The organism is Pseudomonas retamae (assembly GCF_043496865.1).
Lineage (GTDB): Bacteria > Pseudomonadota > Gammaproteobacteria > Pseudomonadales > Pseudomonadaceae > Aquipseudomonas > Aquipseudomonas retamae.
On sequence record NZ_JBIEIL010000022.1, the window covers coordinates 1 to 50,724 of the forward strand.

The window sequence follows — 50,724 nt, forward strand, 5'->3', positions numbered from 1 at the left end:
CTTCAACAACTTCAACCACTTGCGCTTCCGATCTCTCGTCAGCGGGAGGCGAATTCTACAGCGTTACACGCTGCTGTCAACACCTCTTTTTCAACTTCCTTTCGGGCTTCGATGAACTGAAGCCGCCCGCTGCCGAAACCTACATAACTCGTTGAATCTCAAGGAGTTTTCCGTTTAGGCTGCGCCGGAAGTGGGGCGAATTATAGACACCTGAGATCTGCCGTCAACCGTTAATTTCGCTTTTCTTGCAAATCGCCTTCCCGGCTTTTAAACGCGGGATTCTGCGCACCACCAGAGGAATACGCAGAACCATCAGCACGCCACCTATAAAGGCATAGATAGCCCATTCCTCGAGATCAGCACGAACGATCCACAACATATGCAGCAACCCCAGACCCAGAATCACGTAAACCAAGCGATGCAACTTCTTCCAGCGCACGCCCAGCCGACGCTGACTGGAGCGATTAGACGTCACCGCCAGTGCCAACAAGCCAAGAAAACCCAATGCCCCGACAATGATGTACGGCCGCTTGCGTAACTCGATCGCCAGCTGCGACCAATCGAAACCGAGGATAAACGCCAAGTAGCTGCCCAGATGCAAAGCCACATAGGCAAAACACCAAAGCCCCAACTGCCGACGAACCGCAATCCACCCCGCCCACCCCGTCAGCTTCTGCAGAGGCGTCATGCTTAAGGTGATCAGCAGCAAGATCAACGTGCCCAGCCCTAGTCGGTCAACCAGGACTTTGCCGGGGTCAGGCCCCAGCGAATCCTCCAAAGCCTGATACAACCACAGCAACGGCCAGATGGCCGCCGCAATGAACACGCCTATACGCCAGTACGGGAATCGCATCAGTAATTCTTCCGCAGATCGAGCCCTGTATATAAAGAAGCGACTTCATCTGCGTAGCCGTTGAACATCTGCGTATCACGCACGTTCGGTTTGAACAGGCTGTTTGGCAAACGTCGCTCGCGAGCTTGCGTCCAGCGCGGGTGATCGACGGTCGGGTTCACGTTGGCATAGAAGCCGTACTCATCCGCGGCGATGCTTTGCCAGGTGGTCTTCGGCTGCTCGCTGACCAGACTGATGCGCACGATGGACTTCACGCTCTTGAAGCCATATTTCCACGGCACCACCAAACGCAGAGGGGCACCGTTCTGATTTGGCAACTCGCGCCCATACATGCCCACCGCCAGAATCGCCAAAGGATTCATTGCCTCATCCAGTCGCAAGCCTTCTACATAAGGCCAGTCGATCAAAGCAAAACCCGAGCGCTGCCCAGGCATGCTTTTGGGATCCTGCAGGGTTTCGAAGCGGATGTATTTGGCCTTGGAGGTCGGCTCGACCTGCTTGAGCAATGCCGAGATCGGAAAGCCGATCCACGGAATGACCATCGACCACGCCTCGACACAGCGCAGACGGTAGATACGCTCCTCGAGTTGATACGGCTTCATGAAATCTTCCAGCGCATATCGCCCCGGCTTGCCCACTTCCCCGTCTATCACCACGCTCCACGGTTCGGTTTTCAGCGATCCGGCATTGGACGCCGGATCGCCTTTGCCGGTGCCGAACTCATAGAAGTTGTTGTAGTGAGTGGCATCTTTATAAGGCGTGATCGCCTCATCCTTGACGTTGACCGCGCCCCACTGGGTCGAAGGAAGTTTTTCAGCAAACCAGGCCGGCGCGTTGCCGGGCTCGACATCGGAATAACGAGAGGCATCTGCCGCGCTCGCCCAGCGCGGCAGTGTGCTGACGGCGATACCGGTGGCCGTAGCCCCGAGTAATTGGCGACGCGAAAGATAAATGGATTCAGGCGTGACATCCGACTCATGGCAGTCGGACGCTTTAGGGACTTTGATCAACATGGCAACTCCGCAGCTTTGGAGGACTGATGCACCCATTGACTGCGGAGTATGCGGGAAATTACATCACTCGGCGTTTTTGTGACGACGAAGACGCAACAGGTACTGCACCGGCCCGGAAGCGGCATAGGCGAGGAACACCAGCAGCAGGATTCGCGGCGGATCGCTGAACACAACGGCGAACACCAATACCACCGCCAGGATCGCCACGAACGGCACGCGCCCTTTCAGATCCAGTTCCTTGAAGCTGTTGTACTTGATGTTGCTGACCATCAGCATGCCGGCCGCTGCAACCATCAGTGCAACGAGGAACGACATCTTCGAACCCTGGATGCCGTAATCACTGAACGCCCAGACGATACCGGCCACGACGCCGGCAGCCGCCGGACTTGCCAGACCGATGAAATAGCGTTTGTCAGCGGTGCCGACCTGAGTGTTGAAACGCGCCAGACGCAACGCTGCGCCTGCCACATAGATGAAGGCGACCATCCAGCCGACCTTGCCCATATCACCCAGCGCCCAGCCGAACGCCAGCAATGCCGGGGCGACACCGAACGCGACCATGTCCGACAGCGAGTCGTACTCAGCGCCGAAGGCGCTTTGCGTGTTGGTCATGCGCGCAACACGACCATCGAGGCCATCGAGCACCATGGCGACAAAAATCGCGATCGCGGCGAAAGCGAAATACTTGCTCGCGTTCGCTGAATCACCGGCGCTCAACGCAGCCTGGGCGCTCATCGAATTGATGATGGAATAGAAACCTGCAAACAGGTTCGCAGTGGTGAACAGGTTCGGCAGCAGATAGATACCACGATGCCGGACTTTACGACCTTCCGCGTCGTGCCCTTCTTCGATGTGTTCATCGACGGGCAGCAGGCTTTCGGCGTCAGAAGCCTTGTTCGGCTCTTCGGGACGTTCGCTCATGGACATTACCTTGCAACGGTTTGGAGAAAAATTCGACAGAGGCTTGAGGACGACAGTTCGGCCACAAACGATGCAGCTTTATACCAGAACCACCGCCTCAAACGAAAAAACGCGGCCGAGGCCGCGTTTTTCATACAAGCAACGACGACTTAGTTTTTGGCTTTGTCGACGATCTTGTTGGCACCGATCCACGGCATCATGGAGCGCAGTTGCTCGCCGATGATTTCGATACCGTGAGCGGCGTTGTTACGACGCTTGGCGGTCATCGAAGGGTAGCCGGTTGCGCCTTCGCTGATGAACATTTTGGCGTATTCGCCGTCCTGAATACGTTTCAGGGCGTTGCGCATGGCCTGACGGGATTCGGCGTTGATCACTTCAGGACCCGTCACGTACTCGCCGTATTCAGCGTTGTTGGAGATCGAGTAGTTCATGTTGGCGATACCGCCTTCGTACATGAGGTCAACGATCAGTTTCAGTTCGTGCAGGCACTCGAAGTAGGCCATTTCCGGCGCGTAGCCAGCTTCAACCAGGGTTTCGAAACCGGCTTTGACCAGCTCAACGGTACCGCCGCACAGAACGGCTTGTTCGCCGAACAGGTCGGTTTCGGTCTCGTCCTTGAACGTGGTTTCGATGATGCCGGTACGACCGCCACCGACGCCAGCGGCGTAGGACAGTGCAACGTTTTTGGCGTTGCCCGAGGCGTCCTGGTAGATCGCGATCAGGTCAGGGATACCACCGCCTTTGACGAACTCGGAACGCACGGTGTGGCCCGGAGCCTTCGGCGCGATCATGATCACGTCGAGGTCGGCACGCGGAACAACCTGGTTGTAGTGAATCGCGAAACCGTGGGAGAAGGCCAAAGTGGCGCCTTTCTTGATGTTCGGCTCGATTTCGTTCTTGTACAGCGAGGACTGGAACTCGTCCGGGGTCAGGATCATGACCAGGTCGGCCGCTGCGACAGCGGAGGCCACGTCGGTCACTTTCAGGCCGTGGGCTTCAGCTTTGGCAACGGTAGCCGAACCTTTACGCAGACCAACGGTAACGTCGACACCGGAGTCTTTCAGGTTGCACGCCTGGGCGTGGCCCTGGGAACCGTAACCGATGATGGCAACTTTCTTGCCCTGGATGATCGACAGGTCGCAGTCTTTATCGTAGAAAACTTTCATGAATTTCCCCTTATATCCGGCCATTCAGGCCATGCGCTAATTTGGTTTAGATGCTGAGTACTTTGTCGCCGCGGGCGATACCGGTCACGCCGCTGCGGACGGTTTCCAGAATCGATGCGGTGCCGATGGACTGAATGAAGCTGTCGAGCTTGTCGCTGGTACCGGTCAATTGAACGGTATACACGCTGGCGCTGACATCGACGATCTGTCCACGGTAAATATCGGTGGTGCGTTTGATCTCGGCGCGCTGGGCGCCAGTGGCCTTGACCTTGACCAGCATCAGCTCGCGCTCGATGTGAGCACTTTCCGACAGGTCCACCAGCTTGACCACTTCGATCAGCTTGTTCAGGTTTTTGGTGATCTGCTCGATCACTTCATCGTGGCCCACGGTGGTCAGCGTCAGACGCGACAAGGTCGGGTCTTCGGTCGGCGCCACGGTCAGGCTTTCGATGTTGTAGTTGCGCTGCGAGAACAGGCCGACTACGCGAGACAGAGCGCCAGGTTCGTTTTCCAGAAGCAAGGAAATAATGTGCCGCATGATTAAGTACGCTCCGTCTTGCTCAACCACATATCGCGCATCGAGCCGTCTTTGATCTGCATCGGATAGACGTGCTCGCTGGTGTCGACCGCAACGTCGATGATCACCAGGCGATCCTTCATGGCGAACGCTTCGGCCATCTTCGACTTCAGGTCTTTCGATTCGGTGATGCGTACGCCAACGTGGCCGTAGGCTTCAGCCAGTTTGATGAAGTCCGGCAGCGATTCCATGTAGGAGTGCGAGTGACGGCTGCCGTAGCTCATGTCCTGCCACTGGCGAACCATGCCCAGCACACCATTGTTGAGGATGACGATTTTCACCGGCAGGCCGTATTGCAGGCAGGTCGACAGTTCCTGGATGTTCATCTGGATGCTGCCTTCGCCGGTGACGCAGGCAACGTCGTCGTCCGGGAAGCTCAGCTTGATGCCCATCGCCGCCGGCAGACCGAAGCCCATCGTGCCCAGACCACCGGAGTTGATCCAGCGGTTCGGCTTGTTGAACGTGTAGTACTGCGCTGCGAACATCTGGTGCTGACCGACGTCGGAGGTCACAAAGGCGTCGCCCTTGGTCACTTCGCACAGGGTTTCGATCACGGTCTGCGGTTTGATCTGGCTGCCGTCGCCTTTTTCGTAAGGGAACAGGCCGCGATCGCCGCGCCACTCATCGACCTGTTTCCACCAACTGGCCACGGACTCCTTGTTCGGGGTCTCGCCGATTTCCTTGAGGATCGCGACCATTTCGGTCAGGACGCTCTCGACCGGGCCAACGATTGGCACGTCAGCCTTGATGGTCTTGGAGATCGACGCCGGGTCGATGTCGATGTGAATGATCTTGGCGTTCGGGCAGAACTTTGCCGGGCCGTTGATCACGCGGTCGTCGAAACGTGCGCCAACCGCGAGGATCACGTCGGCATGGTGCATCGCCAGGTTGGCGGTGTAGCTGCCGTGCATGCCGAGCATGCCGATGAACTGGCGATCAGTGCCGGGGAAACCGCCCAGGCCCATCAGCGTGTTGGTCACTGGCAGGTTGAGCATTTTTGCCAGTTCGGTCAGCGGTGCGGAACCGTTGCCGAGAATCACCCCGCCACCGGAGTACAGCACCGGACGCTTGGCCGCCAGGAGCATTTCGGCTGCCTTGCGGATCTGCCCGGAGTGACCGCGCACGGCCGGGCTGTAGGAACGCAGCTTGGCCTTTTTCGGGAAGATGTATTCGAACTTCTCGGCCGGGTTGGTCATGTCTTTCGGGATATCGACCACGACCGGGCCCGGACGACCGGATTGCGCCAGGTAGAAGGCTTTCTTCATGACTTCCGGGATTTCCGAAGCGTGCTTGATCATGAAGCTGTGCTTCACGATCGGCCGGGAGATACCGATCATGTCGGTTTCCTGGAACGCGTCGGTACCGACCATGGTGCTCGGCACCTGACCGGAAATGATCACCATTGGAATCGAGTCCATATAGGCGGTGGCGATACCGGTGATGGCGTTTGTGGCGCCTGGACCGGAAGTCACCAGTACCACGCCGGCTTTACCGGTGGCACGGGCGTAGCCGTCAGCCATATGGGTTGCGGCTTGCTCGTGACGAACCAGGATGTGGGTCACTTCCGGTTCTTTGAACAGGGCATCGTAAACATGCAGGAGAGCACCACCCGGGTACCCGTAGATATATTTGACGCCTTCGTCACGCAAAAAGCGGACGAGCATCTCACCGCCAGATAAAAGCTCCACGTTGTTCACCTCTAAAACGCCAGAATACCGTCCACAAAAAAGGGGCGGGTCTTAATAGGTTTACTTCTCGGCAGAGCATGAGCGACGGTGGTCGCCGACTACGTCAGCACTGACTGAGCAAGTATTGGGATCGTCCCAAGTGTTGCGGGCCTTTCCCACCCAGCGCGAGGTAACGCGTTGCGGGTGTAACAGGTCGGCGCGGATGTGCGCCTCATGATCTACCGAGTGGGTCTGCTTCTGGCAGTCCCTCTACAGCGGACTTTGGATTCTTCTGTTTCGCCCTCTGCAAGTCAAGTCGTCTGTGTGGTTAATTGTGGGTAAGCACATGAGAACGCAAGAAAAAACCTGAAAAGCGCTACTCTGTTAGCGTCAATTGCGCAATTTTGCCAAGGAATCAGCATGCGAACGCTCCTCCTCACTCTGCTGATCGGCCTCAGTCCGTGTTGCTCGGCCGCTCAAATCTACAAATGGGTCGATGCCCAGGGTGTCACCCACTTCGATGCGCAGCCGCCTGCGGGCCAGCCATCGACCACCGTGCAAACGCCCTCCGCGCCACCGGCACAACCGTCCGCCATGCCCGGCAGCGGCGTACTCGGCGATCAGAAGGCGATCGACAACAAGGTCAAAAAGCAGGTGGCCGAACAACAGGCGCAGCTCCAGGCGTTTTGCGAGCAGGCACGGACCAACCTTGCGCAGCTGCAAAACAATCCGCGTTTGCGAGAGGAGGTCGAAGGACAGTTGAAACGGCTTGACGATGCGCAGCGTCAGGAGCGCATCGCCGAAGCGCAGAAGCAGATTGAGCAGAACTGCCAGTGATTACTGGCAGCGTGCGGTTCAGCGTGAGGCAGTAATCAGCAGATCGAACTCTTTGAGCAGCACCTGCAACTGACGATCCTTGCCTCCAAGGTTGCGCTGGGCAAAAACCATCTCGGCCATTTCCTGAATACCCGAGGCGTTCGGCAGCGGCAGATCCTGCTCCAGAATCATCTTCATGCGCGGCAGGAAGATCCATTGCAGCCACTGCTCGAAGTCCAGCGTATCGACGGAAAACGGCTCTACACTGCTCAAGGCTTCGGCCGAAGGTTCAACCTCATCCCACCAGCCCTGGGTACGCAGTTCACGCTCGATCAGCAGCAACTGATCGGCGATTTTCGGGAAACGGGCATCCATCACAGCGAGACCTTGGCCTTCTGCCGGGCCAGCGTGGCGCCGGCGGAATCGCCTTGTTTCTCACGAGCCTGGGCGATCAACTCCCACAGGCTGGCTTGCAGATCCGGACGACCGTTGGCCATCGTCAGTGCACGACGGGCAAATTGCTCGGCTTGCGGCGCATCGCCCTGAGCCATGCGCACCTGCGCCAGACGATAAAGCACTTGCGGCTCACGCGGTGCAACGCGCTGGGCGCGCTCCAGACTCGACGACGCGCCGTTGAGGTCGCCACCGGCCTGCTGCTGTTGTGCAGTGGTCAGCAAGGCCAGTACCGGGCCATCCAGTTGCTCATCGGCTGACAAGCCACCGCCGCTGGTCGCGGAAGGAATACCGCTCGGCGTCGACGGCATGCTGTAGCTGCCGGAGTTGACCGGCGCCGATTCGACCGCCGACGGGTTGTACGGCCCCGACGTGATACCGCCGGATGCCGGACCCGGAACGATTGGCGAGGAGCTGATCGGTGTCGACACGGCCGCGCCGCCGCCCGGCACCATCACCACTACGCCGGTATCGCCTTGCGGAATCGCCTGAGTCTGGCCCTGCACCGGACGCTTGACGGTAGTCTGGCGGAAACCGCCATTGGCACCGATGCGCTCGCTGTTGGACACCGCTGTGCCGGAGTCGACAACGGGAATCGAACCACGCTGTACGGTAGAGCAGCCGCTGAGCAAAGCCACGGCGGTCACCGCTGGAATCAACCACTTGTTCACTTGAAACCCTCTTTGCTTAATTCATCCAGCCCTTGACCCAATCCATCACCGACTCCGGCGAGGCAGGCGTTTCGCTTGCGCACGCGGCGCCGGGTGGCGGTTCGCTGCCGCGAATATACGGCATCTGTACCGCGCCGGGGCAGTTGGCATCGGAGCCTTGCCCGGTGCGCGAATCGACCCAGGCCTGAACGACGTTGTCCGGCTGCGGCATGTCCAGCGGCAGCGGATCTGCCTTGCGCATGAAGCTGGTCCAGACCTGCAACGCACCGGTCGCCCCGGTGAACGGGGTCTTGCCGTTGTCGTCGCGGCCCAGCCAGACCACCGCCAGCAGGTCCTGACTGAACCCGGCGAACCAGCTGTCGCGCGAATCGTTACTGGTACCGGTCTTGCCGGCCAGCGTCAGGGTCTTGGGCAACACGTTATAAACCGAACTGCCGGTACCTTCACGCATCACGCGCTGCATGGCGTTCTGGATCAGATAGATGGAGGCCGGGTCAAAACGTTGTTGAATCTGGAACGGATAGCGCTTGAGCGGCTCGCCTTCGGCGGTCAGGACGCTGCGAATCCCACGCATCGGCGTGTTGAAACCACCGTTGGCCAGCGTCTGGTACATGGTCGCCACTTCGATCGGGGTCATGCCGCCGGCACCGAGAAGCATCGACGGGAACGCCGGGAACTCGCGGGTTACACCGAGGCGACCGAGAGTCTTGAGCACGTTCGGCACACCGACTTCCAGGCCCAGACGCGACGTCGACAGGTTGTAGGAATGCGCCAGCCCCTGATAGAGGAACACCGTGCCGTGAGAACGGCGGTCGTAGTTCTGCGGCTTCCACACCTGACCGTTCGCGCCTTTGACCGACAACGGTTCATCCGACAGCCAACTGGTCAGCGTGTACTGGCTCGGTTTTTCAAGTGCGGTCAGATAAACCGCCGGCTTGATCAACGAACCGATCGGCCGTACCGCATCCAGCGCGCGGTTGAAGCCGGCGTAACTGGCCTGACGGCTGCCGATCATCGCCTGGACTTCGCCGGTTTCCGGGTTGGTCACGACCATCGCCGCTTCAACGTCGTCGGAGCCTTTGCGCCCGGACAGACGTTTGAAGGTGTCGTTGACCGAGGCCTCGGCTTTCATCTGCAGAATCGGGTCGAAGCTGGTGAAAATGCGCAGGCCTTCTTCGGTCAAGTCTTCGTCGCGGTAATCTTCGCGCAACTGACGTTTGACCAGATCGATGAAGCCTGGGTACGAGCTGTCGGCCAGCTTGCCGCGGGTGGTCACGCCCAGCGGCATTTTCTTCGCCGCTTCAACCTGTTCCGGCGTGGCGACGCCCTGTTGCGCCAGTACGTCGAGCACCAGGTTACGGCGTTCCAGCGCACGTTCAGGATTGCGCCGCGGGTTGTAGTAGGACGGACCTTTGACCATCCCAACCAGCAACGCCACTTGATGCAGCTTCAGCTCGGATAATGGCTGGCCGAAGAAGAACTGACTGGCCAGACCGAAACCGTGCACCGCGCGCTGACCGTCCTGCCCGACGAAGACTTCGTTGAGGTAGGCCTCGAGGATTTCCTTCTTGTCGTAATGCAGCTCCAGCAACATCGCCATCATCGCTTCGGTGAGCTTGCGGGTCAGGCTGCGTTCGCTGGTCAGGTAGAAGTTCTTCACCAACTGCTGGGTCAGGGTACTGCCGCCCTGGGTCATCTTGCCGCCAGAGGTGTTGACCCAGACCGCACGGGCGATCGATTTCGGCGACACGCCCCAATGGCTGTAGAAATCGCGGTCTTCGACGGCGACCAGGGTTTCCAGCAGATACGGCGGCACCTGATCGAGTTTGATCAGGATGCGGTCTTCGAGATTTTTCGGATAAATGCCGCCGATCAGCAGCGGCTCCAGACGCACCACCGACAGCTTGGAACCGTTGGTCGCCGACAGCTCGGCAACGTAATCGCCCGAGAAACGCACACGCACCGGTTGCGGTTTTTCCAGGCCCTCATAGAACTGGAAGCCACGGGTGTTCAGGTCAACCGTATTACCGCTGACGGCAGCAGCGCCTGGGCCATTGCTCACGGCTTCGCGACGATAGCCGAGGGCATCGAGTTCGGTGAGGAAATCGTCCTTGCTGAGCTTCTGTCCGACGAACAGCTCGAGCGGGCGCGCGTATACCTTGGCCGGGATGGTCCAGCGCTTGCCGGAGAACTTCTCCTGCACCACGGCATCGAGGTAAACGGCGAAGCCGGCCAGCACGACAAGGCCGACCAGACTGAGTTTGATGGCCCAGCTCAGCCACGGGCTCAGGCCCTTGGACGGTGGTTTTTTCTTGGTACGGGGGGATCGGGATCGAGTCATGGCGGCGGATTATACGCACTTTATCGATCCTCAACAGGCACCCTCAGAGGTTTGCGTCCGGCGGGCAAGCGGCCATAATGGCGACCTTGATTTTCTCCGTCTCTGAAGGATCGCCCGTGAGCCAGTCCCTGATCGCTGCCCTGCAAAACCCGGCCCTCTACCCGCATCCCGTCGAAAGGTTCCAGGTCATCGAAACCCACATCTCGTGGGTGATTCTCACCGGCCCCTTTGCTTATAAAGTGAAGAAGCCGGTTAATTTCGGCTTCCTAGACTTCACCGGCCTCGACGCGCGCGCGCATTTTTGTGCCGAAGAGCTGCGTCTCAACCAGCGCCTTACCGAGGATTTGTATCTGGAAGTGTTGCCGGTCACCGGCAGCGTTGAAGCGCCACAATTGGGCGGCGACGGCGCGGCCATCGAGTACGTGCTGAAAATGCGTCAGTTCCCGCAGACCGGCCTGCTCAGCACCCTGCAAGCCAACGGTGAGCTGACCACCCAGCACATCGATGCGATGGCCGAGCAGATTGCCCGCTTCCACATCAATGCACCAAAAGTCCCGGCCGAACACGACGCCGGCACCCCGGACAGCGTGATGGCACCGGTCGCGCAAAACTTCGAGCAGATCCTGCCGTTTCTCAGCGACAAAAACGATCTGCTGCAACTCGAAGCACTTAAAGCCTGGGCCGAAAGCAGCTTCGAGCGTCTCAAGCCACTGTTCGCCGAGCGCAAGGCCGCAGGTTTTACCCGTGAATGCCACGGCGACATCCACTTGGGCAACGCCACGGTCATCGATGGCAACGTGGTGATCTTCGACTGCATCGAGTTCAACGAGCCGTTCCGTTTCACTGACGTCTGGGCTGATACCGGCTTCCTCGCGATGGACCTGGAAGACCGCGGCCTGAAATCCCTGGCGCGACGTTTCATCAGCCAATACCTGGAACTGACCGGCGATTATCAAGGCCTTGAAGTACTGAACTTCTATAAAGCCTACCGCGCGCTGGTCCGCGCGAAGGTCGCGCTGTTCAGCATGCCGGCGGACGCGACCGCCGTGCAGCGCGCCACCACCCTGCGCCAGTACCGCAACTACGCCAACCTGGCGGAAAGCTACAGCACCATTCCGTCACGCTTCATGGCGATCACTCACGGTGTTTCCGCCGTCGGTAAAAGCCACGTTGCGATGCGCCTGGTTGAAGCACTGGGCGCGATCCGCCTGCGTTCGGATGTCGAGCGCAAGCGCCTGTTTGGCGAGCAGACCGTCGCCAACGACGTACAGGCCGGGATTTACAGCGCCGATGCCAGCGCCGCGACTTATGCGCGCCTGCACGAAATCGCCGAAGTGATCCTGCACGCCGGTTTCCCGGTGGTGATCGACGCCACTTACCTGAAACGCGAACAACGCGACAATGCGGCGAAAATCGCCGAAGCCACCGGCACGCCCTTCCTGATCCTCGACTGCAACGCACCGCAAGCGGTGATCGAAAGCTGGTTGGCGGTGCGTCAGGCCGACCAGAAGGACCCGTCCGACGCCACCCTGGCGGTGATCGAAACGCAACAGGCCAATCGCGAAGCGCTGACGCCGGAAGAAATCCTGCGCAGCAAACGCGTGCAGACCAATGAATCCGGCACGCTCGACACCGTGGTCGCGCAGATTCGTCAGCGCCTGCCAGGCCTGTAAGAAACTATTTCGGCCGTGAAGCCCTCGCTCGCTTCACGGCCGCCAAATAGTGGCACTATACTGGCGTCATAAAACCAACAGGTGATCTGACATGAGCCAGCCGAAACTTCTCGATACGCCGCTATATGCCTTGCTGCACAAAGACGACATCACTGGTTTCAACAAGGAGCGTCCGCAGGACGGACCGATCGACATGGTTGGTGGCGATTTCCGCGGTCTCGATCTACGCGAGCTGAACGCCGAGGGCGTGGACTTCCGCGACGCGTATTTCCGTTCTGCCGATTTGCGTGGTATCGACTTCCGTAACGCACAACTGGAAGGCGCAAGCCTGGCCCACGCACAGATTTCCGGTGCGTACTTCCCGCCGGAGCTGAGTGCCGACGAGATTCTGATGTCGATGAATTTCGGTACGCGCTTGCGCTATCGCACGCGCTGAGATCGCTGTCAGCCCTGGCCCCCCCTTGTGGGAGCGAGCCTGCTCGCGAAGGCGTAGTGTCAGTCGATATAGGTAGCGGCTGATCCACCGTCTTCGCGAGCAGGCTCGCTCCCACATTTGTTATGCGCTATGCCCCTTCCCTTCTGCATTTCTAGATCTTTATCCCCTTTCTTAGAAGCATTTGCGTCGAATCCGACCAAACAACCACGCTTTTCCTACTGATGGCTACACTCCTGAGAAGCTCGCCCACGCACCATTCGGCCGTCGCAAGGAGGCTTGATGAATGATGAACTGCAACACCTGAAAAATCTTGGCAAGACGTCGGCGCAATGGCTGCATGCCGTGGGCATCCACAGCGCCTCGGACTTGCGTCGGCTCGGCGCAGTGGACGCCTACCGGGCCGTGCGTACCCGCGGGTTTCGTGCATCGAAGGTGTTGTTGTATGCGATCGAAGGCGCCCTGATGGATGTGCACTGGAACGACATCCCCGCCGAGCGCAAGGACGCCCTGAACAAGCAGCTCGAAGCCATTTCCGCGCGACACAAGAACTGAACGGGCGGCGATCCTCATGTATTTACTGGGAGAGCAATCGGCACATACCGATGCAATCATCAACCGTTTGCAAAGCCTGCCCGTGCAGTGGTTGCGAGATCTCGCACCTTGCGGGCCGGTTTTGCAGGTCGATGCGACGGATGACTTGCTGCCCGTTCTGCCCGCCGAACAGTTGTTTCTGCTAATCGACGGCGTGATCAACGGCTGCATCGGTGCGCGGCCGCTGTTTTACTGGCAGGAGGGTGATTTGCTTGGTTTGCAGCAGGGTGATGTCTGGGCTGATTGTCGCTGGTGCTGCGACGCGCCGCTGCGTTTGCAGCCCTACCGCCGCGAGGAGGTGTTCCGGCATCTGTTCGCTGACGCACGCCGGGCGCAGCAGTTCGTCGAGTATTTGCAGGGCCACCTGGCGATTCTCGCCCACGCCGTGGCGCAGCTGAAACCGCGCGAATTTCGCAGCAGCAACGGTTTCAAACGAGTCGCGGCGGGGGAAATCCTGATCAGGCAGGGAGACGTTGCTGATCATGTGTTTGTGATCATCGACGGGCATGCCGAAGCGTTTGTCGACGGACACAAGGTCGGCGACGTGCCCAGGGACGAGATCTTCGGCGCCATGGCGATCTTCACTGGCGAGCCGCGCAACGCAACGGTGATCGCGCGCGTACCGAGCACAGTGATGTTGATTCCTGGTGATCAGTTTTTGAGCATGACCCGCACCAATCCGAAGATCGCTCACAGCCTGATCGAAAGCATGGCGCGGCGCATCGGGCAATTGAATCGGCAGATCGCCCCCTCGACAGTGGCTGAAGGCCAACGCTGAAGCCCTGAATTCACGCGGCATTCCGGCCATTTACCCGATTAAATCGTACAAACGGCAAATCAGTGGTTGACGCGGTAATGAGAATCGCTATGATTATCACAACTGGTCGCGAGATCAGTCGATATTCTGAAAAGCCCTTGGTTCGGATTCTCAGATTATCTCCTCATCAGGCTAATCACGGTTATTTGACCCGGTTTTTACCGGGTCTTTTTTTGCCCGTAAAAAAGTCATTTGCCGAACTGTTTACGCATCTGTTCGCAGTAATCCGGTTTCGATGTGGCAGGCGTGTACCAGACATAATCGGCCATCGCGACGCTCACATTTTCCCCGTGTTCGGCCAGGATCAACACCGTGGGCACCTTCGCCGCGCCCAGATCGAGAACATGTAACGGCACGCCGGCATCCTTGCGCGCATGCCACGCCCCGGCCAGCAGCATCGAGGGCGTGGGCGCTGCGAGCAAACGTTCAGCCATGCGCCGATCACGCTGTTGCTGAACCGCCAGCATCGCCGGCATTTGCGATTCGGGCAGCAAGCCGCAGTGGGAATCGCTGATCTGCCGCAGCAGCTTGTCTTGCACCGATGCCGCGTTACTGCGCGCACCGCTGAGTGCGGGAGGCTCACGATAGACTGCGCGGATTTCACTGTTGTCGAGATTGGCTGCCAGCAGCGCATACGGTTGCGAGAGCGCGAAGCGCACGATCGGACCATAAAGCGTCCAGTCCCAGCCGTCCTGCCAGTCCAGCATCCTGGCGACATCGGCGGATGCCGGCATTCGCCGCGCGGCAGCCACTTTCGGCTGCTGATCGGGTGTTAGCATTTCCAGCAACAGACTGCCCTGCTGGCGCTGCTCGCCAAGCGCCTGCAACAGCCATAACTGCGCAGCGTGGTGATCGGCATTGTCATGTTGCTCGCCGATGATCAGTCGCTCGGGCCTCGCAAGACGCGTCAACAGTTGCTCTGCGGTCAGCACTTCACCGCTGTGCAGGTCGCGAATTTCGCCACTGACTGGAGCTGGCGCAACAGCATGCTGACACCCTGCAAGCAACATCAGCATCAATAACCACAGTCCTCGCATGCACACACCTCGACGATTCAGTCAGCGGGCGATGATCAGCGGATGCCCGCGCTCCGGGTGCGGCTGCACCAGCACTTGCAGTCCGAACACCGCTTGCAGTGTCTCCGGGCGCAGCACCCGCTCGGGCGTATCCAGCGCCACCGGTCGGCCGTTTTCCAGCAGCAGGATGCGGTCACAATAACGCGCAGCGAGGTTCAGATCATGCAGGATCACCAGCACTGCCGCGCCGCGATCGGCAAACTCGCGCACCGCTTGCAAAGTGGTGTGTTGGTGCAGCGGATCGAGCATTGAAGTCGGCTCGTCGAGCAATAGCGTTTGCCCGGCCTGCCCCGGCCACAACTGCCCCAGCACCCGCGCCAGGTGCACGCGTTGCCGCTCGCCACCGGACAACGCCAGATAACTGCGCCCGCTCAGATGCCCGGCATCGGCCGCCGCCAATGCCGCAGCGATGATTTCCTCGTCACGCACGCGACCGCTTTGATACGGCAAACGGCCCATGCCGACCACTTCTTCGACGCTAAAGGCAAAGTCCAGGGTCGACACCTGCGGCAATACCGCGAGCCGTTGCGCACGTTCGACTCGCGCCCAGTCATGCAATGGCTTGCCGTCGAGCGACACCTCGCCCGCGCTGGCGGCCAATTCCCCGCACAACGCGCCGAGCAACGTACTTTTGCCCGCACCGTTTGGCCCGAGTACGCCGAGCACTTCGCCCGCTTCGAGTTGCAGCGTGACCTCATCGAGCACGGTTTTGCGCCCGCGCTGAATCTGCAGTTTGTGCGCACGCAGCATCAGGCCCGCCCTCGCAGCAGCAGATAGAGAAAGAACGGTGCGCCGATGAACGCCGTGACGATACCGATCGGCAATTCCGCCGGCGCCAGCGCCAGCCGCGCCACCAGATCGGCAAGCAATAACAGGCTGCCACCAGCCAGCACCGAGGCTGGCAACAGCACGCGATGGTCGGGCCCGGCAAGCAGTCGCACGAGATGCGGCACCACCAGCCCGACGAAACCGATCATGCCCGCCGCCGCCACCGCCGCGCCGACACCCAGCGCGGTGCAGAACACCAGTTCACGCTTGAGCCGCTCGACGTCGATACCCAAATGCCCGGCCTCCGACTCGCCAAGCAACAACGCATTCAACGCCTTGGCCCGACGCGGCAGCCATAACGCGACACCGGCGCTGATGATCAGCAGTGGCCACAGCCGCGCGTAACTGGCGCCGTTGAGGCTGCCGAGATTCCAGAAGGTCAGCGTGCGCAGGGTCGCGTCATCCGCCAGATAGGTGAACAGGCCGACAGCCGAGCCGGCCAGCGCCGTCAGCGCGATGCCCGCCAGCAACATGGTTGCGACATGGGTCTGACCGTTACGCCGGCCGAGTCGGTAAACCAGCGCTGTTACCCCGAGCCCGCCGAGAAATGCGCACGCCGACAGCAGATACGGCGCGAAGGCTTCCGGCACTTCGCCAAACATCTCGCCGCCAACTATCGCAATCGCGGCTCCCAGCGCCGCGCCACTGGAAACCCCGACCAGCCCCGGATCGGCCAGCGGATTGCGAAACAAGCCCTGCATGGCGACGCCGGACAACGCCAGCACACCGCCCACCGCCAGACCGAGCAAAGTCCGCGGCAGACGAATCTGCCCAAGGATCAGTTCAGCCTGCTCCAGCCCGTCCGGCGGCAGCGGCACGCCCAGCAGGCGCAACGCTGCACGCAATGTGTCGAACAGCGGCAAGCTGACCGGTCCGAGGGCCAACGACAACCAGGTCGCCAGCAGACACAGCAGCGTCAGGCCGATGAACAGTCCGCGCGGTTTGACCAGTGGGGTCATTGGCCGCCCTTGGCTGGATAAAAACCATCAGTCAGGGTTTTCAGCGCGGCCGGCAAGCGCGGCCCGAGTCCGCCGACCAGCAGCGTCGGATCCAGCTCCATCACCCGCTCGGCCTTGGCCGCGCGGCTGGAACTCAAAATCGGATTTTCCTTGAATAGCGCAGTTTTCGCCGCCTCGCCGTTCAGCGCACGGTCGGCGAATACCAGTACTTCGGGATCGAGGCTGGCCAGGGATTCCACCGAAAACGGTTTGTAACCGCTATGGGTCGCGAGGTTACGCCCGCCTGCCTGTTGCAGCAGCCAATCGGCGGCGGTGTCCTTGCCGGCAATCAGCGGTTTGCCGCCGGCATGCCCGAGCAACAGCAGTACGCCTGGGGCTTTTTGTGCGGTTTGCGCCTCAGCCACCCGCGCCTGTTGCGCAACGAGTTGCTGTTGATACGTTTGCAGCAGTTGTTTCGCCTGCGCTTCTGCGCCCAGTAACTGGCCCAGACGAGTGAGGTTTTGTGTCAGCGTCGGCAGATCCGCTTGCGCCGAGAACAGCTCCACGCGGACGTTGGCTGCCTTGACCTGAGCCAGCACCGGCGGCGGGCCCATTTCTTCGGTGCCGATGAGCATGTCCGGGCGCAGGCTGAGAATGCCCTCGGCGGAAAGACTTCGCTGATAACCGATGCTTGGCAGCGCTTTGAGCGATTGCGGATGCTGGCTGGTGGTATCAACGCCGACCAGTTTCGCCTCGCCGCCCAGCGCACTGACCCACTCAGACAATGCACCGCCGGCGCTGACCCAGCGTTGCGGCAAATCAGCCGCGACCGCGTGATGATTGAACAGCCAGCCGACACACAGCGCAACAACGCGGATACTCAGGCGCATACACAGCTTCCTTGAACAAGGTTTCCCGGGCATCCGCAGAGCGAGCCAAGTATCCTCGACAAACTGCCAGACTCCCTGCGGGAGAGGGCTGCCATTTGATAATTGTTTGCATTTAAACGTCAAGCTCGGACATATCCAGACACGAGCAGACTCTTGAGGATAGCCATGAAGTTTCTCTGCGCCGGCGATGAGCTGGCCGAAGCCAGCAGTCGCGGCTTCGAAATCGACGGTGACAAACTGTTTGCCGTGCGCCGTGGCGGGCAGGTGTATGTCTATCTCAATCGCTGCCCGCACCGTGGCGTCGGGCTGGAATGGCAGCCTGACCGGTTTCTCGATCCCAGCAACAGCCTGATCCAGTGTGCCACCCATGGCGCACTGTTTTTGATCGAGGACGGAGAATGTGTCGCCGGCCCATGTGCCGGGCAATCGCTCACGGCCATTGAGTGCCGCGAAGACGCGCAAGGCGTCTGGATCGACGTTTAACCGTTAAGCCGCACCTCAAGTCGGCGATCAATGACCATTTCCTCGTGATCAAGGCGCACGCCGTAAGCCAGCACTTCCACGCCGCAGGCAACCGCTTCGCGCAACGCCTCGGCATAGGCCGCATCGATTTCCTCGGCCGGACGCACCGCTTCGATTCCGGTCAGGTTCACGCAATACAGTTGCACCGCACGAATGCCGTCACGCGCCAGATGCGCCAGCTCACGCAGGTGCTTGGCACCGCGCTGGGTCACGGCATCGGGAAACGCTGCCACCGCCGTCCCTTCGAAACCCAGCGTGACGCTTTTCACTTCGACATAAGCCGCGCCGCTCGGGTATTCGAGGCGAAAGTCGATGCGGCTTTTTTCCTGCCCGTAGGCGACTTCGCGCTTCAATGCGGTAAAGCCGTTCAGCTCGGTGATAATCCCCGCCTGCAAGGCTTCTTCGACCAGCCCGTTGGCCCGCGCGGTGTTCACGCAGAACAAGCGCCCCTGCGGGGTTTCGCCGATCTCCCAGGTTCCGGGCAGCTTGCGCTTCGGGTCGTTCGAGCGGCTGAACCAGACCTGCCCGCCCTCGACCTGACAATTAAGCATCGACCCGGTGTTCGGGCAGTGGATGGTCAGCAACTCGCCGCTAACGGTTTCGATATCAGCGAGGAAACGTTTGTACCGGCGGATCAGGCGTGCTTCTTCAAGCTGTGGATAAAAGCGCATCAGCCTTGCCAGCTCTTCAGGCCACGGGCGATACGCTCCACCGCTTCCTGTAAGCGATCAAGGTTTTGCGTGTAGGCAAAACGCACATGGTGACTGGCCTGATAGCGGCCGAAATCCAGCCCCGGGGTGAAGGCAACGTGCTCGGTTTCGAGGAAATGCTGGCAGAACGCGAAGGCATCGCCGCCGAACCGGCTGATATCGGCGTACAGATAAAACGCCCCTTCAGGCTCAACGGCAATGTTGAAGCCCAGTTCGCGCAGCGCCGGCAGAAGGAAATCGCGGCGACGGCCGAATTCGGCGCGGCGCTCCTCGAAAATCGCGATCGTCGCCGGTTCGAAACAGGCCAGGGCCGCGTGCTGCGCCATGCTCGGCGCGCTGATGTAGAGGTTTTGCGCAAGTTTCTCCAGCTCGCTCACCGCTGCGTCCGGCGCGACCAGCCAGCCGAGGCGCCAACCGGTCATGCCGAAATACTTGGAGAAGCTGTTGAGCACAAACGCACTGTCATCCACTTGCAGAACGCTGGCGGCATCAGTGCCGTACGTCAGGCCGTGATAGATCTCATCCACCACCAAATGACCGTGACGCGCCTTGATGGCGGTGGATAATCCCGCCAGTTCATCGCGAGTCAGAATCGTCCCGGTCGGGTTGGCCGGCGACGCGACCAATGCGCCCACGCTGTCACGGTCCCAGTGCCGCGCGACCAGGTCCGGGGTCAGTTGATAACGCACGTCGGGGCCGACCGGGACCAGTTGCGCCGCGCCTTCGACCAGACGCAGAAAATGCCGGTTACACGGGTAGCCAGGGTCGGCCAGCAACCAGTGCTTGCCCGGATCGACCAGCAACGCACTGGCCAGCAGCAGCGCGCCGGAGCCGCCCGGGGTGATCAGAATCCGCCGCGGATCGATGCTCAGGCCGTACCGTGATTGATAGAACCCGGCAATCGCCTCGCGCAACTCGGGGATCCCCCGCGCTGCGGTGTAGCGGGTCTTGCCCGCCGTCAGCGCCGCTTGCCCGGCGAGAATGATCGGCTCGGCAGTGGTGAAGTCCGGCTCGCCGATTTCCAGATGGATCACGTCGTGGCCGGCGGCCTGCAATTCATTGGCCCGCGCCAGCAGCGCCATCACATGGAACGGTTCGATCGCGCGACTGCGCGCACTGTAGGGGGCCATTGGAATGCCTTCGACGGGAAAAAAGAGACGATTCTACCTGTCTGCCGGAACGAGCGAGAACCCGTGAAGGTCACAGCCTCAAGAACGCTGGACTGTAACGATCTGAACGTACGCTCCAGGATTGACTAAAATCAGTGATTGAACAGGTCTCCATTCCCACAGACACGGCTTGCCAAACATCTGCAAGCGCCACCCGCCGGGGGCTCGACATCCGGGAGTAGCGCAGGCTGATTTGATCTGGTAAGTTCGCCCGCTTGCAGCCGCAGGGCCGGCAGGTGTCGGTGATGGAGCAATCCTGCGCAATGGATTACAAGAGTAGAGGCGGTCTATTTCATGTCCACCCAAGCAAAGCAACAGCAGCAAGCGACGATCAGCGGCTTCGAACCTTACGTTCCGAAGGCGGGTGAAGAGTACATGGGCGCTCCGATGCGCGCGCACTTCACCAAGATCCTGAACAAGTGGAAACTGGACTTGATGCAGGAAGTCGACCGTACGGTTGATCACATGAAAGACGAAGCGGCCAACTTCCCTGACCCGGCCGACCGTGCCAGCCAGGAAGAAGAGTTCGCCCTCGAGTTGCGCGCCCGCGACCGCGAGCGCAAGTTGATCAAGAAAATCGACAAGACTCTGCAACTGATCGAAGACGAAGAGTACGGCTGGTGCGAATCCTGCGGCATCGAGATCGGCGTCAAGCGCCTCGAAGCCCGCCCGACGGCGGATCTGTGCATCGACTGCAAGACCCTGGCGGAAATCAAGGAAAAACAGGTCGGCAAGTGATTTTGACCTGAACAAAAAACGGAGCGTGCGAACGCTCCGTTTTTGTTTCTACGATTTACCCGCCCAACCTGTGCCTGCCTTTGTGGGAGCGAGCCTGCTCGCGAAAGCGGTGTTCCAGTCAACATTCAATTGTCTGGAAGTGCGCATTCGCGAGCAGGCTCGCTCCCACAGGGATAATCTGAGTCAACTCTGAATAGCTTTATCGCCCCCATGACCGCCAAAACCTCCCCCGCCTACATCGGCCGCTTCGCCCCGACCCCCAGTGGCCACTTGCACTTCGGTTCGCTGGTCGCCGCCCTCGCCTCCTACCTCGACGCCCGTTCGGTCGGTGGGCGCTGGCTGGTGCGCATGGAAGACCTTGATCCGCCGCGCGAAGAGCCCGGTGCGCAAGCGGCGATTCTCAAGGCCCTGGAGAGTTACGGCTTCGAATGGGATGGCGAGATGGTGCGCCAGAGCGATCGCCACGACGCCTACGCCGAAGTGCTCAACAGCCTGTTCAATCACGGTCTGGCCTACGCCTGCACCTGCTCGCGCAAACAGCTCGAACCCTACAACGGTATTTATCCGGGTTTTTGTCGCAATGCCGGCCACGATCAGCAGGACGCGGCGATCCGCCTGCGCGTGCCGGAGCTGGAATATCACTTCATCGACCGCGTGCAGGGCGAATACCGTCAGCATCTGGGCCGGGATGTGGGCGACTTCGTAATCCGCCGTCGCGACGGGCTCTACGCCTATCAACTGGCGGTGGTGCTCGATGACGCCTGGCAAGGCATTACCGACATCGTGCGCGGCGCCGACCTGCTCGACTCGACGCCACGCCAGTTGTATCTGCAGGAATTGCTCGGTCTGCGTCAGCCGCGCTACCTGCACCTGCCGCTGATCACCCAGCCGGACGGCAACAAGCTCGGCAAGTCGTACCGCTCGCCGCCGCTTGCAGCCGATCAGGCCACGCCGTTACTGCTGCGAGCCCTGCGCGCACTGGGGCAGAACCCCGGCGCTGAACTCGCCCACGCTTCGCCGCGTGAACTGCTCGCCTGGGGCAGCACGCACTGGGATGCGACGAAAATCCCGCGCTCACTGACCTTGCCCGAGGCGCAACTGCAATGACGCCCCTTGCAGTCACACGCCCATCCGTTACCATCGCCGCACGTTTTCGGGCACGCGCATAAAAAAGAGAGGCCGGGATGTACATCTATCGCTTGGTCCTGCTTTTAGTCGTGGGGATCTACCTGTTTTCCCCCGCCATCATGGATTGGTGGATCGACGCGACGGGCGCTTGGTATCGCCCCTATCTGCTCTGGCTGATCCTGATTGTCGTGACCTTCATCCTGCAGAGCCAAAAAGATGCCGATGAGCTTTAGCCTGACCCAGATGATCCTGGTCAGCGCCGCGTACCTGGCGGCGCTGTTTGGCGTTGCCTGGGTCAGCGAACGGGGCATGATCCCGCGCGCGATCATTCGCCACCCGCTGACCTACACCTTGTCGCTGGGGGTCTATGCCAGTGCCTGGGCGTTCTACGGCACGGTCGGCCTTGCCTATCAATATGGCTACGGCTTTCTGTCGAGTTACCTGGGCGTGTCCGGTGCGTTTCTGCTGGCGCCAGTGCTGCTTTATCCGATCCTGAAAATCACCCGCACCTATCAACTGTCGTCGCTGGCGGACCTTTTCGCGTTTCGTTTTCGCAGCACCTGGGCCGGCGCGCTGACCACGATTTTCATGCTGATCGGCGTACTGCCGCTGCTGGCCTTGCAGATTCAGGCCGTGGCCGATTCGATCGGCATCCTCACCGGCGAGCCGATCCAGAGCCGCGTCGCCCTGGCATTTTGCGCGCTGATCATTCTGTTCACGATTTTCTTCGGCTCGCGCCACATCGCCACCCGAGAGAAACACGAAGGGCTGGTGTTTGCGATTGCCTTCGAGTCGGTGATCAAGCTGGTCGCCCTCGGCGGCGTCGGCCTGTATGCGCTGTACGGCGTGTTCGACGGTCCGCAACAACTCGAACTGTGGCTGCTGCAAAACCAGACCGCCCTCGCCGCGTTGCATACGCCGCTGCAGGAAGGGCCGTGGCGCACGCTGCTGCTGGTGTTCTTCGCCTCGGCGATCGTCATGCCGCACATGTACCACATGACCTTTACCGAAAACCTCAACCCGCGCTCGCTGGTCAGCGCCAGTTGGGGTTTGCCGCTGTTTCTGCTGCTGATGAGCCTGGCGGTGCCGCTGATTCTATGGGCCGGGTTGAAACTCGGCGCCACGACCAACCCGGAATATTTCACCCTCGGCATCGGTATCGCCGCCAACAGCAAACCGCTGGCGTTGCTCGCCTATGTCGGCGGGCTGTCGGCGGCCAGCGGGCTGATCATCGTCACCACGCTGGCGCTGTCGGGCATGGCGCTGAACCATCTGGTGCTGCCGCTCTATCAGCCACCGGCCGAAGGCAATATCTACCGCTGGCTGAAGTGGACCCGTAGAGCGCTGATCGTGGCGATCATCATGGCCGGTTTCGGCTTCTACCTGATGCTCGGTGCCGAGCAGGATCTGGCCAACCTCGGCATCGTCGCGTTCGTGGCGACCCTGCAGTTTTTGCCGGGAGTGCTGTCGGTGCTGTACTGGCCGACCGCCAATCGTCGCGGGTTTATCGCTGGTCTGCTGGCGGGGATTCTGGTCTGGGTGGTTACCATGCTGTTGCCGCTGGTCGGCAATCTGCAGGGTTTCTACATTCCGCTGCTGAACATGATTTACGTGCTCGACGACACCAGTTGGCACATGGCGGCGATCGCCTCGCTAGCGGCCAACGTGTTGATGTTCACCTTGATTTCGCTGTTCACCAACGCCAGCCCTGAAGAAGCCAGTGCCGCCGAAGCTTGCGCGGTGGATAACGTGCGCCGTCCGCAACGCCGTGAACTGCACGCCGCTTCGCCGCAGGAATTCGCCACACAACTGGCGAAACCGCTGGGAGCGAAGGCGGCGCAGAAAGAAGTCGAGCAAGCGCTGCGTGACCTGTATCTGCCATTCGACGAGCGCCGCCCGTACGCCTTGCGCCGTTTGCGCGACCGCATCGAGGCCAACCTGTCCGGCCTGATGGGCCCGAGCGTCGCCCAGGACATGGTCGAAACCTTCCTGCCGTACAAGGCCGGCGGCGAAAACTACGTCACCGAAGACATCCATTTCATCGAAAGCCGCCTCGAGGACTACCACTCGCGCCTCACAGGACTTGCCGCCGAACTTGATGCGCTGCGCCGCTACCACCGCCAGACCCTGCAGGAATTGCCAATGGGCGTCTGTTCGCTGGCCAAGGATCAGGAGATCCTGATGTGGAACAAGGCCATGGAAGAACTCACCGGGATTGCCGCGCAGCGTGTCGTCGGCTCGCGCTTGAGTACCATTGGCGAGCCGTGGAAAGATCTGTTGCAGGGCTTCATCAATCTGCCCGACGAGCATTTGCACAAACAGCACCTGGCCCTCGATGGCCAGACCCGCTGGCTGAACCTGCACAAAGCGGCGATCGACGAGCCGCTGGCCCCGGGTAACAGTGGTTTGGTGTTGCTGGTGGAAGATCTGACCGAAACGCAGATGCTAGAAGACAAACTGGTGCATTCCGAACGTCTGGCCAGCATCGGCCGCCTTGCGGCGGGCGTGGCCCACGAAATCGGCAATCCGATCACCGGCATCGCCTGTCTGGCGCAGAATCTGCGCGAAGAGCGCGAAGACGACGGCGAACTGACGGAAATCAGCGGGCAGATTCTCGAGCAGACCAAGCGCGTCTCGCGCATCGTTCAGTCGCTGATGAGTTTTGCCCATGCCGGCAGCCATCAGCACAGCGACGAGCCGGTTTGTCTGGCGGAAGTGGCGCAGGATGCGATTGGCCTGCTGGCACTGAACCGACGCAATTTCGAAGTGCAGTTCTACAACCTGTGCGATCCCGATCATTGGGTCGAAGGCGATCCGCAGCGGCTCGCCCAGGTCCTGATCAACCTGCTCTCCAACGCTCGCGACGCCTCGCCGCCGCACAGTGCGGTACGGGTCAAGAGCGAAGCCGGCGAACACACGGTCGATCTGATCGTCGAAGACGAAGGCAGCGGTATTCCGAAGAACATCATGGACCGATTGTTCGAACCTTTTTTCACTACCAAGGATCCGGGTGAAGGCACCGGTCTGGGCCTTGCACTAGTCTATTCCATCGTTGAAGAGCATTATGGACAAATCACCATCGACAGCCCGGCTGATGTCACCAGCCAGCGCGGCACCCGTATCCGGGTGACATTGCCGCGTCATGTCGAAGCGACGTCCGCTGTGAACTGAGACCGTCGAGAGTATCGAATCAATGCCGCACATTTTGATCGTCGAAGACGAAACAATTATCCGCTCCGCCTTGCGCCGCCTGCTGGAACGCAACCAGTACCAGGTCAGCGAAGCCGGTTCAGTGCAGGAAGCACAAGAACGCTTCACCATTCCTACGTTCGATCTGATCGTCAGCGATCTGCGCCTGCCGGGCGCGCCGGGCACCGAGTTGATCAAGCTCGGCCAAGGCACGCCGGTGCTGATCATGACCAGCTACGCCAGCCTGCGCTCGGCGGTCGATTCGATGAAGATGGGCGCAGTCGATTACATCGCCAAGCCTTTCGACCACGATGAAATGCTGCAAGCCGTGGCCCGCATCCTGCGTGATCGTCAGTCGGCACCTGCTGCCGCTGAAACCGCCTCGAGCAAGCCTGCCACTGGCAACGGCAAAGCTTCTGTGGATAACAGCAACAGTGAAATCGGCATCATCGGTTCCTGCCCGCCGATGCAGGATCTGTACAGCAAAATCCGCAAAGTCGCGCCGACCGATTCCAATGTGCTGATCCAGGGCGAGTCCGGTACCGGTAAAGAACTGGTGGCCCGCGCCCTGCACAACCTGTCGAAACGCGCCAAGGCACCGATGATCTCGGTGAACTGCGCGGCCATTCCGGAAAGCCTGATCGAGTCCGAGCTGTTCGGCCACGAGAAAGGCGCGTTCACCGGTGCCAGCGCCGGGCGTGCCGGCCTGGTCGAAGCGGCGGACGGCGGCACGCTGTTCCTCGACGAGATCGGCGAACTGCCGCTGGAAGCCCAGGCGCGTCTGCTGCGTGTTTTGCAGGAAGGTGAAATTCGCCGGGTCGGCTCGGTGCAGTCGCAGAAAGTCGACGTGCGCCTGATCGCCGCGACCCACCGCGATCTCAAGAGTCTGGCGAAAATCGGCCAGTTCCGTGAAGACCTTTATTACCGTCTGCACGTGATTGCGCTGAAACTCCCGGCCCTGCGTGAGCGTGGCGCCGACGTCAACGAAATCGCCAATGCCTTCCTCGCCCGCCAGAGCGCGCGCATCAACCGTACCGACCTGAAATTTGCCGCCGATGCCGAACAGGCCATCCGGCATTACTCCTGGCCGGGTAACGTGCGCGAGCTGGAGAACGCTGTCGAGCGCGCGGTGATTCTCAGTGAAAGCCCGGAAATTTCGGCCGACCTGCTGGGCATCGACATCGAGCTGAGCGATCTGGAGGACGACGAGTTCATCGGCCTGCCGCCGCAAACCGGCGGTAACGCCAGCAATAGCAGCCATGAGCCGACCGAGGATCTGTCGCTGGAAGACTACTTCCAGCACTTCGTCCTCGAGCATCAGGACCACATGACCGAGACTGAACTGGCGCGCAAACTGGGCGTGAGTCGCAAATGCCTGTGGGAACGCCGTCAGCGTCTGGGCATTCCACGGCGCAAAACCGGGGTAGCGAGCGAGAGCTGAACGTTACCTGTCGCGTGCGCGGGTAACGCATGAGATTGTGAAAAAACTGTTACCGCAGTCGATTCACGTAACAGAAGCCGGGGTTATCGGTAACGAAACCCCGGCTTTTTTTTGCCCCTGCAAAACGGTTATATCGACCTAACCGCTTGTTTCACTGGGGTTCGCAAAAGTTGGCACGCACCCTGCTATATGTTTGGTACAAGAACAATAACAAGCAATGTACAAGACAATAAAAATAAGACGAATCGACTCACGCACAATAAAAACAAGACGGCGAGAGGCGCAGCTAACTGATTCTTTTGGAGAGGCGTTGTATTTGGGGCTTGCCCCACGACCAGGCCGAGAACAACAAAAACTGTCCTAAGACAGAGCCTGTACTGGTTGGATCGACAGATCACTGCAATTCAGCGACCAAAGCAATCCGTTTGCTCTTGGCTCCCGATTGGGAGGGTCACGAAGGAAACACTTCGTGGCGAGGGCACTCAACAAAAACAAGAAGCCCGAATCAATAATAAAAAGAGCACGCAACTACTTCTTGGGGAGCTTCGGCTCCCCTTGTGGTTTCTCCCATCAGTAGAAAATCCTCCGATCACCCCCGCTCCACCCTTGTAGCTTGCGGCTTTCAGCTTGAATCTGCTGTGTCCTACACCATCCCTCGACTAAATGCTAGAATCTGCGCCCATCATGCGGTCATTCTTTGGTATGGCCGAACATTCCTTCAAACAGTGCATCCCATGCTGAAGAAGCTGTTCCAGTCATTCCGAACTCCCGTGCGTCGTACGCAACACATCCGCAGCACCCCTGAAGTGCTCAACAGCGGTCAACACTCGCTGCAGAAAACGCAATTCAGCCGCTATGCGGTGAATATCGTCGAACGCCTGCAAGGTGCCGGTTACCAGGCGTATCTGGTCGGCGGTTGCGTGCGCGACATGCTGCTGGGCATCACGCCCAAGGATTTCGACGTCGCCACCAGCGCCACGCCCGAGCAAGTGCGTGCCGAATTCCGCAATGCGCGAATCATCGGCCGCCGCTTCAAGCTGGTACATATCCATTTCGGTCGCGAAATCATTGAAGTCGCGACCTTCCGCGCCAACCACCCGATCAACGAAGACGACGAAGACAGCAACCAGTCTTCGCGCAACGAGAGCGGGCGGATTCTGCGTGACAACGTTTACGGCACGCTGGAAGAGGACGCGCAACGCCGCGACTTCACCATCAACGCCCTGTATTACGATCCGGTCAGCGAGCGCATCCTCGACTACGCCAACGGCGTACACGACATCCGCAATCACCTGATCCGACTGATCGGCGACCCGAAACAGCGTTACCAGGAAGACCCGGTGCGCATGCTGCGGGCGGTGCGTTTCGCTGCCAAGCTCAACTTCGGCATCGAGAAGCACACCGTGCAGCCGATCCGCGAGCTGGCGCCGATGTTGCGCGAGATTCCTTCGGCGCGACTGTTCGAAGAAGTGCTGAAGCTGTTCCTCTCGGGGCACGGCGCGATCACCTTCGAAATGCTCGTCGATCTGCAACTGTTCGCCCCGCTGTTCCCGGCCAGTGCCGATGCGCTGGAGTACAACCCGGAATACACCCACACGCTGATCAGCGAAGCCCTGACCAACACCGACCTGCGCATCAAGCAGAACAAACCGGTGACCCCGGCGTTCCTCTTTGCTGCGTTGTTGTGGCCTGCGCTGCCGGCGCGCGTGTTGCGCTTGCAGGAACGTGGCATGCCGCCGATTCCGGCGATGCAGGAAGCCGCCCATGAGCTGATCGCCGAGCAGTGCCAGCGCATCGCGATTCCGAAACGCTTCACCATGCCGATCCGCGAAATCTGGGACATGCAGGAGCGTCTGCCACGGCGCAGCGGCAAACGTGCCGACCTGTTGCTGGACAACCCACGCTTCCGAGCCGGGTACGATTTCCTGCTGCTGCGTGAAAGCGCTGGCGAGGAAACCGACGGCCTCGGCGAATGGTGGACCGACTACCAGGACGCCAACGACAGCGAACGTCGCGACATGATCCGTGATCTGGGCGGCAAGGGTGACGACGCCAGCGGCGCACCACGCAAGCGTCGCCGCAGCAGCGGCGCCAAGCGCAAACGCGCCGGCGCACCGAGCGCTACAGGCGAGTAAGGCAATGGAACGCGTCTACATCGGCCTGGGCAGCAATCTGGCTGAGCCGGCCGAACAGTTGCGCAGCGCCGTCGCGGCGCTGGGGCAATTGCCGCACACCCGTCTTGTCGGTGTTTCGGCCTTCTATCAAAGCGACTCGCTGCTGCCGGGCCAACCGCGTTACACCAACGCGGTCGCCGCGCTCGACACCGACCTCACGCCGCTGACGCTGCTCGATGCCCTGCAGGCAATCGAGAACGATCAGGGCCGCGAACGCCTGGAACGCTGGGGCCCGCGCACGCTGGATCTGGACATCCTATTGTTTGGCGATCGCCTGATCGACGAGCCACGATTGAAAGTCCCGCATTATCAGCTGCAGGAACGTGCGTTCGTGCTGTATCCGCTGGCCGAGCTGGCACCGCAGGATCTGCGCCTGGCCGACGGCCGCACGTTGACAGACTTGCTGGCTGCCTGCCCGTTCGTCGGTCTGGAACGTCTCCCGACAGATTGATTGCAATCCCCTGTGGGAGCGAGCCTGCTCGCGAAAGCGGTATGTCATTCAACACTAAGTTGACTGATCTGCCGCCTTCGCGAGCAGGCTCGCTCCAACATTGGTTTATTTCAAATCGAGGATTTTGTCAGACAAAAATCCCTCGAATCAGCCCCGCCGCGCCGCTGAATCGCATCAGTAACGCCGGTAACACCGCCCGCGTAACAATGCGGTAACACACGCAATTGACTTCCGCTTGGCTCCTCACGACTATAGGCGTCCCGCTGCCGCCAACCCGGCACATACGGGCGCAATCCAGGCCTTATAAGCACGACAAAAGAGCGTGCGCCTGAGTAGATGACGAATCACGCGCGTTACTCGCTGTAGTTTCCAGAGCGCCTGAACGAGGATTTTTTACATGCCAGCCATTACCCTGACCACGCTCCAGAGCCTCAAGCAGAAAGGTGAAAAGATCACCATGCTGACCTGCTATGACGCGACCTTCGCCCACGCCTGCAACCAGGCCGGTGTCGAAGTGCTGCTGGTGGGCGACTCCCTCGGCATGGTCCTGCAAGGTCACGACAGTACTTTGCCGGTGACCACCGCAGAAATGGCCTATCACACCGCTTGCGTCAAACGCGGCAACAGCGACGCACTGATCCTTGCCGACCTGCCTTTCATGGCCAACGCCACCCTCGAACAGACCCTGAGCAACAGCGCCACGCTGATGCAGGCCGGTGCGCACATGGTCAAGGTCGAAGGCGCGTTGTGGCTGGCCGAGTCGATTCGCCTGCTCGCCGAACGCGGTGTGCCGGTGTGTGCGCACATGGGGCTGACCCCGCAAGCCGTTAACATTCTCGGTGGCTATAAAGTGCAGGGCCGCAACGAGAACCAGGCACGGCAGATGCGCGCCGATGCGATCTCGCTGGAACAGGCCGGTGCGGCGATGTTGCTGCTTGAATGCGTGCCGAGTGAACTGGCCGCGGAGATCAGCCAGGCGGTGAAGATTCCGGTCATTGGTATCGGTGCCGGTAACGCCACGGATGGTCAGGTTCTGGTGCTGCACGACATGCTCGGCCTGTCGATCACCGGTCGCGTACCGAAATTCGTCAAGAACTTCATGCACGGCCAGGACAGCATCCAGTCCGCGCTGAAGGCTTACGTCAGCGAAGTCAAAGCCACCACGTTCCCTGGCATCGAACACGGATTCTCCGCATGAACACCGTCAAAACCGTACGCGAACTGCGCGCCGCCGTCGCCCGCGCGCGCAGCGAAGGCAAGCGCATCGGCTTCGTGCCGACCATGGGTAACCTGCACAGCGGCCACGTCGCGCTGGTGACCAAAGCCACGCAACGTGTGGATTTCGTCGTCGCGAGCATTTTCGTCAACCCGCTGCAATTCGGCGCCGGCGAAGACCTCGACAAATACCCGCGCACGCTGGCAGCCGATCAGGAAAAACTGCTCGAGGCTGGCTGCTCGCTGTTGTTCGCCCCGACCGTTGAAGAGATGTACCCCGACGGCATGGCCGGCCAGACCCGCGTCAGCGTGCCGCAATTGTCCGAAGGCCTGTGTGGTGCCAGCCGCCCCGGGCACTTCGAGGGCGTGGCGACCGTGGTCAGCAAACTGTTCAACATGGTCCAGCCGGACCTGGCGATTTTTGGCCAGAAGGACTATCAGCAACTGGCGGTAATCCGCGCGCTGGTGCATGACCTGAACATGCCGATCCAGATCATCGGCGAGCCGACCGTACGCGCTGCCGATGGCTTGGCGCTGTCCTCGCGCAATGGCTTTTTGACTGAAGCGCAACGTGCGGTGGCGCCGGCGGTGTATCGCTCGCTGAGCAGCATTGCCGAGTCGATCAAGCAAGGCGAACGGGATTTCCCGGCGCTGATCAGCGCGCAGTTGCAAGCGCTTGAAGCGGCGGGCCTGCGCCCGGATTACCTGGAGATCCGCCACGGTCTGACTCTGCGTCCGGCAACGGCTGAGGATCGCGACCTGGTGATTCTGGTGGCGGCGTTTCTTGGCACTACGCGGTTGATCGATAATTTGCATTTGAATCTCGATACCCCCGCTTAAAACCACCGCAATCCCCCCCTGTGGGAGCGAGCCTGCTCGCTCCCACAGGGGTTTTCAGTGTTATGAAGATCTCATTTCAGCTCGATTGCCGCTTTTATAGCCTTCGGGCACACTGCCCGCCGTTCGATTCCAACCCGGGAAGCCCCCAATGCACGCGATCATGCTCAAGGCCAAACTGCACCGCGCCGAAGTCACCCATGCGGTGCTCGATTACGAAGGTTCGTGCGCCATCGATGGCGAATGGCTGGACCTGTCCGGCATTCGTGAGTACGAGCAGATCCAGATCTACAACGTCGACAACGGCGAGCGCTTCACCACCTATGCGATTCGGGGGGAAGCAGGCTCGCGGATGATCTCGGTCAACGGCGCCGCGGCGCACAAGGCCAGCGTCGGTCATCGTGTAATCATCTGCGCTTACGCGCATTACAGCGAAGCCGAACTGGTCAACTTCAAGCCGCGCATGCTCTATATGGCGCCGGGCAACGAGCTGAGCCACACCAGCAACGCCATCCCCGTTCAGCTCGCCTGAACCGCCGCAGCGCCCGCTCCCCCTCCGTTTGTCGGCCAAATCCCTGTTCGGATGTTAAAAAAGTACAGGGATCTGGTCAGACAAAGTCAAGACAGATCGCAGCGCGAGGTTTACTGTATTCGCCCTGTGTCCGCAAATCATGTCGATGCAGTCGATCCCGCGCCTCGACAGCGGCGTGCCGGGTCCGCTCAGTGTTCAAAAGGCCGTTCAAGTAAAAAGGAAAACCGCAGCGATGGCGTACTACCGCACTCCTCATGACGTTACCGCTCTGCCTGCCTGGCAAGCGTTGAAAGATCACCGCCAAGCCATGCAGGATTTCAGCATGCGCGAAGCCTTCAACGCCGATCCGCAGCGCTTCAATCAGTTCACTCTCAGCAGCTGCGGGCTGTTTCTCGATTATTCGAAGAATTTGATCAACGCCGAGACCCGCAATCTGCTGGTGGGTCTGGCCAATGAAGTCGACCTCAAGGGCGCGATCAAGGCGCTGTTCGACGGCGAAATCGTCAACGCCTCCGAAGGCCGCCCGGCCCTGCATACCGCCCTGCGCCGTCCGGTTGGCGACAAGCTGTCGGTCAATGGCGTCAACGTGATGCCGGACGTCCACAAAGTGCTCAACCAGATCACCGATCTGGTCGGCCGCATCCATGACGGTCTGTGGCGCGGTTACACCGAGAAGCCGATCACCGATGTGGTCAACATCGGCATCGGTGGCTCGTTCCTCGGCCCGGAGCTGGTTTCCGAAGCGCTGCTGTCGTACGCGCAGAAAGGCGTGCGCTGCCACTATCTGGCGAACATCGATGGCAGTGAGTTCCACGAGCTGACGCAAAAGCTGCGCGCCGAAACCACGCTGTTCATCGTGTCGTCGAAATCCTTCAACACCCTCGAAACCCTGAAAAACGCCCAAGCCGCACGCGCCTGGTACCTGGCGCAGGGCGGCTCGGAAGCCGAGCTGTATCGTCACTTCATCGCCGTTTCGAGTAACAACGCTGCAGCGGTGGCATTTGGCATCCGCGAAGAAAACATCTTCCCGATGTGGGACTGGGTCGGCGGCCGTTACTCGCTGTGGTCGGCCATCGGTCTGCCGATCGCTCTGGCGATTGGCATGTCCAACTTCAAGGAACTGCTGTCCGGTGCCTACACCATGGACCAGCATTTCCAGACCGCGCCGTTCGAACAGAACATGCCGGTGCTGCTGGCCCTGCTTGGCGTGTGGTACGGCAATTTCTGGGGCGCGCAAAGCCACGCGATCCTGCCGTACGACCATTACCTGCGCAACATCACCAAGCACTTGCAACAGCTGGACATGGAATCCAACGGCAAGAGCGTGCGCCAGGACGGCACTTCGGTGTCGACCGATACCGGCCCGGTGATCTGGGGCGGCGTCGGCTGCAACGGTCAGCACGCCTACCATCAGTTGCTGCACCAGGGCACCCAGTTGATCCCGGCCGACTTCATCGTGCCGATCGTCAGCTTCAACCCGGTCGCTGATCACCACCAGTGGCTGTACGCCAACTGCCTGTCGCAGAGCCAGGCGCTGATGCTCGGCAAAACCCAGCCGGAAGCCGAAGCCGAGTTGCGCGACAAAGGCATGAGCGAAGAAGAGGTGCGCAAACTCGCGCCGCACAAGGTGATTCCGGGCAACCGTCCGAGCAACACCTTGGTGGTTGAACGCATCAGCCCGCGTCGCCTCGGCGCGCTGGTGGCGATGTACGAACACAAGGTGTTTGTGCAAAGCGTGGTCTGGGGCATCAACGCCTTCGACCAGTGGGGCGTGGAGCTGGGCAAGGAACTGGGCAAAGGCGTTTACAACCGCCTGGTCGGCAGCGACGAAAGCGTGGCTGACGATGCCTCGACTCAAGGCCTGATCAACTACTTCCGCGGTCGTCACCGCGGTTGACATAAGCCTTCAGGCAAGCGCTGTTCCCTGTGGGAGCGAGCCTGCTCGCGAAAGCGGTTGTTCATTCAACATCTTTGTTGACTGGCACGCCGCCTTCGCGAGCAGGCTCGCTCCCACAGTTGTTTTGTGGATGACTTGAACCTCCGGGGCTCTCGGCGCATCTTTATTCTTGTCGCACCACAAGAATAAGGAACCGTCATGTTCGATATCAGTACGTTCCCCAAAGCCGATGCCGTGCGCCGGGCTGCTCAGTTGAGTCAGGACGATTATCGGCGTCTGTACCGCGAATCCATTGAACACCCCGACACCTTCTGGGCCGAACAGGCCACGCGCTTCCTCGACTGGAGCACGCCGTGGCAGACCGTGCAGCGCGACGATCTGCAAACCGGTGAAGCCGCCTGGTTTGCCGGCGGCAAGTTGAATGTCAGCTACAACTGCATCGATCGCCACCTCGCACAACGCGCTGAACAGACCGCGCTGCTCTGGGAAGGCGACAACCCTGCCGAATCGGCGCAAATCACTTACAAAAAACTTCACCATCACGTCTGCCGACTGGCCAATGTGCTGAAAAGCCGTGGGGTGAAAAAAGGCGACCGGGTGTGCATCTACATGCCGATGATCCCGGAAGCGGCCTACGCCATGCTCGCTTGCGCGCGGATCGGAGCGATCCATTCGGTGGTGTTTGGCGGTTTCTCTCCCGACTCTTTACGCGACCGTATCCTCGATGCTGATTGCCACACGGTGATCACTGCCGATGAAGGCGTACGCGGCGGCAAGTTCGTGCCGCTGAAACAGAATGTCGACAAAGCCCTGCAGAGTTGCCCTGACGTCAGCACCGTGGTGGTTGTCGAGCGCACCCAGGGCGAGGTCGAGTGGACCGAAGGCCGCGACGTCTGGTATCACCAGGCCGTGCGCGAAGTCAGCGACGACTGCCCACCGGAACCGATGGACGCCGAAGACCCGCTGTTTATCCTCTACACCTCCGGCAGCACTGGCAAACCCAAAGGCGTACTGCACACCACCGGCGGCTATCTGCTGCAAGCGGCGATGACCTTCAAATACGTGCTCGACTACCGTGACGGCGAAGTGTTCTGGTGTACCGCCGACGTCGGCTGGGTCACCGGCCACAGTTACATCGTCTACGGCCCGCTGGCCAACGGCGCGACCACGCTGATGTTCGAAGGCGTGCCGAGCTATCCGAGCAGTTCGCGATTCTGGCAGGTCATCGATAAACACCAGGTCAACATTTTCTATACCGCACCGACCGCCCTGCGCGCGTTGATGCGCGAAGGTGCCGGACCGCTGAAGGAAACTTCGCGGCAGAGCCTCAGATTACTCGGCAGCGTCGGCGAGCCGATCAACCCGGAAGCGTGGGAATGGTATTTCAACGTGGTCGGCGAACAACGTTGCCCTATCGTCGACACCTGGTGGCAGACCGAAACCGGCGGCATCATGCTCAGCCCGCTGGTCAGTGCGCAGCGGATCAAACCGGGTTGCGCCACACAACCAATGTTCGGCGTGCAGCCGGTATTGCTCGATGAACACGGCAAGGAAATCCACGGCGCCGGCAGCGGCGTGCTGGCGATCAAGTCCAGCTGGCCAGCGCAGATCCGCAGCGTTTATGGCGACCCGCAACGGATGGTCGACACCTACTTCAAACCCTACCCCGGCTACTACTTCAGCGGCGACGGCGCGCGCCGCGATGAGGATGGCGATTACTGGATCACTGGGCGCATTGACGACGTGATCAACGTGTCCGGGCATCGCATCGGCACCGCTGAAATCGAAAGCGCACTGGTGCTGCACGACAGCATCGCGGAAGCGGCGGTGGTCGGTTACCCGCACGACGTCAAAGGCCAGGGCATCTATGCCTTTGTCACCCCCATGGACGGCACCGAAGCGAACGACGATCTGAAAAAGGATCTGCTGGCGCACGTCAGCAAGGAAATCGGCAGCTTCGCCAAACCGGACCTGATCCAGTGGGCGCCAGCCCTGCCGAAAACCCGTTCGGGCAAGATCATGCGGCGGATTTTGCGCAAGATCGCCTGCAATGAACTCGACAGCCTGGGTGACACCTCGACACTGGCTGATCCGGGTGTGGTGCAGGTGTTGGTTGATAAACGTCTGAATCAATAAGCTTTAGAAAAGCTTCGCGAGCAGGCTCGCTCCCACAGGTGATCGCATTCTTTCTGTGGGAGCGAGCCTGCTCGCGAAGGCCGTCACGCGATGACACGTCAAACTGTTAAACTCCCGCGCCCTATTCCCCCTCAGCAAGGCGCCCGCATGTCTTCCTTGAATCAGGCGCTGCGCGCCGCCCTCGATCAACGTCAGGACTTGCTGTCTGAGCTGCACAAACAGGGCACCGATTGCTATCGCCTGTTCCATGGCAGCCAGGAAGGCGCGGGCGGGCTGACCATCGACCGCTACGGCCCGCAACTGCTGGTGCAGAGTTTCCACCAGACGCTGGAGCGCGACGTCCTGCTGCAACTGCACGCCATGGTCAACCAGACCCTGGGCTTTGAATCCCTTCTGGTCTACAACGACCGTTCCCGAGGCAATTCGCGCATCGATCGCGAAGACCACGTCTATAAAGCCGACGAAGCCGCGCTGGCGGATCTGGTCGGTCATGAATGGGACCTCAACTACCGCGTGCGCGGGCGCCATGCCGGGCAGGATCCGCTGTTGTTTCTCGATCTGCGCAACACCCGCGGCTGGGTCAAGGATCACGCCAAGGGCAAATCCGTGCTTAATCTGTTCGCCTACACCTGCGGCGTGGGGCTGAGCGCTGCGGCTGGCGGCGCGCGTGAGGTGTGCAACCTGGATTTCGCCGAAGGCAATCTGGCGGTCGGTCGCGAAAACGGCCTGCTCAACCCGCAGCTGCCGGAAATGCAATTTATCCAGTCCGACTATTTCCCGGCGATTCGCCAACTCGCCGGGCTGCCAATCAGCCAGCGGCGCGGGCAAAAACTGCCGAGCTATCAGCGCCTCGAACAACGCCAATACGATCTGGTACTGCTCGACCCACCGGCGTGGGCGAAAAGCGCGTTCGGCACCGTCGACCTGCTGCGCGACTATCAAAGTCTGCTCAAACCTGCCCTGCTGACCACCGCCGACAACGGCGTGCTGATCTGCTGCAACAACCTGGCGAAGGTCAGCATGGACGACTGGCGCGGACAGGTCTTGCGCTGCGCCGAGAAGGCCGGGCGGCCGGTGCGCGAATGGAGCGTGATGACCCCGGGCGCCGATTTCCCCTCGATGGATCAGCAACCGCCGTTGAAGACGCTGATTCTGCAGCTGTAACGCCTCAGACATGAGCGAGCGCATTCCCCTGTGGGAGCGAGCCTGCTCGCGAAAGCGGTGGGTCAGTCACCAGAATAGTGACTGACAGGACGCATTCGCGAGCAGGCTCGCTCCCACAGGGGCATCCGTGTGACAGGAATTTGTTCCTACAGAAATTTCTGAACAATCCTGCCCCACATCAAGCACTTCGGAACCAGAATCGCGTGCCATACTCCAAGGCACTCCGATTCAGACAGATGAAGCCGCACATGCCCAAAGGATTGATTCGCGCGATTGGCGCCTTGCTAACCGCTCTGGCGCTCTACAGCTTGCTGGGGTTTCTGATTTTGCCGGGCATTGCGCTGCGGATAGCCAATCAGCAACTCGCCAATTACGCGACCGTACCTGCGCATATCCAGCGTATCGAGCTCAACCCGTTCAGCCTTGAAGTCACGCTATGGGGCCTGGTCATCGGCGAGCCGGGCAAGGAGCAGGTCGGCTTCGAACGCCTGTACGCCGACCTGCAGATCGACAGTCTGTGGACTAAAGCCCTGCATCTGGCGAACATCGAACTGGACAAGCCCAAGACCGAGATCCTCTTCGCCAAGGACGGCAAGCTCAATCTGCTCGGCCTGTTCAATGTGCCGGCCAGCGAACCGACGCCCGCCGACCCCGACGCCAAGCCGTTTCCACTGCGTATCGACAACATCAAACTGGCCAGCGGCGTGGTGCACTTTCAGGATGTGCGCCCGAGCGAGCCGATCGAGTTTCTTTACGACGACCTCAGTTTCGAGCTGAAAAACCTCAGCACCCTGCCCGAAGACAGTGCCGACATGACTCTGGTCGCCATCGGCCCGGCCGGCGGGCGGATCGACTGGAGCGGTAATTTCAGCCTGATTCCGTTCACGTCCGAAGGCACCCTGAAAGTCACCGACGGCCAGATGAAAGCTTTCTGGCCTTATGTGCGCGATGCGGTGCCGCTGGTTCTGGAAAACGGCGTGGTCAGCCTCAGTACCGACTACAAACTCAACCTGTCGAAACAAACCGAACTGCTGCTCAATAACGTCGCGGTGAGCATCGCGCCGTTCGCCATCAAGGCTCCGGACGGCCGCCCACTGGCCAAGCTTGAACGTCTCGATGTCAGCGAAACCAGCGTTGACCTCGCCAAACAGCAGGTCGTGGTCGGCAAGATCCGTAGCCAGAAACTCGAAACCTGGGCCGCCCTCGAAGCCGACAAGCAACTGGACTGGCAGAAACTGTTTGCCAGCCAACCGTCGAAACCGGCGGCTAAAGCCGCTGCCGAACCGGCCAGTGCACCGGCCGCTGCCGATTCACCGAAACCTGAGCCGGCCGCGCCGAGCAAACCGTGGCAAGTGCTGCTTAAAGATGTGCAGTTGCGCAACTACACCGTGCACCTCGCCGATCGCTCGGCGCAACCGCCGGTGACGCTGGACCTGACCCCGCTGAACGTCGATCTGCAGGATTTCGACAGCCTCAACGGTTCGCCCTTCAAGCTCAAGCTCGACAGCGGCGTAGGCAAGCAGGGCAAGATTTTCGCCGACGGCACGCTCAACCTCGCCCCGGTCAACGCGCAGCTCAACGTCAAGACCCAGGACATCGACCTGCGTGTCGCCCAGTCTTACATCAATCCATTCATTCGCCTGGAACTGCGCAGCGGCATGCTCGGCAGCGATCTGAAGGTCAATCTCAAGAGCACCGAACCGCTGGCGCTCAGCGTGACCGGGCGCGCGCAGATCGATCAGTTGCATACCCTCGACACCCTGAAAACTCGTGACTTCCTCAAGTGGCAGCAAGTGGTCGTCGAAGGCCTGAATTACCAGCACGGTGACAGCCTGTCGATCGACAAGGTCAATCTGTTTCAGCCCTATGCGCGGTTCATGATCAACGATGACCGCAGCACCAACGTCGACGACCTGCTGATCCCGCAACCGGCCGACAATGGCGCAAAAAGCACCGGCGCGAAACCGGCAAACAATGAAAAATCCTTGGGCATTCACATTGGCGCCATCGCAATCAACGATGGCTCGGCCAACTTCGCCGACTTTAGCCTGACGCCGAACTTCGCCACCGCCGTGCAGCAACTCAACGGGCAGATCGGCACCATCGACAGCCGTCAGGCGAAACCGGCCAGCGTCGATATCAAAGGCAAGGTCGACCGTTATGCACCGGTCACCATCAAAGGCGCAGTCAACCCGTTCGACCCGATGGCCAGCCTCGATATCGCCACCAGCTTCAAGCGCGTCGAGCTGACCACACTGACGCCGTACTCCGGCAAGTTCGCCGGTTATCGAATCCGCAAGGGCCGGCTCAATCTCGATCTGCATTACCTGATCACCAAGGGCCAGCTCAAAGCCGAGAACAAAGTGGTGGTCGAGCAATTGCAGCTCGGTGAGAAGGTCGACAGCCCGGATGCGGTCAGCCTGCCCCTGAAACTGGCGATTGCCCTGCTCAAGGACGTCGACGGCAGGATCTCCATCGAACTGCCGGTCACCGGTGACTTGAACAACCCGCAGTTCAGCGTGATGCCGATTGTCTGGCAGACCCTGCGCAACCTGATCGTCAAAGCCGCCGCGGCGCCGTTCAAGATGATTGGCGGACTGGTCAGTGGTGGCGGCTCCGAGGACCTCGGCACTGTGTCCTTCGCGCCGGGCTCTAGCGAGCTGAACAAGGACGCCGAAGCGGCACTGGTCAAGCTGTCTCAGGCGCTCAAGGAGCGCCCGGCTCTGCGTCTGGAAATCGAAGGCACCGCCGCGAAAAGCAGCGATGGTCCGCTACTCGCCGAGCAGCGTCTGGAACGTGAATACCAATACAACTACTACAAGATGCTCCAGCGCCGTGGCGATAAAGTCCCGGCCCAGGCCTCGCTGCTGCAAGTACCCGACGGCGAAAAAGGCCCGCTGCTGGAGGGCATCTATCGCACCCGTCTGAAAACCCAGCCACCGGCCGAATGGAAGGATCTGGGCAAGGAAGAACGCACCGCGAAAATGCGCGAAGGGGTGATCAAGTTCTGGAGCGGCAGCGATGTGTTGCTGCGTCAGTTGGGCCAGGACCGCGCCAGTACCATCAAGGATTACCTGGTCGACAAGGGCAAGCTTGAGGATGACCGCGTGTATTTCATCGACGCCAACCTCGGTGAAGCTGAAAGCGACGGTCGTGTGGTGACGCAAATGCACCTGGACGCCGAGTGATGAGTTGCAAATGGCTGGTCGCAGGGGTGCTGGCGTTTGCCGCCAGCCATGCCAGCGCTTCCGACACGTTGCGCTGCGGCAGCCAGTTGATCAGCCTTGGCGATCGCACCAGCGAAGTCCTGCAGAAGTGCGGTGAGCCGGCCAGTCGTGACGTGCTCGGCTACAAGCGCAGCGCCAACCGCCGCGAGGAGTTTCAGGTCGAGGAATGGACTTACGGCCCGAGCAACGGCATGTATCAATACCTGCGCTTCGAGGGCAACCGCTTGCGGCAGATCAACAGCAAGCGCGGCCCCTGATCCAATACAAAAACATTGTGGGAGCGAGCCTGCTCGCGAATGCTTACTGTCAGTCGACGAATTCGTCTGCAGACAGACCGCATTCGCGAGCTGGCTCGCTCCCACATGGGTATTTCATAAATGCCCAAATAGAACAGGCCCCGACACAAGTGCCGGGGCCTGTAATGGTCACCTCCGTGTGACCGTTCGCATGAACTCTAAAGGTGCGGCAGACGTATGGCTCGGCCCGTCTGTCGCGTCTTCTCCCGGTCCAGGCGAGAAGCCTTGCCTTACTCGGCTTTCAGGCCGTCAGCGGAGACCGCTTTAACGCCTTTGATTTTCTTGGCGATGGCCACGGCTACGTCTTTCTGCGATTCAGTCACTGCAGTAGTCGACGACAGGGATACCACGCCTTTATTGGTTTCTACTTTGATGTCGGTACCTGGAATGCCTTTTTCGGTAACCAGATCAGCTTTGACCTTGGTGGTGATCCAGGTATCGGAAGTGTCCTGCTTCATCTCGGTAACTTCACCGGCAGCCAGAACCATTGGCGACTGGGTAGCCTGAGTGGTCTGGGCGAAAGCGCCGCCAGCCATGGTCAGGGTCAGAGCGGTAGCAGCGGCAGTGATAGCGAACTTCTTCATACGAGTAACTCCTGTTTTTCTGGAAAATCTGCTGGGATATCTCTTCAGCAGGGTTACCAAGGTAGTTGCGAACGCTGTGCCAACTTTTTTGATTCAATAAAAACCTTTAAAAACAATGAGTTATCAAAATTCGAGATTTTCATTTTCATGCAATTTGCATGACTCGGACGTATTTCGCATGCAAGTTGCGGTTTTCTGGAAAGTTCATAACTCGCTGAAATTATTGAAGCTTTTTTCAAGCGCAGCGCCATGAAAAATGCCCCGCAAAAGCGGGGCATCGGATTTTGCAGAAGCGGCTTACGTACCGCTAGCAGTGCAGCCTTTTGGCGAATAGTCGGGGGCAACGGTGGTAGCACACGTCCAGACACCTGCGCCCGTCCCGGAAGATCGCGTCAGCGTAATGGTTTTATCGAGAACCGGACCCGGGGCATTTTTGATCGTGCAGACAATCGACCCTGCGCCAGAAGAAGCTGTGCCGGAGGCGGATACCGAGCAATTGGAAGTGGTGACCGTCGCACTGCCCGCGACGTTAGTCAGTGATGGATCGGTACCTTGGTTAATGACGTCCTCAAATGGCACCTTCATCGCGCTGATTTCCGCCAACCCCGCCGTCACCTTCGACCGCGCCTGATATTTCGAATACTGCGGCAGGGCGATGGTCGCCAGAATGCCGATGATCGCCACCACGATCAGCAGCTCGATCAGGGTAAAACCTTGTTGTTTTTTCATAGACACGCTCCATGCATGAGGGGAAATCTCATGATCTGAAAAAGACCCAGCATAGGCCATGCCACTGCCCCGGAGCCCTGCCTGCCGGGCGCGAACTGCGCACTGCGCCGTTTCCTACAACCTGCAACCGCACTATCTGACACTTTTTGTCACCTCCACCGGCCGTGTTTGGCGCTGTCACTTGACTAGGCTATAAGTCATGAACGGTAAGCACGCGGAATCCCCATGAATGACATCGCTCTGAGCGGTCTGGCCAAGCAATTGGTGCAGGCCGAACTGCTGACGGAACAAGGTGCCCAGCAAGCCTGGCAGCAGGCACAGCGCAATCGCGTGTCGCTGGTGAACTACCTGGTGCACAACAAACTGGTGAAGAGCCGGCAGATCGCCGAGATTGCCTCGGAACACTTCGGCATGGCCCTGCTCGATCTCAATTGCCTCGACAAGGAAACCCAGCCCAAGGGCCTGGTCAGCGAAAAACTGGTGCGCCAACACTGCGCCCTGCCGTTGTGGCGGCGCGGTAACAAACTCTTTGTCGGCCTCTCCGACCCGAGCAACCAGCAGGCGATCAGCGATATCCAGTTCAGTACGGGCCTGAGTACCGAAGCGATTCTGGTCGAGGACGACAAGCTCAGCGATGCCATCGACAAGTTCTTCGATACTCACGCGACCGGCCTCGAGGAAATGGCCGACGTCGACCTCGATGGCCTTGACGTCGAATCCGTCAGCGACAGCAAACAGGACGCCATTGGCGGGTTCGATGCCGACGATGCGCCGGTGGTGCGCTTCGTTCACAAGATGCTGCTCGACGCGATCAAAAGCGGCTCCTCCGACCTGCACTTCGAACCTTATGAAAAGAACTACCGGGTGCGGGTGCGCACCGACGGCATGCTGCGTGAAGTGGCCAAACCGCCGATTCAACTGGCCGGGCGCATCGCCGCGCGCCTGAAGGTCATGGCCAGCCTCGATATCTCGGAGCGACGCAAGCCGCAGGACGGGCGGATCAAGATGCGCCTGTCGAAAAGCAAGTCGATCGACTTCCGGGTCAATACCCTGCCGACGCTGTGGGGCGAAAAAGTGGTGATCCGGATTCTCGACCCGTCCAGCGCGCAGATGGGTATCGATGCGCTCGGTTATGAGCCGGAACAGAAAGAGTTGTACATGGCCGCGCTGAAACAGCCGCAAGGCATGATCCTGGTCACCGGCCCCACTGGTTCGGGGAAAACCGTGTCGCTGTATACCGGGCTGAATATTCTCAACACCGTCGACATCAATATCTCCACCGCCGAAGACCCGGTGGAAATCAACATGGAAGGCATCAATCAGGTCAACGTCAATCCGCGCCAGGGCCTGGATTTCGCCCAGGCTCTGCGTTCGTTTCTGCGTCAGGACCCGGACGTGATCATGGTCGGCGAGATCCGCGACCTGGAAACCGCCGAGATCGCCATCAAAGCCGCGCAGACCGGCCACCTCGTGCTCTCGACCCTACATACCAACAGCGCTGCGGAAACCCTTACGCGCCTGCACAACATGGGCATTCCCGGGTTCAACATTGCTACCTCGGTCAGCCTGATCATCGCCCAGCGCCTTGCGCGCAAACTGTGCAACCACTGCAAGAAACCTATCGAAGTGCCTCGCGAAACCTTGATCAAGGAAGGCTTCCCTGAGGAACGCATCGGCAGTTTCACGATCTACGAGCCGGTCGGTTGCGATCATTGCAACAGCGGTTACAAGGGACGCGTGGGGATTTATGAAGTGGTGAAAAACACGCCTGAGCTGCAACGCCTGATCATGGCCGAAGGCAACTCACTGGAAATCGACCTGCAGATGCGCCGCGACGGCTTTGACGATCTGCGCACCGCAGGGCTGCACAAGGCCATGCAAGGCACCACCAGCCTGGAAGAAATCAACCGGGTCACCAAGGATTGAACATGGCGGTCAAGGCAGCGAAAACCAGCACTTATGCTTGGGAAGGTACGGACCGCAAAGGCAGCAAAGTCACCGGGGAATTGAGCGGGCAGAACGCGGCGCTGATCAAGGCACAGTTGCGCAAACAGGGGATCACGCCGGGCAAGGTGCGCAAGAAATCGGCCTCGTTGCTGAGTTTCGGCAAACGCATCAAGGCCCAGGACATCGCCCTGTTCACCCGGCAAATGGCAACGATGATGAAGGCCGGCGTGCCGCTGCTGCAGTCATTCGACATCATCGGCGAAGGCTTCGAAAACCCGGCAATGCGCAAAGTCATCGACGAGGTGAAACAAGAGGTCGCCGCCGGTAACAGCTTTGCCGCGGCGCTACGCAAGAAGCCGCAATATTTCGACGAGTTGTATTGCAACCTCGTCGATGCCGGTGAGCAGTCCGGGGCACTCGACACCCTGCTCGAACGCGTCGCCACCTATAAAGAAAAAAGCGAAGCGCTCAAGGCCAAGATCAAGAAAGCCATGACCTACCCGAGCGCCGTTCTCCTCGTGGCTGCCGTCGTGACCGGCATTTTGCTGGTGAAAGTGGTGCCGCAGTTTCAGTCGGTGTTTTCCGGGTTTGGCGCCGAGTTGCCGGGGTTCACCTTGATGGTGATCAGCCTGTCTGAATTCATGCAGGAGTGGTGGTGGGCGATTCTTGGTGCATTGATCGCGGCATTTTTTGGCACCCGCCATGCACTGAAGACTTCTCAGGCGTTGCGTGATCGCCGCGACGCCTGGCTATTGAAAGTGCCTTTGGTAGGCACACTGATGTACAAGTCCGCCGTGGCGCGATTTGCCCGGACTTTGTCGACCACCTTCGCTGCCGGCGTGCCGCTGGTGGAAGCTCTCGACTCGGTAGCGGGCGCTGCGGGCAATGTCGTGTTCAAACGTGCCATCCTGCGAATCCGTCAGGACGTCTCCACCGGCATGCAGCTGAATTTTTCCATGCGCAGCACCGGGGTTTTCCCGACCATGGCCGTGCAGATGACCGCGATCGGCGAAGAGTCCGGGGCACTGGACGATATGCTCGACAAGGTCGCCGGCTTTTACGAAGAGGAAGTGGATAACATGGTCGACAACCTCACCAGCCTGATGGAGCCGTTCATCATGGTCGTGCTCGGGGTCGTCGTTGGCGGTCTGGTGGTGGCCATGTACCTTCCGATCTTCCAGCTCGGCTCAGCGGTCTGACATGCCCCTCGACGAGCTGTTCGCTCTCTATCCGCTGGCTTTTGTCGGCGCCGCGCTGTTGCTCGGGCTGGTGGTTGGCAGCTTCCTCAACGTGCTGGTCTGGCGCCTGCCGAAAATGCTCGAACGTGACTGGCGCCAGCAGGCCCACGACGTGCTCGGTCTGCCAATCGAAACGCCGCAACCCACTTACAACCTGATGCTCCCGCATTCGCAATGCCCGCACTGCGCACACCGGATTCGCGCTTGGGAAAACATTCCCGTGCTGAGTTATCTGTGCTTGCGCGGGCGTTGTTCGGCTTGCGCTGCACCGATCAGCAAGCGTTACCCGCTGACCGAACTGACCTGCGGTGTGCTGTCGGCCTTCATTGCCTGGCATTTCGGTTTCGGTTGGCAGGCGGGGCTGCTGATGTTCCTCACCTGGGGCTTGCTGGCGATGAGTCTGATCGACACCGAACATCAATTGCTGCCGGATGTGCTGGTGCTGCCGTTGTTGTGGCTGGGGCTGATCGTCAACAGCTTCGGGCTGTTCGTGCCGTTGCACGATGCATTGTGGGGAGCGGTGTCTGGTTATCTGGCGCTGTGGTCGGTGTTCTGGCTGTTCAAGCTGCTGACCGGCAAGGACGGCATCGGCCACGGTGACTTTAAATTATTGGCGCTGCTGGGCGCATGGGGCGGCTGGCAGATTCTGCCGCTGACCATCCTCCTGGCATCGCTGGTCGGCGCCGTGATTGGCGTGATTCTATTGCGCCTGCGCGAGCAGAAAACCTCGACGCCGATTCCTTTCGGTCCCTATCTGGCCATTGCCGGCTGGATTGCCTTGCTCTGGGGTGGTCAAATAACCGACTTCTATTGGCAGTTTGTCGGTTTGAAATGAATACCCCTGTGGAAAAACCCTGGATTCTCGGCCTCACCGGCGGCATCGGCAGCGGCAAAAGCGCGGCGGCGCAGCACTTCATCGACCTCGGCGTGCACGTCGTCGATGCCGACCATGCGGCGCGCTGGGTGGTCGAGCCCGGCCGGCCGGCGCTGGCGCAGATTGCCAATCACTTCGGCGCCGAGGTGTTGCAAAGCGACGGCACGCTGAACCGCGCGGCCCTGCGCAAGCTGATCTTCGAAGTGCCGGAGCAACGGCGCTGGCTGGAAGCACTGCTGCATCCGTTGATCGCCGAAGAAATCGCCCATCACCTGGCGCTGGCAAAATCCCCCTACGCGATTCTGGTTTCGCCGCTGTTGATCGAGTCCGGGCAATACAGCATGACCCAGCGCATCCTGGTCATCGACGCCCCGCAACCACTGCAGATCGAACGCACCCTGCAACGTGACCAGACCAGCGCCGAGCAGGTTCAGGCGATCCTCAAGGCGCAATTGAGCCGCGAGGACCGCGTGAGCCGCGCCGACGACGTGGTGGTCAACGACCGCGACCTCGCCTGGCTGCACAGCGAGATCGAGCGCCTGCATCACTTTTACCTGACTTTATCCGGAGGCCAAGCATGAGCCAGATCCCAACCGTTGAATGCCCGACCTGTGGCGCCCCCGTGGAATTCACCCCTGAAAACAAGTTTCGCCCGTTCTGTTCCGACCGCTGCAAGCTGATCGACCTCGGCGCCTGGGCCTCGGAAGAACACAAGATTCCGGTCGCCCCGGACGCCGAAGACGAGCTGTTTTCCGGCGACTTCGATCCGCGTCACTGAGCCCGGTCAAGGCCGCATGAAGCCGTAGTCCTGCTGGTCGTCGAGGTTTTCCGCAAGAAACCGCAACTCGTCGGCCAGATCTTCGGCGTTGCGCACAGCCTTGCTCTGTTGCACCACAGCACTGAGCAAGGCGCGCAAGCTCAACCCCGGATCAAAGCCGACCTCCTGCGCCATCTCCAGACTCTGCCGGGTTTCCTGCCTCGCCCACTCGTACACACTCATGCCGCTACTCCTGAAGGGATTTGCGTGAGCATGAAATTTTCAGCCGATGGCGGATTTGATGTGGATCAAGGCTTGCGATCGTCGTCGTTCCACGGCGCCGAAAGGTAGCGCGTGCGATTGAAGGTCTCCAGCCATTCCGGACTGAACACCACCAGCGCACTGATGATCATGCCGTTGATGAAGGCCTCGGGGAAAATGATCAGCCACACGTAACCGATGAAATCTTCCAGCCACTCCGGCATGGCGAACAGACCGTCGAACCACAGCAGCGTCAGGCTGAAGATCAGGCACAATAGCGCCGACAATGCCGCAGCAAAAAAACCGGAACAGAAGATATACACGAACGGATTGCGCGGCTGCGCGCGCTCGACAAGGATGGCCACGCACTCGGTAACCAGCACCGGCAGCAAAATGAACAAAGCGCCATTGACCCCAAGCGCTGCAAGGTCCTGGCGCCCGAGCAGGACCAGACCGGTTTGCGCCACCAGCCCGCCAATGATCGCCAGCGGCCAGTCAAGCAGCAGGGTCACCGCAGTCATGCCGAGGAAGTGATAGGACACGCCAGTATCGAAGTCCCGGCGCATCAGCCACAGCAGGAACAAGGCGAACACCGTTGCGCACAGCAAATGCTGACGCCGGTTATCACTGAACAGCTCGACCCACGGCGCGCGCACGATCGCCCACAGCAACACTGGCAGATAGATCAGCCAGCCGAGCGTCAGACTCGCCGAGGACAGCAGTTCGGCACCGATCATGATTCCCTCACCTTCGCCTTGGACATACCGCCTCGTCGCAGTCTACACCGCCACCGGATGCGCACCAGCCGATGCAAAGCTATCTGCTTGTCGCATTTGAACGCTAAGCTTGGGCTTATGGATGACTCAGATTACTTACGCCTGCTGACCATCGCGGCCGAGCAGGCCAACGCCTTTCTGTCCAATGCCCGCAAATGGGAGCGTGAGCGTTGGGTTTGCCAACGCCTGCTGCAAGGCCTCAACATCCCCTACCGCGCCGACGAATTCGCGCCGGCCGGTGAACCGCCGGATGTGCTGTTTCGGGATGCCAACTTCGAAGTGTTCTTCGTGCTCGACGAAGGGCGCCGGCTCAACGATGAATGGCGCGATGAACTGCAACGGCGCCGCAGCGCTTTCTCTCTCAGTCAACTGGTGCGCCGTGAAGCGAAGCCCAAGCGGATTCCGGCCAATGAATTTCTCCTGCGGCTAGCCCCGACCCTGCGCAAGAAAGCCCACAACTACAAGGAACGCGGCATGGATCTGGGCGAACTGGACATCATTGCTTTCGCCAGCCTCAAACGCGAAGTGCTGGACCTGAACAGTCATTTCCCGCCACCGACCGAATATTTGCGTCAGGGCTGGCGCTCGCTGTCGCTGGTCGGCCCGACGTTCGCCCGCGTATTGTTCGCACACCCGGATGCACCGGATTTTCTGCGCAGCAACCTGGGGCGCAGCATCGTGTTCGATGTCGGGATCAGCCTGTGACGCCACTTCAACAATTGATTGCCGATGTGCCGCAAACCGGACGTGTACGCTGGATCGGCGTGCGTCCCGAATCACGCGGACCGATGCTTGCGCTCGATGCCGTGGAGGCACGTCTGGAGGCCGGCTTGACCGGCGATCACGCCCGCCCCGGTGTGCGTAACGCGCGCCAGGTGACACTGATTCAGTGGGAGCATCTGGCGGTGATCAACGCTTTGATGGGTCGCGCCGACGACAACCCGATCAAGCCTGAAGACCTGCGGCGCAATATGGTCATCAGCGGTATCAATCTGTTTAGTCTGAAGGGTCGGCGTTTTCGCATCGGTCAGGCAATATTCGAAACAACCGGCTGGTGTCAGCCCTGTGCACGCCTGCAGAACAATCTTGGCCCAGGCACTTTTCAAGCGGTGCGCGGACATGGCGGAATTACCGCACGGGTGTTACAAAGCGGGATCATTCGCCTCGATGACCGGGTCAGCGTCGAACCGGTGCCGGACAGCGGCTATGCTGCGTTCTACCCCGGATAAAAAACCGCTGTAGCGTGTGCCCATCCAGCAACGTCTACCTGACGAGGCCAATATGACCAGCCGCCTGAAACCCGAAGACCAAAAGCATGTCGAAGAGTACCTGCAACTGTCCCAACACCGAGTCGAGCGCCGGCCTTTCCGGCCGTGGATGCTCCTGGTGCTGGTGCTGGCAGTGACCATTGGTCTCGGCCTCCTGAGCCGACTTATCAGTTACCTGACGCTATGAGCAGCCTCGCGCTCGCTTGGGTAACCGCACCGATTTCCTTTAAAAACCTTGCGAGTTATCCCCATGTCCCATCGTATTGTCATTGTCGGCGGCGGCGCCGGCGGTCTGGAGTTGGCTACCCGTCTGGGTAAGACCCTGGGCAAGCGCGGTACCGCCAGCGTGATGCTGGTCGACGCCAACCTCACCCACATCTGGAAACCATTGCTGCACGAAGTGGCTGCCGGGTCGCTGAACTCTTCCGAAGATGAACTCAACTATGTTGCCCAGGCGAAATGGAACCACTTCGAGTTCCAGCTCGGGCGCATGAGCGGGCTTGATCGCGCGCAGAAGAAAATCCAGCTGGCGGCCACCTACGACGAAAACGGCATCGAGCTGGTTCCGGCGCGTGAAGTTGCGTACGACTCACTGGTGATCAGCGTCGGCAGCACCACCAACGATTTCGGCACCCAGGGCGCAGCGCAGCATTGCCTGTTCCTCGACACCCGCAAACAGGCCGAGCGCTTTCATCAGCAACTGCTCAACCACTATCTGCGCGCCCACGCCGGGCAGACCGATGTGGTCGAGCAGATCAGCGTGGCCATCGTCGGTGCCGGCGCTACCGGCGTCGAACTGGCGGCCGAGCTGCACAATGCTGCGCATGAACTGGCGGCTTACGGACTGGACCGGATCAAACCGGAAAACATGCACATCACCTTGATCGAGGCCGGGCCACGAGTGTTGCCAGCGCTGCCGGAACGCATCAGCGGGCCGGTGCACAAAACCCTGGAAAAGCTCGGGGTCAATGTGCTGACCAATGCTTCGGTCAGCGAAGTGACTGCCGACAGCCTGATCACGGCCGACGGCAACCAGATCAAGGCCAGCCTGAAAGTCTGGGCGGCCGGTATTCGCGCACCGGGTTTCCTCAAGGACATCGATGGTCTGGAAACCAACCGCATCAATCAGCTGCAAGTACTGCCGACCCTGCAAACCACCCGCGACGAAAACATCTTCGCTTTCGGTGATTGCGCGGCATGCCCGCAACCGGGCAGCGATCGCAACGTACCGCCACGGGCCCAAGCGGCACACCAGCAGGCCTCGCTGCTGGCCAAGTCGCTGAAGCTGCGCATCGAAGGCAAGACCCTGCCGGAGTACAAATACACCGACTACGGCTCGCTGATCTCGCTGTCGCGCTTTTCGGCGGTGGGTAACCTGATGGGCAACCTGACGGGCAGCGTGATGCTCGAAGGCTGGCTGGCGCGGATGTTTTACGTGTCGCTGTACCGCATGCACCAGATGGCGCTGTACGGGCCGTTTCGCACGGCGATGCTGATGCTCGGCAGCAAGATCGGCCGCGGTACCGAGCCGCGTCTGAAGCTGCATTGATCAAGGCCTGGGAAGGGAAATCCTGACCCAGTACACCTCTCCTGTGGGAGCGAGCCTGCTGGCTTGTATGGTAGGACTCGAAGGGGTGGGTGGGACCTCAAGCTGGCTTCTGACTGTTAGCCGCAGTACAGACCGTGGGAGACATCGCCCCACCCCTTCCACCAAAGCGCCGATAAAGAATGCTTCGT

At 60.1% G+C, this 50,724-nt stretch carries 49 protein-coding genes; 30 read left to right on the forward strand and 19 right to left on the reverse strand.

Features of this window, described 5'->3' with window-relative positions:
• Nucleotides 1-223: 223 nt before the first annotated feature.
• The 6 genes from msrQ to ACGSLL_RS27530 form a co-directional block, all read right to left on the reverse strand.
• Nucleotides 224-853: a protein-methionine-sulfoxide reductase heme-binding subunit MsrQ gene (msrQ, locus tag ACGSLL_RS27505; protein WP_394508592.1), complete on the reverse strand. Its 630-nt coding sequence runs from the start codon at nucleotides 851-853 to the stop codon at nucleotides 224-226.
• Nucleotides 853-1,866: a protein-methionine-sulfoxide reductase catalytic subunit MsrP gene (msrP, locus tag ACGSLL_RS27510; protein ID WP_394508593.1), complete on the reverse strand. Its 1,014-nt coding sequence runs from the start codon at nucleotides 1,864-1,866 to the stop codon at nucleotides 853-855. Before msrP ends, msrQ begins: the two co-directional genes overlap by 1 nt.
• 63 nt (nucleotides 1,867-1,929) lie before the next feature.
• Nucleotides 1,930-2,787 carry a CDP-diacylglycerol--serine O-phosphatidyltransferase gene (gene pssA, locus ACGSLL_RS27515; RefSeq protein ID WP_090286305.1) on the reverse strand — a complete coding sequence of 286 codons (858 nt, stop codon included), beginning with the start codon at nucleotides 2,785-2,787 and terminating at the stop codon, nucleotides 1,930-1,932.
• Nucleotides 2,788-2,936: 149 nt separating this feature from the next.
• The gene (gene ilvC / locus ACGSLL_RS27520; protein ID WP_003228216.1) at nucleotides 2,937-3,953 is read right to left on the reverse strand and encodes a ketol-acid reductoisomerase; all 1,017 of its coding nucleotides are present in this window, start codon (nucleotides 3,951-3,953) and stop codon (nucleotides 2,937-2,939) included.
• A 46-nt stretch (nucleotides 3,954-3,999) separates the two neighbouring features.
• The gene (gene ilvN / locus ACGSLL_RS27525; RefSeq protein ID WP_003176102.1) at nucleotides 4,000-4,491 is read right to left on the reverse strand and encodes an acetolactate synthase small subunit; all 492 of its coding nucleotides are present in this window, start codon (nucleotides 4,489-4,491) and stop codon (nucleotides 4,000-4,002) included.
• A gap of 2 nt (nucleotides 4,492-4,493) precedes the next feature.
• Nucleotides 4,494-6,218, reverse strand: a complete 1,725-nt coding sequence (locus ACGSLL_RS27530; RefSeq protein WP_394508594.1) for an acetolactate synthase 3 large subunit — start codon at nucleotides 6,216-6,218, stop codon at nucleotides 4,494-4,496.
• Between the two features lie 399 nt (nucleotides 6,219-6,617).
• On the opposite strand from ACGSLL_RS27530, the gene ACGSLL_RS27535 reads away from it, so the two are divergent.
• Nucleotides 6,618-7,034: a DUF4124 domain-containing protein gene (locus ACGSLL_RS27535; RefSeq protein WP_394508595.1), complete on the forward strand. Its 417-nt coding sequence runs from the start codon at nucleotides 6,618-6,620 to the stop codon at nucleotides 7,032-7,034.
• An 18-nt stretch (nucleotides 7,035-7,052) separates the two neighbouring features.
• Here the strand turns inward: ACGSLL_RS27535 and ACGSLL_RS27540 are convergent, their stop codons facing one another.
• The 3 genes from ACGSLL_RS27540 to mrcB are packed head-to-tail and all read right to left on the reverse strand — an operon-like array spanning nucleotide 7,053 to nucleotide 10,478.
• Nucleotides 7,053-7,388, reverse strand: coding sequence for a YqcC family protein (locus ACGSLL_RS27540; protein ID WP_039761596.1), 336 nt, complete (start codon nucleotides 7,386-7,388; stop codon nucleotides 7,053-7,055).
• Nucleotides 7,388-8,137, reverse strand: coding sequence for a tetratricopeptide repeat protein (locus ACGSLL_RS27545; protein ID WP_394508596.1), 750 nt, complete (start codon nucleotides 8,135-8,137; stop codon nucleotides 7,388-7,390). Before ACGSLL_RS27545 ends, ACGSLL_RS27540 begins: the two co-directional genes overlap by 1 nt.
• A gap of 16 nt (nucleotides 8,138-8,153) precedes the next feature.
• Nucleotides 8,154-10,478 (reverse strand): penicillin-binding protein 1B, encoded by a 2,325-nt coding sequence (mrcB, locus tag ACGSLL_RS27550; protein ID WP_090286313.1) that lies wholly within the window; start codon nucleotides 10,476-10,478, stop codon nucleotides 8,154-8,156.
• Nucleotides 10,479-10,594: 116 nt separating this feature from the next.
• On the opposite strand from mrcB, the gene ACGSLL_RS27555 reads away from it, so the two are divergent.
• The 4 genes from ACGSLL_RS27555 to ACGSLL_RS27570 all read left to right on the forward strand — a co-directional run bounded on the left by ACGSLL_RS27555 (nucleotide 10,595) and on the right by ACGSLL_RS27570 (nucleotide 13,956).
• Nucleotides 10,595-12,151, forward strand: coding sequence for a bifunctional aminoglycoside phosphotransferase/ATP-binding protein (locus ACGSLL_RS27555; protein WP_394508597.1), 1,557 nt, complete (start codon nucleotides 10,595-10,597; stop codon nucleotides 12,149-12,151).
• A 91-nt stretch (nucleotides 12,152-12,242) separates the two neighbouring features.
• Nucleotides 12,243-12,587 (forward strand): pentapeptide repeat-containing protein, encoded by a 345-nt coding sequence (locus ACGSLL_RS27560; RefSeq protein WP_394508598.1) that lies wholly within the window; start codon nucleotides 12,243-12,245, stop codon nucleotides 12,585-12,587.
• 279 nt (nucleotides 12,588-12,866) lie between these two features.
• Nucleotides 12,867-13,139, forward strand: coding sequence for a TfoX/Sxy family protein (locus ACGSLL_RS27565; protein ID WP_016773175.1), 273 nt, complete (start codon nucleotides 12,867-12,869; stop codon nucleotides 13,137-13,139).
• Between the two features lie 16 nt (nucleotides 13,140-13,155).
• Nucleotides 13,156-13,956 carry a Crp/Fnr family transcriptional regulator gene (locus tag ACGSLL_RS27570; RefSeq protein ID WP_394508599.1) on the forward strand — a complete coding sequence of 267 codons (801 nt, stop codon included), beginning with the start codon at nucleotides 13,156-13,158 and terminating at the stop codon, nucleotides 13,954-13,956.
• A 227-nt stretch (nucleotides 13,957-14,183) separates the two neighbouring features.
• On the opposite strand, the gene ACGSLL_RS27575 is transcribed toward ACGSLL_RS27570, so the two are convergent.
• Genes ACGSLL_RS27575 through ACGSLL_RS27590 form a run of 4 tightly spaced genes read right to left on the reverse strand, consistent with a single transcriptional unit; the run spans nucleotide 14,184 to nucleotide 17,727 of the window.
• On the reverse strand, nucleotides 14,184-15,032 hold the full coding sequence (locus tag ACGSLL_RS27575) for a ChaN family lipoprotein (RefSeq protein WP_394508600.1): 849 nt from the start codon (nucleotides 15,030-15,032) through the stop codon (nucleotides 14,184-14,186).
• A 21-nt stretch (nucleotides 15,033-15,053) separates the two neighbouring features.
• Nucleotides 15,054-15,821 carry a heme ABC transporter ATP-binding protein gene (locus ACGSLL_RS27580; RefSeq protein WP_394508601.1) on the reverse strand — a complete coding sequence of 256 codons (768 nt, stop codon included), beginning with the start codon at nucleotides 15,819-15,821 and terminating at the stop codon, nucleotides 15,054-15,056.
• Nucleotides 15,821-16,804 carry a FecCD family ABC transporter permease gene (locus ACGSLL_RS27585; protein ID WP_394508623.1) on the reverse strand — a complete coding sequence of 328 codons (984 nt, stop codon included), beginning with the start codon at nucleotides 16,802-16,804 and terminating at the stop codon, nucleotides 15,821-15,823. Before ACGSLL_RS27585 ends, ACGSLL_RS27580 begins: the two co-directional genes overlap by 1 nt.
• Before the next feature lie 50 nt (nucleotides 16,805-16,854).
• Nucleotides 16,855-17,727 (reverse strand): heme/hemin ABC transporter substrate-binding protein, encoded by an 873-nt coding sequence (locus tag ACGSLL_RS27590; RefSeq protein WP_394508602.1) that lies wholly within the window; start codon nucleotides 17,725-17,727, stop codon nucleotides 16,855-16,857.
• Nucleotides 17,728-17,892: 165 nt separating this feature from the next.
• Here ACGSLL_RS27590 and ACGSLL_RS27595 point away from each other — a divergent pair, with 165 nt between their 5' ends.
• The gene (locus tag ACGSLL_RS27595; RefSeq protein ID WP_394508603.1) at nucleotides 17,893-18,210 is read left to right on the forward strand and encodes a Rieske (2Fe-2S) protein; all 318 of its coding nucleotides are present in this window, start codon (nucleotides 17,893-17,895) and stop codon (nucleotides 18,208-18,210) included.
• On the opposite strand, the gene sfsA is transcribed toward ACGSLL_RS27595, so the two are convergent.
• Nucleotides 18,207-18,920, reverse strand: coding sequence for a DNA/RNA nuclease SfsA (gene sfsA, locus ACGSLL_RS27600; RefSeq protein ID WP_394508604.1), 714 nt, complete (start codon nucleotides 18,918-18,920; stop codon nucleotides 18,207-18,209). The genes ACGSLL_RS27595 and sfsA overlap by 4 nt on opposite strands.
• Nucleotides 18,920-20,089, reverse strand: a complete 1,170-nt coding sequence (locus ACGSLL_RS27605) for a pyridoxal phosphate-dependent aminotransferase (RefSeq protein WP_394508605.1) — start codon at nucleotides 20,087-20,089, stop codon at nucleotides 18,920-18,922. The genes sfsA and ACGSLL_RS27605 overlap by 1 nt, the downstream gene beginning before the upstream one ends.
• A 333-nt stretch (nucleotides 20,090-20,422) precedes the next feature.
• On the opposite strand from ACGSLL_RS27605, the gene dksA reads away from it, so the two are divergent.
• From dksA to ACGSLL_RS27680, 15 genes are all read left to right on the forward strand, one after another.
• On the forward strand, nucleotides 20,423-20,866 hold the full coding sequence (gene dksA, locus ACGSLL_RS27610) for an RNA polymerase-binding protein DksA (protein WP_101157646.1): 444 nt from the start codon (nucleotides 20,423-20,425) through the stop codon (nucleotides 20,864-20,866).
• A gap of 210 nt (nucleotides 20,867-21,076) precedes the next feature.
• Nucleotides 21,077-21,973: a tRNA glutamyl-Q(34) synthetase GluQRS gene (gene gluQRS, locus ACGSLL_RS27615; protein WP_394508606.1), complete on the forward strand. Its 897-nt coding sequence runs from the start codon at nucleotides 21,077-21,079 to the stop codon at nucleotides 21,971-21,973.
• A 77-nt stretch (nucleotides 21,974-22,050) separates the two neighbouring features.
• Nucleotides 22,051-22,227 carry a hypothetical protein gene (locus ACGSLL_RS27620; RefSeq protein WP_003176118.1) on the forward strand — a complete coding sequence of 59 codons (177 nt, stop codon included), beginning with the start codon at nucleotides 22,051-22,053 and terminating at the stop codon, nucleotides 22,225-22,227.
• Nucleotides 22,211-25,165 carry a sensor histidine kinase gene (locus ACGSLL_RS27625; RefSeq protein WP_258447983.1) on the forward strand — a complete coding sequence of 985 codons (2,955 nt, stop codon included), beginning with the start codon at nucleotides 22,211-22,213 and terminating at the stop codon, nucleotides 25,163-25,165. Before ACGSLL_RS27620 ends, ACGSLL_RS27625 begins: the two co-directional genes overlap by 17 nt.
• Nucleotides 25,166-25,187: 22 nt before the next feature.
• On the forward strand, nucleotides 25,188-26,624 hold the full coding sequence (locus ACGSLL_RS27630) for a sigma-54-dependent transcriptional regulator (RefSeq protein ID WP_394508607.1): 1,437 nt from the start codon (nucleotides 25,188-25,190) through the stop codon (nucleotides 26,622-26,624).
• Nucleotides 26,625-27,358: 734 nt separating this feature from the next.
• Complete coding sequence (locus ACGSLL_RS27635) at nucleotides 27,359-28,759, forward strand: polynucleotide adenylyltransferase PcnB (RefSeq protein ID WP_394508608.1); 1,401 nt, start codon at nucleotides 27,359-27,361, stop codon at nucleotides 28,757-28,759.
• 4 nt (nucleotides 28,760-28,763) lie between these two features.
• The gene (gene folK / locus ACGSLL_RS27640; protein WP_394508609.1) at nucleotides 28,764-29,249 is read left to right on the forward strand and encodes a 2-amino-4-hydroxy-6-hydroxymethyldihydropteridine diphosphokinase; all 486 of its coding nucleotides are present in this window, start codon (nucleotides 28,764-28,766) and stop codon (nucleotides 29,247-29,249) included.
• A 397-nt stretch (nucleotides 29,250-29,646) separates the two neighbouring features.
• The gene (panB, locus tag ACGSLL_RS27645) at nucleotides 29,647-30,447 is read left to right on the forward strand and encodes a 3-methyl-2-oxobutanoate hydroxymethyltransferase (protein WP_090286350.1); all 801 of its coding nucleotides are present in this window, start codon (nucleotides 29,647-29,649) and stop codon (nucleotides 30,445-30,447) included.
• On the forward strand, nucleotides 30,444-31,304 hold the full coding sequence (gene panC / locus ACGSLL_RS27650) for a pantoate--beta-alanine ligase (protein WP_394508610.1): 861 nt from the start codon (nucleotides 30,444-30,446) through the stop codon (nucleotides 31,302-31,304). Before panB ends, panC begins: the two co-directional genes overlap by 4 nt.
• A 148-nt stretch (nucleotides 31,305-31,452) precedes the next feature.
• A complete protein-coding gene (gene panD / locus ACGSLL_RS27655; RefSeq protein ID WP_394508611.1) occupies nucleotides 31,453-31,833 on the forward strand; it encodes an aspartate 1-decarboxylase in 381 nt (126 codons plus the stop codon).
• 232 nt (nucleotides 31,834-32,065) lie between these two features.
• The gene (gene pgi / locus ACGSLL_RS27660) at nucleotides 32,066-33,730 is read left to right on the forward strand and encodes a glucose-6-phosphate isomerase (RefSeq protein ID WP_394508612.1); all 1,665 of its coding nucleotides are present in this window, start codon (nucleotides 32,066-32,068) and stop codon (nucleotides 33,728-33,730) included.
• Between the two features lie 198 nt (nucleotides 33,731-33,928).
• Nucleotides 33,929-35,866, forward strand: a complete 1,938-nt coding sequence (gene acs, locus ACGSLL_RS27665) for an acetate--CoA ligase (RefSeq protein WP_394508613.1) — start codon at nucleotides 33,929-33,931, stop codon at nucleotides 35,864-35,866.
• A gap of 147 nt (nucleotides 35,867-36,013) precedes the next feature.
• The gene (locus tag ACGSLL_RS27670) at nucleotides 36,014-37,030 is read left to right on the forward strand and encodes a class I SAM-dependent rRNA methyltransferase (protein ID WP_394508614.1); all 1,017 of its coding nucleotides are present in this window, start codon (nucleotides 36,014-36,016) and stop codon (nucleotides 37,028-37,030) included.
• 236 nt (nucleotides 37,031-37,266) lie between these two features.
• Nucleotides 37,267-40,218, forward strand: coding sequence for a DUF748 domain-containing protein (locus ACGSLL_RS27675; RefSeq protein ID WP_394508615.1), 2,952 nt, complete (start codon nucleotides 37,267-37,269; stop codon nucleotides 40,216-40,218).
• The gene (locus tag ACGSLL_RS27680; RefSeq protein ID WP_394508616.1) at nucleotides 40,218-40,514 is read left to right on the forward strand and encodes a DUF2845 domain-containing protein; all 297 of its coding nucleotides are present in this window, start codon (nucleotides 40,218-40,220) and stop codon (nucleotides 40,512-40,514) included. The genes ACGSLL_RS27675 and ACGSLL_RS27680 overlap by 1 nt, the downstream gene beginning before the upstream one ends.
• Before the next feature lie 269 nt (nucleotides 40,515-40,783).
• Here the strand turns inward: ACGSLL_RS27680 and ACGSLL_RS27685 are convergent, their stop codons facing one another.
• Together ACGSLL_RS27685 and ACGSLL_RS27690 are read right to left on the reverse strand one after the other, a co-directional pair.
• On the reverse strand, nucleotides 40,784-41,137 hold the full coding sequence (locus tag ACGSLL_RS27685; protein ID WP_090286366.1) for a BON domain-containing protein: 354 nt from the start codon (nucleotides 41,135-41,137) through the stop codon (nucleotides 40,784-40,786).
• Between the two features lie 297 nt (nucleotides 41,138-41,434).
• Complete coding sequence (locus ACGSLL_RS27690) at nucleotides 41,435-41,866, reverse strand: pilin (RefSeq protein ID WP_122607925.1); 432 nt, start codon at nucleotides 41,864-41,866, stop codon at nucleotides 41,435-41,437.
• Between the two features lie 225 nt (nucleotides 41,867-42,091).
• Here ACGSLL_RS27690 and pilB point away from each other — a divergent pair, with 225 nt between their 5' ends.
• From pilB to yacG, 5 genes are read left to right on the forward strand one after another with little or no spacing between them, the layout of a single operon-like run.
• A complete protein-coding gene (gene pilB, locus ACGSLL_RS27695; protein WP_394508617.1) occupies nucleotides 42,092-43,792 on the forward strand; it encodes a type IV-A pilus assembly ATPase PilB in 1,701 nt (566 codons plus the stop codon).
• 2 nt (nucleotides 43,793-43,794) lie between these two features.
• Nucleotides 43,795-45,012 (forward strand): type II secretion system F family protein, encoded by a 1,218-nt coding sequence (locus tag ACGSLL_RS27700; RefSeq protein ID WP_394508618.1) that lies wholly within the window; start codon nucleotides 43,795-43,797, stop codon nucleotides 45,010-45,012.
• A 1-nt stretch (nucleotide 45,013) separates the two neighbouring features.
• Nucleotides 45,014-45,886 (forward strand): prepilin peptidase, encoded by an 873-nt coding sequence (locus ACGSLL_RS27705; RefSeq protein WP_394508619.1) that lies wholly within the window; start codon nucleotides 45,014-45,016, stop codon nucleotides 45,884-45,886.
• Nucleotides 45,883-46,506, forward strand: coding sequence for a dephospho-CoA kinase (coaE, locus tag ACGSLL_RS27710; protein ID WP_394508620.1), 624 nt, complete (start codon nucleotides 45,883-45,885; stop codon nucleotides 46,504-46,506). The genes ACGSLL_RS27705 and coaE overlap by 4 nt, the downstream gene beginning before the upstream one ends.
• The gene (gene yacG, locus ACGSLL_RS27715) at nucleotides 46,503-46,703 is read left to right on the forward strand and encodes a DNA gyrase inhibitor YacG (RefSeq protein ID WP_007959585.1); all 201 of its coding nucleotides are present in this window, start codon (nucleotides 46,503-46,505) and stop codon (nucleotides 46,701-46,703) included. The genes coaE and yacG overlap by 4 nt, the downstream gene beginning before the upstream one ends.
• Before the next feature lie 6 nt (nucleotides 46,704-46,709).
• On the opposite strand, the gene ACGSLL_RS27720 is transcribed toward yacG, so the two are convergent.
• On the reverse strand, nucleotides 46,710-46,925 hold the full coding sequence (locus ACGSLL_RS27720; RefSeq protein WP_093098230.1) for a hypothetical protein: 216 nt from the start codon (nucleotides 46,923-46,925) through the stop codon (nucleotides 46,710-46,712).
• Between the two features lie 65 nt (nucleotides 46,926-46,990).
• Nucleotides 46,991-47,680, reverse strand: a complete 690-nt coding sequence (locus ACGSLL_RS27725) for an energy-coupling factor ABC transporter permease (RefSeq protein ID WP_394508621.1) — start codon at nucleotides 47,678-47,680, stop codon at nucleotides 46,991-46,993.
• 117 nt (nucleotides 47,681-47,797) lie between these two features.
• On the opposite strand from ACGSLL_RS27725, the gene ACGSLL_RS27730 reads away from it, so the two are divergent.
• The 4 genes from ACGSLL_RS27730 (at nucleotide 47,798) to ACGSLL_RS27745 (ending at nucleotide 50,536) form a co-directional block, all read left to right on the forward strand.
• A complete protein-coding gene (locus tag ACGSLL_RS27730) occupies nucleotides 47,798-48,424 on the forward strand; it encodes a DUF1780 domain-containing protein (protein ID WP_007909887.1) in 627 nt (208 codons plus the stop codon).
• The gene (locus tag ACGSLL_RS27735; protein ID WP_394508622.1) at nucleotides 48,421-48,948 is read left to right on the forward strand and encodes an MOSC domain-containing protein; all 528 of its coding nucleotides are present in this window, start codon (nucleotides 48,421-48,423) and stop codon (nucleotides 48,946-48,948) included. The genes ACGSLL_RS27730 and ACGSLL_RS27735 overlap by 4 nt, the downstream gene beginning before the upstream one ends.
• Nucleotides 48,949-49,000: 52 nt before the next feature.
• Complete coding sequence (locus ACGSLL_RS27740; protein WP_127651957.1) at nucleotides 49,001-49,174, forward strand: DUF3094 family protein; 174 nt, start codon at nucleotides 49,001-49,003, stop codon at nucleotides 49,172-49,174.
• Between the two features lie 63 nt (nucleotides 49,175-49,237).
• Nucleotides 49,238-50,536, forward strand: a complete 1,299-nt coding sequence (locus ACGSLL_RS27745; protein ID WP_208939723.1) for an NAD(P)/FAD-dependent oxidoreductase — start codon at nucleotides 49,238-49,240, stop codon at nucleotides 50,534-50,536.
• Nucleotides 50,537-50,724 lie beyond the last annotated feature (188 nt).

Excerpts from the sequence above, each read along its gene's own strand:
- ACGSLL_RS27690 (WP_122607925.1), bottom strand. The coding sequence starts at position 41,866 with ATGAAAAAACAACAAGGTTTTACCCTGATCGAGCTGCTGATCGTGGTG.
- ACGSLL_RS27565 (WP_016773175.1), top strand. The coding sequence starts at position 12,867 with ATGAATGATGAACTGCAACACCTGAAAAATCTTGGCAAGACGTCGGCG.
- ACGSLL_RS27605 (WP_394508605.1), bottom strand. The coding sequence starts at position 20,089 with ATGGCCCCCTACAGTGCGCGCAGTCGCGCGATCGAACCGTTCCATGTG.
- ACGSLL_RS27675 (WP_394508615.1), top strand. The coding sequence starts at position 37,267 with ATGAAGCCGCACATGCCCAAAGGATTGATTCGCGCGATTGGCGCCTTG.
- ACGSLL_RS27680 (WP_394508616.1), top strand. The coding sequence starts at position 40,218 with ATGAGTTGCAAATGGCTGGTCGCAGGGGTGCTGGCGTTTGCCGCCAGC.
- gluQRS (WP_394508606.1), top strand. The coding sequence starts at position 21,077 with ATGACCGCCAAAACCTCCCCCGCCTACATCGGCCGCTTCGCCCCGACC.
- pssA (WP_090286305.1), bottom strand. The coding sequence starts at position 2,787 with ATGAGCGAACGTCCCGAAGAGCCGAACAAGGCTTCTGACGCCGAAAGC.
- ACGSLL_RS27720 (WP_093098230.1), bottom strand. The coding sequence starts at position 46,925 with ATGAGTGTGTACGAGTGGGCGAGGCAGGAAACCCGGCAGAGTCTGGAG.
- ACGSLL_RS27560 (WP_394508598.1), top strand. The coding sequence starts at position 12,243 with ATGAGCCAGCCGAAACTTCTCGATACGCCGCTATATGCCTTGCTGCAC.
- ACGSLL_RS27570 (WP_394508599.1), top strand. The coding sequence starts at position 13,156 with ATGTATTTACTGGGAGAGCAATCGGCACATACCGATGCAATCATCAAC.
- ACGSLL_RS27670 (WP_394508614.1), top strand. The coding sequence starts at position 36,014 with ATGTCTTCCTTGAATCAGGCGCTGCGCGCCGCCCTCGATCAACGTCAG.
- ACGSLL_RS27700 (WP_394508618.1), top strand. The coding sequence starts at position 43,795 with ATGGCGGTCAAGGCAGCGAAAACCAGCACTTATGCTTGGGAAGGTACG.
- ACGSLL_RS27630 (WP_394508607.1), top strand. The coding sequence starts at position 25,188 with ATGCCGCACATTTTGATCGTCGAAGACGAAACAATTATCCGCTCCGCC.
- msrP (WP_394508593.1), bottom strand. The coding sequence starts at position 1,866 with ATGTTGATCAAAGTCCCTAAAGCGTCCGACTGCCATGAGTCGGATGTC.
- mrcB (WP_090286313.1), bottom strand. The coding sequence starts at position 10,478 with ATGACTCGATCCCGATCCCCCCGTACCAAGAAAAAACCACCGTCCAAG.
- ACGSLL_RS27535 (WP_394508595.1), top strand. The coding sequence starts at position 6,618 with ATGCGAACGCTCCTCCTCACTCTGCTGATCGGCCTCAGTCCGTGTTGC.
- pgi (WP_394508612.1), top strand. The coding sequence starts at position 32,066 with ATGGCGTACTACCGCACTCCTCATGACGTTACCGCTCTGCCTGCCTGG.
- ACGSLL_RS27725 (WP_394508621.1), bottom strand. The coding sequence starts at position 47,680 with ATGATCGGTGCCGAACTGCTGTCCTCGGCGAGTCTGACGCTCGGCTGG.
- ilvC (WP_003228216.1), bottom strand. The coding sequence starts at position 3,953 with ATGAAAGTTTTCTACGATAAAGACTGCGACCTGTCGATCATCCAGGGC.
- ACGSLL_RS27635 (WP_394508608.1), top strand. The coding sequence starts at position 27,359 with ATGCTGAAGAAGCTGTTCCAGTCATTCCGAACTCCCGTGCGTCGTACG.
- ACGSLL_RS27590 (WP_394508602.1), bottom strand. The coding sequence starts at position 17,727 with ATGCGCCTGAGTATCCGCGTTGTTGCGCTGTGTGTCGGCTGGCTGTTC.
- ACGSLL_RS27620 (WP_003176118.1), top strand. The coding sequence starts at position 22,051 with ATGTACATCTATCGCTTGGTCCTGCTTTTAGTCGTGGGGATCTACCTG.
- ACGSLL_RS27730 (WP_007909887.1), top strand. The coding sequence starts at position 47,798 with ATGGATGACTCAGATTACTTACGCCTGCTGACCATCGCGGCCGAGCAG.
- ACGSLL_RS27685 (WP_090286366.1), bottom strand. The coding sequence starts at position 41,137 with ATGAAGAAGTTCGCTATCACTGCCGCTGCTACCGCTCTGACCCTGACC.
- panD (WP_394508611.1), top strand. The coding sequence starts at position 31,453 with ATGCACGCGATCATGCTCAAGGCCAAACTGCACCGCGCCGAAGTCACC.
- dksA (WP_101157646.1), top strand. The coding sequence starts at position 20,423 with ATGTCCACCCAAGCAAAGCAACAGCAGCAAGCGACGATCAGCGGCTTC.
- yacG (WP_007959585.1), top strand. The coding sequence starts at position 46,503 with ATGAGCCAGATCCCAACCGTTGAATGCCCGACCTGTGGCGCCCCCGTG.
- ilvN (WP_003176102.1), bottom strand. The coding sequence starts at position 4,491 with ATGCGGCACATTATTTCCTTGCTTCTGGAAAACGAACCTGGCGCTCTG.
- ACGSLL_RS27740 (WP_127651957.1), top strand. The coding sequence starts at position 49,001 with ATGACCAGCCGCCTGAAACCCGAAGACCAAAAGCATGTCGAAGAGTAC.
- coaE (WP_394508620.1), top strand. The coding sequence starts at position 45,883 with ATGAATACCCCTGTGGAAAAACCCTGGATTCTCGGCCTCACCGGCGGC.
- ACGSLL_RS27580 (WP_394508601.1), bottom strand. The coding sequence starts at position 15,821 with ATGCTGCGTGCGCACAAACTGCAGATTCAGCGCGGGCGCAAAACCGTG.
- msrQ (WP_394508592.1), bottom strand. The coding sequence starts at position 853 with ATGCGATTCCCGTACTGGCGTATAGGCGTGTTCATTGCGGCGGCCATC.
- ACGSLL_RS27745 (WP_208939723.1), top strand. The coding sequence starts at position 49,238 with ATGTCCCATCGTATTGTCATTGTCGGCGGCGGCGCCGGCGGTCTGGAG.
- acs (WP_394508613.1), top strand. The coding sequence starts at position 33,929 with ATGTTCGATATCAGTACGTTCCCCAAAGCCGATGCCGTGCGCCGGGCT.
- ACGSLL_RS27540 (WP_039761596.1), bottom strand. The coding sequence starts at position 7,388 with ATGGATGCCCGTTTCCCGAAAATCGCCGATCAGTTGCTGCTGATCGAG.
- folK (WP_394508609.1), top strand. The coding sequence starts at position 28,764 with ATGGAACGCGTCTACATCGGCCTGGGCAGCAATCTGGCTGAGCCGGCC.
- ACGSLL_RS27595 (WP_394508603.1), top strand. The coding sequence starts at position 17,893 with ATGAAGTTTCTCTGCGCCGGCGATGAGCTGGCCGAAGCCAGCAGTCGC.
- panB (WP_090286350.1), top strand. The coding sequence starts at position 29,647 with ATGCCAGCCATTACCCTGACCACGCTCCAGAGCCTCAAGCAGAAAGGT.
- sfsA (WP_394508604.1), bottom strand. The coding sequence starts at position 18,920 with ATGCGCTTTTATCCACAGCTTGAAGAAGCACGCCTGATCCGCCGGTAC.
- panC (WP_394508610.1), top strand. The coding sequence starts at position 30,444 with ATGAACACCGTCAAAACCGTACGCGAACTGCGCGCCGCCGTCGCCCGC.
- ACGSLL_RS27705 (WP_394508619.1), top strand. The coding sequence starts at position 45,014 with ATGCCCCTCGACGAGCTGTTCGCTCTCTATCCGCTGGCTTTTGTCGGC.
- ACGSLL_RS27625 (WP_258447983.1), top strand. The coding sequence starts at position 22,211 with ATGCCGATGAGCTTTAGCCTGACCCAGATGATCCTGGTCAGCGCCGCG.
- ACGSLL_RS27575 (WP_394508600.1), bottom strand. The coding sequence starts at position 15,032 with ATGCGAGGACTGTGGTTATTGATGCTGATGTTGCTTGCAGGGTGTCAG.
- pilB (WP_394508617.1), top strand. The coding sequence starts at position 42,092 with ATGAATGACATCGCTCTGAGCGGTCTGGCCAAGCAATTGGTGCAGGCC.